The following is a 57,671-nucleotide window of genomic DNA, read 5'->3' as shown; positions in this document are numbered from 1 at the left end:
CCAGTCGTCGCTCTCGTAGTACCTTCCGAACGGTGTTTCCTCTCGCTCTTCTTTTGGTGGAAGGACGTATTCCGCGGTGACTCTGCCGTTCGGCGTGGAGAGCGTGGCGTGGTCATCGTTGAACGACGCGGAGCGTTTGTCGTAGACGACGCTCCACGAGTCGAAATCGGGTTGACTCGTCTTCTCGCCGTCCTTGAGTTTCTCAACGCCTGCATCGACGGCTTCGATGGCGCGTCGGATGCCTTTCTGGACGAGGTTGGCGGTGAGGTCGGTTTCTTCGCGCAACTCGTCGTATAGGGCGTTTTCGGCTTTGCTCTTGCTGGTGACACAGTAGTCATCGTAGCGCCATGCCCACTCACTCGTTCGGTTGGCGCAGTGCAGGAATTGGGTTTTGGTTTGATGGAGGTCGCCACGACGCTCTTCGGGCACATCGAGTTTGATGGGCACGGTGCGTCGTGGCGCGTCGTCCATCCGTGGTTCACATGTACGCCTGTTGCTTAATAAAAGTTTAGGTGTAGGGTGGGGAGTCGGCCCTGCTATCGAGCGTGGTGAGTTTCATCGAATGTCGGCTTCCTCCCCGACCTCAAGGGTCGGGGCATCCGCCTCGTACCGCCTGTGAATTAACCACCAGCAACTGTTCTCGTCGGCAATCCTCGACGGGTATCTCTCACATTCCCAACTATTTCGCCGAGCCAGTAACAAGCATTGACGAATGGGGTGGACGTTTTTGCCATCACGGTTCCAAGAGCTGGTACCGATGGGGGTGTTCGACGAACTGCTCGTCGAGGACGGCGTCGAGTTGCCGAAGTTCCCACGCGAACGGAACCCGTCCGAGATCGAGTGGCAGACGAAAGAGATCGGTCGGCCAGCCATGCAAGCGTACAAGCTCACCACGGGCGGCCGCTTGCTGCGGCGGGAACGCGAATACCGCGAAAAAACCCCCGAGGAGAAACACGCCGAGGCCGCCGAACACGGCTTCGACTCGTGGGACGAGTACGCCTCGTTCTGCGAGGACGCGCAGCCTCAGGAACTGCTCCAGCGCGGAATTGGCGTCGCCGGGCCGGACGAGTCGACCGTCGACAAGGAACTCTGGCTCAACCACAACATGCACGGAAGCTTCGAGTTCCACGGTAGCAGCGACGATATCGAGGACGGGTTCTACTGGTCGTACGAGGCGCGGTTCACGCGCGGCAACCTCGACGCAATCGTCTTCCTCGGCGAGCGAGGCGGCGGCGGGCCCGACGACTACAGGCCGGACGAGCCCGCCACTGTCCGGTTCTAACCGCGACAGCGTCATCCGTCACGGTCAAGCTGGCGCGGCAGCGTGCACACGTCGTCGGCCTCAGGGTGGGTGACCCGGGTGGGCTCGCGTTCGCCGAGTGCGCACTCACGCTGGGGTGTTGGTCACGCGTCGAATCCCGCTGCCCGTCAAAGCATGCTGGGAGCGCGCGCCGGTCAGCTACCCGTTTCCGGAGTCAGTCCGACCGGTTTCACTCCCAGCACTGGCTATCGTTTTCAAAGACCAGAACGGGGTAGAAACGTTGCCCGAGGTTTCGGCTTTCTCGCTGGTAAATGACGGAGTTCTGATTGAATAGACGCAGAGCTGGTTGTCAAGGAACATTCGACACAGTGGGGTGGGAGAACCGACAAGCAATCGAGGCACGAACAGAACCAACAACAGAGCCACCCGCAGAACACTCGACACAGTGGGGTGGGGGAGAAGAACAGCAGCGACGAATTGAGAACTGCCCTTTCGTCGTTAACCAACAGCATCCACCAATTCCTTACTGGTGTTGGTTAAGAACTGAATATCAACGAGACCGCACGGGTGGGCGACCGAGACGTGAAGAATGTCCACGAAGAACTCAGTCGCCTCGCTCAACTGGGCATCATCTTCTTCGAGGAAGACGGCCAGAGCAAGCGCCCGGTCGTCTGGTTCGACGAACTCGTTATCACCCTCCCGTTCGATCCAGAGGCCGGCGACACGGCCACTGCCGCGCCGTAACCCCTGCAGCCGGTAGTGTACTGGAGAGAGGTTTACTACACTTACTCAGTATACTCATGAAAATATGTGCGGCGGATCTCCTATCGCAATCCGAGAGAGATGCGAATTGCTTCATCAACAGCTTCCATTTGTGACTGAGAGAGGCTCCCGTACTTTTTCGTGATTCGTGCACCGATATCAACGGTGCGAATCTGGTCAAGTTGGATGTGGGAGTCTTTCTTGAGTTCGGGCATCGATCCGGGTAGATTCACGTGGAACGGGTATCCTGTGTACCCGTCAGAGATCGGGGCGATAATCGTCGTCGGGGCATTCTGGTTGCCCATATCGTTTTGAATCACCACCGAACGGCGTGGTTTGTATATTTCACTGCCGCGGGTGTCGTCATCGTGTTTGCCTCCGAGATCGACTTGGACGATATCTCCGCGCTGAATATTCATTCGTCTCGTGGAGGCTCACCGAGATGCTGGGTTGCTTCCGTGCTGACCGCTGCCCACTCCTCATTCGTTTCCGCTGCGTGGTCGGCGTTTGCTTGATATGCCGCTGCGAGTTCGTCCTCCGTCGGACTCATCGCTTCATCGATTGCGTCTTGGACGAGTTGCGATAGGTTGATATCTTGCTCGTTAACCCACTCCTTTTGATCTTCTCGGATGGTGACGTTTTTGCGGTCCATATGAGTGTGTATAGAGTGTGTATTGTTAAACCCACCGCTGGACCGACTTATTTTCAATAGAGGAATAAATAATAAATCCGCATTAGGAACTACTGCTACGTTTTAGTAAGTCGTGATGTCGACGTCGGTGACGGGGTCGCGGTCGAGGGGTCGCCAGCGGTGGCCGGTCCAGGTTTCGTGGTGTTGCCACCAGCCGGGGCCGTCGTCCCGTTCGACGAACCGAATCCGGCGACGGTCCGCGTTAGCCGGCGTGAACTCGATGCTGACGGTTTCCGGATCGAGATCTGGGTCCACACCGCGGCGCGGCTCTCCTCTATTAGTGTCCACTTCGGGCTCGTTGGACACAGCGTTCGACTCGCTACGACGACCATCGTGGAGCGTCGCTGGTATCGAGTCGTCCTCGCGGCCGGCTTTTCGACGAAGGATAGTTCGTTCGTGGCGTCGGTATTTCTCGATTCTTGAGGTGTTGTCGCCGAAGAACCACTCGGCTTGCTTGCTGTTCAGGCGTGGGCCTTCGTAGTATTCCTTGTAGTGGGCGTTCCAGGCGTTGCGGTGCTCAACCGGGAGTTGGCGGTGCCATTGCCGGTAGGGCGGTTCGTCGACTTTGTGGATGTGGATGTGGCATTTCTGGCACAGCGGGATGACGTTCGCAACACGATCGTCAGTGTCGTCGCCATTAATGTGATGCAAGGAGAGTGTCGTCTGCGTTCGCGTCTCACTCTCAACCCACTCTTCGGGGCACTGCCCACACACCAGACACTCCCGCTCCCACGCCGCATAAACCGCCTCCCGGAAACCATCATCACTCATCGCAACCAGCCTCCTGGCAAGCGAGTCGGCCAACACCGTGTCCGTGCGTCCCGGATGATTCGTGCACCGGCTGCAGGCGGTGGATAGCTTGCGACAATACCGCTGTCCGTGCCACACCAGCGACCGAACCCCACATCGACCATCGGACAGTCGAAGTGGTACCGGCCACAGCTGTGGGCCTAGTTGTATTCGGTTTCATACTATCGAGAGAGACGATTGTGGGTGAACTGACTCACCAAGTCTCTCTCACTCACATCGAGGGATACAAACAGATCCAGCACCACCCCACAATTCAGCAGTTTTGAGGCGGAGCCCCCGACCTCAACGAGCGAGGGCTTCCGACTGGTCGGACGCGCGAAGTGAGTCGGCCGGGGGAAGCCGTCACTCACGACATATTCCACGAGCCGATAGCTTTCCAACTCCCGAATTATTGTATCTGGTCCATAGGACCATATGTATGGAGGTGATAACATATGGTGGCGGATGGCGTCCTACACCACCATCGAAGACTAGCGAGATGTCAAAGACGACTCCGTCATCGATATCACCATCCGACAAACGGAGGACAAGCACTACCCGAGCTGGTGGGACCAGGGCCTGCATCTCGGGGACATCGGCGGCGACACAATCCTCCGCTATGACAACGCTCACGAACAGACGAAAGGCCACGAGCGCCACACCCAGGATACCGTCGAAAGCATCGACTTCCTCGGGATGCTGGCGCTCTACGACCGCTTCAAACGCGAGGCCGAGGAGCTGTCGCCTGTCTCATGGGACTGGCCGGAGTAGGACGCATCCAGGAGGGACACACCATGCCCACACTCAAAGTTACCGTCGGCAAATGCGACCGCCTCGATCAGCGTACGCGTAGTCGCATCAAGGCTGCCCAAGAGGGCGACGATCTCGATGACGCCCAGCCGGTACTGAATTTCGAGTCGTATACTGAACTCAGTCGACTCCTCAGCCCGAAGAACCTCGAGCTGTTGGAGACAATCGCCGAGCACGACCCAGAGAGCATCAGCGAAGCCGCCGAACTGGTGGACCGAGACTACAAACAAGTTCATCAAAACCTCTCTGAACTCGAAGATATCGGCGTCATCACGTTCGAACACAGTGACACCGGCCAAGCGAAGCAGCCGAAGCTGGCCTATGATGGCCTCGAAATCGACATCCCCTTTGCAGGATCGAACGGGAGCGCCAGCACAGCGGCCCCGTGAACTACCCTACCCTACTCGCTCACGGCTGACGCCGTTCGCTCCTTGAGGGTAGGGCTTCCTGCTTCCACGACGCGCTTTGCAGATACAGGCGTATCCACAGGGAGCGCAGTCTCCACAGGCGTTGATTTGGAGTGTCCCACTCCTACAACTTCGAGACCGCGAGAAAGGATGTTCCACGCCGCGTTCGCGTCCCTGTCAGCCTCAAACCCGCAGGCAGGACAGGAGTGTTCACGGACCCAGAGCGGCTTCTCCGTCGAGACGCCGCACGCCGCGCACTCTTTGGTCGTCCCTCTCGGGTCCACCGCTACGAAGTGCGTGCCTTCGCGGTCGCACTTGTATTCGAGCAGCGAGAGGAACGTTCGCCACGCGGCAGACGCCGTGTTGCGACTGTTCGACGGTGATTCGAGCATCCCCTTCACGTTCAAGTCTTCGACCGCCACGAAGTCGTACTCCCGAGCATAGTACGCCGAGAGCTTGTGCAGGAAGTCGCGGCGCTTCCGTCGGAGGTCGGCGTGACACTCCGCGACGCGCCGCCGTTGCTTCTCGTAGTTGTTCGACCCGTGCTGTTTGCGCGAGAGTTTCCGTTGCTCGCGTTCCAAGCGGTCACGTTCGTCTGAGAGGTCAAGCGACCCGACCGCCGCGCCGTCGGTGTCGTGTGCGTACGTGAGAATCCCAACGTCGATACCGACGCACTTCTCGGGGTTCTCAGGCGGTTCGGGTGGTTCACGGTCCATTTTGACCCCGAAGGTGGCGAACCACTCGCCCGTCGGTTCCTTCTTGATCGTGACCTGTTTGAGTTTGGCGTCGTCGGGGATGGCGCGGTGGAGCCGAATCGGTATGTCCGCAAGTTTCGAGAGCGACAGGACAGTCTGACCGCCCTTCTTGTCGAGCTTGAAGCCAGACTGACTGTACGTGAAACTGCGGAACTCTCGTGGCGGCTTCCATTTGAGTTGGCCAACGCTGTAGCCGTTCTCCTTGAGCTTGGAGAGGCCTTTGAGGTTGTCGAACAGCCGTTCGACGACGGTTTGGAGAACCTTCGAGTACACGTCGTCGAGGTCGTCCCACCACTGCTTGAGGTCGGGGAGTTCCGACCGCAGGGTGGTCATGGACGGCAGTTCGCCGTGTTCGTCTTGGTACTCGTTGAGACGGTAGAGCGTGTGGTTGTAGAGTTGCCTACAAATGTCTCGGTGGCGGTCCAACTCCTCATGGTGGGAGTCGGACGGCTTGAGACGGTACTTGTAGGCGTAATACATCCGTTACTCTCGTTCCTCAATTAGTTCGTCCAATTGCTCGCGGACGAACGACGAGAGGTTGAGGTGTTGGTCCTCAATCCACTCGTCTTGGTCCTCCCGGATGGTGATTGTCTTCCGTTTCACCGTAATGCACACTATGCACTCTACACGCATAATGATTTGGGTGAGGCGTTGGCCTGTGGGCCGAGTGCCGAACATGTTTGAGTCTCACGCGGCGCTGTATCCCCTCCCTGCTCGCTCCCGTGGGTCGCTCGCTGAGGGAGGGGGCTTAGCGCCTCAATTCAGCTAAACACGACCCCTACACCAGCGGAAAGATTTATTCTATGTTGGTTCATACACCAACATAGGGAGTACAGATGGGATCGACGATCATCTACGAAGACGAAGACACGTTCGCCGACGGCTCCAGATACGAGATGATCGCGACCGCCATCCCAAAAAGCGACGACTACCCCGAGGGCGTCAAGTATCGATTCCAGTACATGGCCGACGACGGTCGAACGCTGCTCCGGTTCGACAACTTCCCGGACCACCCGGGCGTTAACCGCCATCACTACCACACGCCCACCGGCGTCTACGACGACATCGAATACACCGCCCTCAAAGCCCACGCCCAGACGTTCTACGACGAAATGGACGACCGCCGCGAGAGGTGACCCACCATGCCTGACAAATCCAACACGTCCGACGACACCGACGACGTCAACAGCACCGACTCCGAGACCGAGGAGATCGTGATGGACGACGTCGAAGCCGAGGCAGGCTTCCTTGAGGACCGCAACCCCGAGGACTACCCCGCGGTGCTACGAATCACGTCCGACTCCGACGAGGCCCACCGCCAGGACGCGCTCGACCGCCTCGACCGCTGGGAAGCCGGCGAGGAGGTCCCACACGTCATCAACTTCCAGAACCCCAGCGATCTCCGAGCGCTGCTCACCGACCGCCGCGTTGAGCTCCTTCGGAGCATCATGGCTGACCGCCCGGATAGCATTCGCCAGTTGGCCGAGCGTCTCGACCGTGACGTCAAGAGCGTCCACGACGACCTGCAGGTCCTCGCTGACTACGATATTGTCCACTTCGAGCAGGCCGGACGGGCGAAGCGCCCGTTCGTCCCCTACGACTCCATCGAGGTCAGTCTCGAAATCTCGGCCCCGACCTCGGCCGACGACGCCGCCCCCGCCTGACCAACCTCGATTCCCGTAGTGGAATCCCGCGTCTTCAGGCGTGGAAGGTTGTCAAGCGGATGAGTACAACACGATGACGGAGGAAGAAAAGGTGGAGATGTATCAAGCGTGGGCGGAGTATCGGGAGAATCTCCGCAGAGGAACGAAGTTGGGGGATTGACCCTGGTCTACCACCGGCGGGATTCTCGTTGTTTCTGTAGATACTCGGGTCGTCACTATCCCACCACCAGATTTTTAGTATTCCGCGGAAACTAAAACACATGGCAGAATCCGCTGTATCGCGTTCACACCCGCTTGATACAATGTTGGCAGTCTCCGACGTGGTTCAGAGTGAGAGACTCGCTCAACTCTACACTCGCGTCCTTGAACTCGACTCGCCGACTGTCGAGGAGTTGGGTGAAGGGCTCGAGAGTTCGACGACGACAGTCTATGAGGATGTCAAACACCTCGTGGACATCGGTCTAATTGAGCGTGTTACGGATACACAGCCGCACCGATACCGGGCCCGTCAGGTCGATATGACTATCCAGGCGGGTGGGGAGACGTTCCAGATCACCCCGACGCTACTTGTCGCCCTTGCGGAAAGCCAGTCGAACGAGAACCTCAGACTCTATATTGACCGCCACGGCGTCAGCGGACTCGCGACGGCGATTGAGTATGCTCGGGCATACACACAGTCGAAAATGAACGCGCGAATCATGGCCCGTGAACAAGAGATACCCGTTCTCGAGGCAGAGACCATCCTTCAGGAACTCCAAGAGATCATTCTGGAGACTGAGCCCGACATCTCTCCGAGTCTCGATATCGAGGGGCTTGACGCCGACGTAGATGAACGAATGGACGGATAGCCGGGGTTTGCCCGTGAAAGCGGTCTGGTCTGTGCAGCGTGGTGTTGATCGAGCACGGAATAATCCGTTCTAGCAAGATTTATCGCGTTTTGGGTCGTGGGTTGGTGTATGGAAGACCCGCGTTCGGACTTGCAAGCTGATGCCAGCGAACGCGCAGCAGCGCCGGATTTTGACGAGTTAACCCCACCAGAAGATGTCGTCCGTGGTGACCGAACACGCGATGATTTCTTCGATGCCGTGCTCGGACTCGACAGTCCAGCAACCGCCAGTGAAGTCGCCGACCGTGCAGGGCATGGTGTTGATGCCGCACGTGAATACTTGGACTGGTTCGAACAGATGGGTATCGTCATCCAAGTGACGACCGCACCAGCCACGTACAAACGGAACCAAGAATACCTGAATTGGCGGCGCGTCCAGACGTTACGCAGCGAATACACGGCCGAGGAGTTACTCGATTTGCTGGAATCCGAATCCGAACGAGCAACCGCACTCGCACGCGAATTCGACGCTGAGTCTCCAACGGCGATCTCGCTCACACGGTATGCCGCCGCGACCGACCAAGCCATCGAGGACGTCTGGGAGCAACTCACGGCATGGCAAACTGCTCGCCGTCGCATCTCACTGCTTGAACGAGCACTTACTACTCAGTCTGGCGACGCTACAGATCTCGAATCCGTCGCATGACGGACGGAAGCGAGAATGAGCCGTCCGATTCGCTTTCTGGTGGGCCGATTGATTTCGACCGGCTGGACGCCATCCGAGAACGCCTCGCAACGGACGATCGCTTCACCAAGATTGAGGACCAACCAGCGTTCGCTCCCGAACGATTGGTCTGTCGGTACGACCACCGATTCTATCCTGACCGCGTTCGACGTGCTCGTCTTGAGATTGTCTGGTTCGAAAACGGCGATTTCTCGCTGCACTACCACGAAGCCCACGAGACAACCGCATTCGATCACCGATGGGACAGACACCCGTCCAATCACAACACCCGCGACCATATCCATCCAGGCCCAGACGCACCGACACCCGGCGATGATACAACACATCCCATTGACTGGCGTGATGTCCTCTCGCTGGCGCTCGCAGACATCGAAGCCCGCCAACGTGGCTTCTGGACCGGGTAACAGTCGGGAGTCAACTGCCAGGGGCACGGTGGCCCGTGGCTTGTCAGTGGACTCACCGCGTCATACCCGAAGGGTTTTCGGGCGTTCACGGGTCGCCATCCCTGACCTTGGGGGCCGGTTGACCGCGGCCCGTGGCCGGCGACACCTGTTGGCCGCCGACCACTACCAGACTAGTGGGGTGCCATTCACTAACAGACTGGTATGATGCAGTGAGTGTCGGCTTCCTCTCCGCCCACGGTGGGGCGGGGAATCCGCCTTGGTTTTCTTTTGAACCCGGGACAACAATTAATAGTATTACTATCGTATTACGTCTATATGTCTGAAGCAACCACGGGAGGAGGCGAGGAGGACGAGATTGTCACGGTGAATTTCAAGGCCACGCAGTCGTTCCTCGAGGAAATCGACGAGGCGTGGCAAGGTCGTGGGTTCAACAGTCGAAGCGAGTTCATTCGGTACACGCTCCGCGACGCTGTCGAGAACCCGACGTTCGACCGCGACGAGCTGATCGCACTGCTGGCCGCTGAGGCGGACGCCCGTGAGGGAACGACGATGGACGCCGAGCAAGCGCGCGAGACGTTCGGCATAAGCGATGAGTGACGAGGAGTGGACGTGGGAACTCTCTTCGACGGCCCAAACCGATCTTGACTCGCTGTCCCCCACCGAACAAGATCGAATCCTCGACAAGCTCGATGAAATCATCACCTCCCCGTGGCGTGACCCACCGGACTACGGCGAACCACTCCAGAACAGCCCGCACAAGAAAATTCGAGTCGGCGGATTCCGTCTCTCCGCGACATTCCGGCAAGACGAACAGCGACTCGTCATCGCTCGAATCAAACGTCGTGGCGGCGCATACACAGCTGATAACGACTGAGCAAAGCCGTAGGTGGGTGATGTCGGTGACGGGGTCGCGGTCGAGGGGTTGCCAGCGGTGGCCGGTCCAGGTTTCATGGAGTTGCCACCAGCCGGGGCCGTCGTCGCGTTCGACGAACCGAATTCGGTGTCGGTCCGGGTGCTAGGGGGTGAGGTTGAGTCGTTGGAGTCGGGAGTGAAGCTCGTGGGCGGTGTGTCGTGGGTACTCGGTGGGGATTTTCGCGAGTTCGTAGGTGAGCCAGGTGCTGGTGAGGAGGAGACCGGCGATGAGTGCGCTTGAGGGGTCTACTGCGCCGAGGCTGGTCGTGATGGTCGCGGTAGGCGCAGAGAAGATGAGGAGGAAGATGGTTGCGATAGTGGGTTTGATTGGATTGCCGTCTGCGGGGTTAAACAGTGGGTTGTCGAAGTCAGGTAGCTGTTCGTGGATGCTTCCGCCATCGTGGACGAGGGTATTAGAACGATTGGAGACGTTTCGATCAGTCTGAATGTGGGGGTGGACGTGGAATGTTTTCTGTTCTGGGTTGGTATCCTCAAGGATGTTTAGGTCGACTAAGTCATTCAGGTGGTTTCTCGCAGTCTGTTTTGTCCCAGGTACAACCTCATGCACTTCGGTGGCGGTACATACCTTATCCAGTTGTCTATCAGGTCCAGGAAGGATATGGTAGATGACTTCTGCAAGGGCCATTTGCTTCTCAAAGTCATCGATAGCCCGAAGCGTCTCTTGTATATTTGAGGGGAGGGACTTGAACATCTCGTCCTTCGGGTTCATCCTACCTGACTATTGACCGTTCTTCACTTAGTACTTATGCTGGATTATACTTTGCATCTCGAGTATTCAGACTAGCCGCCCCAATGCCCTCGAAATCACCCGAATATACCTCGATGTCCGGCGCTCGCTCACATTATGAATGTGTTGGTGGTTTGGGGCTGCCAAATCTCCACGAGGGCTACCTCCCTCCCCCCGGAAGCCCCACTCGCAATGTCCGGTCGCATAAATCGGCATCGCGATGTGGTATCGAGTACAACTGACGCGTCCCACGACGAAAATGGGGGTGAGTTCGTGACGGGCCCGGAGTCGCATGTGGTGGTGACTGGGAATCAGTACCGGCCGGCGACGCTCGGCAGGAAACTGATGACAGTGTGCCAGAACACAGGGCACGCACGCGTGTTCGCGCCGTCAAAGCAAAGTGCGGCGATGATCGATGACATCGTCTCATGTCCGGTCAAAGAACAGACGCCACGGGGTGCGGTGCCATACCGCTCCGTGAAGCCACTGCAGACGCCGAGTGATGGTTGCGTCGTCCAAGAGTCGAGCAAGTCCCAGCCCAAGGTCGAGTTCGTCGCCGGCGAGGGAACTGAGCTCGCGTGGGAAGATGACACCGTCCTAGTGCCGTTCAGTAACCGTAGTGAGCAAGCGCAGTTCACGGATCTGCCGGCTGGCGTGTTTACCGCCCGCCAAGAAGACGGTGATGAGAATGGCTGGGTTATCGAAGACGACGCTGGTGAAGAACTCGAACGGACTGCCACGACGGCCGCGCTCGACGACGAGTACGTGACGGTCTGGGATTGGCTCCAGCCGGATAGGATCACCTTTGGGAGTGATGTCACCATCCACTATCCAAAATCGGACAACGGCAAGGATCTGGCGACGTACCGAAAGCAACCACACAAGAACCAGAGCACGGAGGCACTCGCGACGTTCCTAAAGCAGACAACAATCCAGTCTGAAGGTGAACATCTGCCGATCGCGGATGTGTTCGCACGATATCAGGCATGGCAAGCTGGCTTCGCAGGCAAGCCCGACAGTCAATCAACGTTCGGCCGACAGCTTGAGAACCACGGCAACATCAAGCGCATCGCTGATGGTGAGGCTGGAGACTCGGGAGTGCTGTGTAATCGCGTCTGGCGGTGGAACCCCGTCGTGAACCGCCGCACGTCAGCTACCCGCCTGTAAAGGGGTGGGCTTGTCGGTGGACTCTCGTTCTACCGACACTTGACATCTCCCTCCGCATTCACGTGGAGGAGGATTAAAAAATCGAGTACAAAATCTGCTCGATTAACTGAACAGATGGGATCCCCAGACGACATCGCCGCGGTAGTCAGCGTCTGATGGTAGCACGGAGCCGCCTTCCGCAACGAGCGCCGTATAGACGCGAGTACGAAGACGAGGAACGCGTGACGAAGCAGGACACGATTTTGCCGGCCTGTCTCGTTCCATCTTTCTTCGAGGAGAGAATTCCGCCGTTCACGGCGCGGAGGATGTCATACTCTACATAATGATTACTGTGATAATGACTTAGAATTGTCGGTCGGATAGCACAGAGACTGCAAACCACCAACCCCTCCCAGAATAGTGGGTTGCAACCCAGCCCCTCTGAGCGCCATCTACAGGCGGAGCAGGCCGAGTGCCTCGGGGCTTGACCCCGAGGCGTTCACCGTGGGTAGCTCTGTTTGGTGGGGCCGCGGCGCTGTCACTCCCATTCTGTGGGGTGTTATCGCTCGCCGTGATTAGCGGGAGTTCTTCGGTGAATCAGGATAGCGTGGCTTCCTCATCGTCCGACATAGCATTCACCAGTCCAACGAAATGTATCCAAAACCACCCGAAGAGAAGTGCCAGACCTGCTTGGATGCTGGAGTCGCCAGCAGCAACAAGATGCGGGCTGAGATACAGGCCACTGACCCAGAGAAGTACCCCAAACAGCCCTACCACGCATCCACCGATTCCAAAAATCGAGGCTACGGTGTGCTTGATGGGTGTGAGATTCGCTTGAGCCGCCGATACCAGCATAGATACCCGCTGATAGTTTTTGATTGGTTTACTCGGCTCTGCGTACTCAGTTTCGTGGGTCGATATCCTCTCGTCGATAGCCGAGCCCTGCGAAGAGGTACTAGATCCATCGGTAACTGCGTCAGTCGTGGCTGGAGTAATCCAAGAGTCAGCGATCGTATACCGGTAGGGTCGTTCAGACTCATCGGCATTGAGATAGCTACACTTGACGAGTGTACGCAGGTCATTACGCAGCGTGTCGACCCCAACGCCGAACTCCTCACGTTCAGCTAACTCCGGGGCACTAATTCCCGTGGACTCCTGATCTACCGTCCCCCGACTGCGGTGGTCTCCCCGAGTGCCGATGATTTTAATGATTTCTCGTGCACGCGGTTTCATTGTGGAGATCGGTTGCTGATCGGAGCCGATGCGATCATCAGTATTGATCGCATCTTGAATCGCCTTGACAGTCGAAGGACCGTTCTCTTGGTCTCGATTCGTCTCCGTGGCGGCACTCATGGTGAGTTCGATTGCATCGAATGTTATAATCTGTTCTTCATAAAATGCTAGTATTGATAGTTTGGAGAGGGGTCCTCCTTCCTCATATATATTTCTTTTGGAGATTCGAGTCTCGAATTCGAGAAATCTCATTCTATACCCCCCTCGTCAGTCATCGGTACAGGATGAGCGAACACGAGACCTGTCGTAGATACACCACGGCACGACTACCGTCCCACCTGCCGCAGTGGAGGGGGTCTGTATGAGCCAGCAAACGTTCTCGCTGGACACCGTCGAACAGCAATTTAAACGACACGAACAGCGCCCCAATTTGTGGATCGCCACAAACGATGATGGATACGTTAGACGCGGTGCCGTCCACGCAACACCGCCAGTGGACCCGGATTACAAAAATAAACTCACAGAAAAAACGGGCGATGCAGTCGCGGAATCAATAACGAAGCTCAAAAAGAAGTTTGAGGCGCCAGTCGAGGCGCTAACGTATCCGCGGCCGATTCCATGTCCGGATATTGACGTTGCGGCGGTCACATGTCACGCGTTCCATATCAACCCGCACTTCGTCGATGGCCGCGCAATCCAGCCTGAGATTACCGACTTCAACGAGCAGGTTATAGAAAGCATCCTCAACGTAGCGTACGAGACAGTAAATACGGCCTTCCCCGATGTGTACAATATCGAGGTTGGTGACTTCAATCTGGACCCAATCTCGGCTGGGGGAGCCACCTCCACGTGCCGGTTAGTCAACGAAGACACTGAGGAGGTTTCCGGCGTTGGCAAAGTCGACCCGGATGCGATGGAAACAGTCTTCGACGCACTCACACACGCGCGTGAGCCGTTCGTTCACCAGCTCATCACTGAGCCCGGTGACGGAAAGCTCCATATGACCTCCCGGCTGGCAACGCTGTCAGGCGACCACACACACCAAGGTGATCGCGGACTCGCCCGACTCGTCAAAGAAGGCGCGCCCGGAGATTTCGGGCGGGCGTTTACATCCACCGGTCTTACGTCGAATTTCGACATCAACATCGAAGACTACCTCCACATCGACTATGACCGGCAGATCAACGGGCAAACGGTCCACACCGTCTCCATCAGGGACGCAATGCGAAAACGGTATGATACGAAACTCCAACACCGACTGAAAGTCGAGAAGTTGAAAGAGATCATTCTCGGCCATAATGATTTTCCACGACTGCTTAACGGGTCAACTGGCTGGGAGCCAACGGCAAAAGACCACGGCTACTACGGCCGGTTCTGGATTCCCCCGGCGACGATCGGCTACTTCACGAAACGGTACGCACACTACTACGAGATCGATCCGTGGAGACACTCTCCGGTTCGAGATGCGCCGACATTTACGCCACGCCAGATACACGACATCGACGTCCGGACCGACTGGGAGACACCAGAGTCAACCATCGACGCCGAACGCAGACATCCCACTGATGGAAGTGACAGTCACCTCACACTCGGCGACGATTTCATGACATTTGCGCGTGCTCGGGGCGACGAGATCAACCGTGTCGAACAGGACGGAGCGTCGCTGCCGGACCAAGAACTCGATCCGGATAATGGATACATCAATATCCTCGAAAAACAGGTCGATAGCGACGTGGTCAACGTCGAACCGGAGTGGAAAAACGAGTCCAAGCCAGCGAACATTCTCACGAACGTCGAACGCGCGATAGCTGCGGACCGCCACGTCATTCTCGTATTCAAAAGCGAATCGGCTGCTGACCGCGCCTACGAACTCCTCTATGCGACGTACAGTGAACGGACAGAGTACGGAGTACGAACGTTTCAGGGAGACGCGATTCCCGAAGTTGAGGGTGAAATGCTCGTCACCGCCAAATCCGAGTCAACCTGGTATCTCACGCCTGATGGCATGCTCGTCCACGTCATTGACGGCGAGGTCGTCACTCGCTGTCCGGCTGAGGCGGATCTCACCGAGGTCACCCATGGCTGTGCGACTGCACAGAAAGAAGACGGTAAATACGTCGTTACTACCCGTGACGGTGAGACGCTCACTTACGAGAACGAAATCGCGTTCACACGGGAATGGACTCGCGTCACAACGCCACACGTCCCGATTGATATTAGCTATCTCCAGTACGTGACAATCATGCACGAGACGGGCGCAAAAAGCAAAGACACCGGTGAGTTCGTCGAGTACGACGCCACACCGAAGTGGGAGCGCGCCGGGGGCAAAATGGACCGGTACGAGGAGTTCGGGATGGACATCACAGAAGCGTTCCTCACCGAGACTCCCGACGCAGAACTCCCCGTTAATAAGTGTCACACGGCGATGATGGGTCTCTACCGGTGGTGTACCAGTAAAGACGCCCCGAACACGGGCTGGTTCAGTAAAGGCCTGCCCGATGAGATCGACCGAAAAGACATGTCCGGGGGGAAGAAAGCACTTGTTGGCTACACCTGGGTGTTTCCCCGCGGGCTCGTCTCGCCACATCTCGCTGGTATCGACGCTGACGCTGACCTCACACTATAGCCACTTCCACCAGCTTTGAGTATGTCACTACAGCAAACATTCCTTCGACTTCGCTGGCCGGGCGTCGACACTCCCGATGAGCGACGGAAGACATCACTGAGTGATGATCTCGCCCGAGCAGTGTACACCGCGACCCGCCAGCCGGATGATCTCGTTGAGGCGACCATTCATACCGGCGCACAGTCACAAGAGTTGCTGCTGGCGGCAGGGGACCGAACACTCAAGGCGAACTATCCACTTATCCGGGCCGCCCAAGAAGAGTTACCCCGACAGATTGGGTTTGAGATCGTAGAAGCAACAAAATTAGGAGCGACACCCGCACTAACGGCGTGTCTGCTCGGCCCGAACACACCGGACGCAGACATCACCTACTCTCAGCCCTCCCGGAATTCAGATCGCTCCCATCCACGAACGGCGCTTCGGCAGTATCTCAGTACACTCATCAACAACGGACTGGCACACGTCATTCGGATTCTCGTCCGGAACGCTGGCTCCGATCGAGAGGTGTCAGTTCGGGCAGCAATCTACGATCCCAACCGCCAGTGGGTGAGCGACAGTGACCATGCCACCGCACTCAATGACGGCACCATCGATCCGGCGACGTATTTCACCGATGACGCAATCACGTCGTCATGGCGGTTGCCGCTTACAGGGACGTGGAATACCGCAGCAGACGCGCCCGTGATCGGTGACGACCGCGAGACCCCGCGGTTGTATCTCGACACCGACAAAATTCGTGCACTCGAGCGCGACGAGGACCACCAGCCGGATATCCGCCGGCGACTCGCACGCAGCCCTGCGGCGTTCGATGCCTTACGAGAACGAACGCCAAGCCAATCCCAACTGCGCGAATACGACGTGCTCGACGTCGATCCCTGGCTCCCCGTCGACGCAGAGACGCTCCCGGTGTTTCTTACTCACGCACCCGCCTACTACGACCGCGACCAATGGCCACCACGCGCTGGCTGGGAGCCGTTCACATACAGTGTCGAGTCTATCCTTCGTGAGGCCCCAGGTACGGTCCCCGGGACGACGAATGACCGAATCGCATCGTCGGTCGACCCAATCGAAACCCTCGACGTTGATGCCGACAACGAACACACGCAGGCTGCGATAACGTGGTTACAGACACGGGGGACGCTCCAAGACCCGCGCTGGTACCCCTCTGCCACGTTCGAACTTGTCCGGGAGAAAGGCGTACAGCCAGTCCTCGTCGTCACCGACGAAACGCTCGGGGCCGGTGATCTCATTGCACTTGTAAGCGCCGCTGCCCGTGAAAAGACGACCGCGTACATCGTTGCCGACACCGACGAAACTGCCGATCGTGTCGCCGCTCTGCTAGCCCACCCATTTCACGACACAACACCAAAGAAAGTACGGCTGTACACAACCTCACAGCCGCTCAAAGCCAATGGCGCAGCTGTGGTGTACCCACGGTCGGCTGCCGCTCCTACGTGGTGGCTAACGCCTGACGGCTCCCTCGAGTTATGGGGCGGTAATGAGCAGCTCGCACACTGGACACAGCCATGGACACCCGAGGCGCTCGTCGCGTCGCTTCCGACCTGTCACCGCGTTAATGACGAGCTTGTCATCTGTGGCGCCAACGGCGACCACAGCACGCAGTTCCAAACGGCAGACGCCCTCGCAGCGTCTTGGGCACCGCTCCAAACGCCCATTGCCCCCGCATTTCTCGCAACCGGGCTGTATTATGGAACCATCTTAACGCCAACAGCCCGCGGATTTCAAGAGTATCACCACCGGCCAGCGTGGGTTACGAACGACGACCCCCGGTATCGATCGCCATCGTTCACTCGAGAAGTCATCGAGCGATTTCTCGATCAGTACACCGTCGCAACAGACGCCGACCCGCTAGAGATTGACCAAGTCTTTCCCCGGCTCTGTACGTGGCTGCGAACGATTGATCCCTACGGGCTCGAGTTCGACCTTGATCGCGACAGGATCGCCTACATGATTGACGACCTTCGCCAGTGGCGGTATCCACCTTACGAGCCGCCGTAACCATCAGCCCCGCCAGCGAGTACACTACTGACGGATGTGTTGCCAGTAGTGTCCGATTTCATCGGCAGTCGAGGCGGATACCCAGACCCTTGAGGCCGGGGAGGAAGCCGACAGTCGATAACGCAATCCCCACTAAGTCAGTGACCCACGGCTGAAGCGCTGTCTCTTACCCACAACTCGTGTCACTAGAATGAACCGTCCCAGTGTCGAGAAAAGATAGAGATCCATGATTCTACGGTTTCACCGGGTATAGGACGGGATTCCTGTTGTGTTCCCAGGGTAGTTTGAACACCCCCGTGGCTGGGAGCCGATCGCCGATCGCGTTTCGTATCCCCGTGTGTCTCTACCAGTTCCAAGTCGCTACCGAGAGCGGTCCAAATGCTGTTCTAGCGCACCCCGGACTTACGGGTAAGAGACAGGGCTGAAGGGGTGTGCTTGTCGGTGGACTCCCGTTCTGCCGACACTGGGGTGTTGGACGCCACTTCAGTAGCGCTCACGGTCATCACCCCCGACTTGAGGGCGTACTGACAGAACCCACCCCAAACGAGCGCCCCACCCTGAGCTGGTCCAATCGTCGTCTCCAAGGTGAATGAACAACCCGTGCTGGACCCACTCAGTAGCGACAGTGTTCGGACCGCACCACCACCAGCAGCACCCCATGCAGCACCAATTTTCCACCGCACCAGCACCACCAGAAACCGCAAGCAGGCAGCAACACAGCAGCAGCAATCCCCGACTAACATAGTAGATGTTGTATGCAAAAATAGCTGTTATGAACATGGAGTGTGGCCACCCACTCAGGAGGGACCCATAGCCCTGCAAACGACTGGCGGCCGCTGCCGGGAGAGACAACGATAGCCGGAAGCGATCACACACCGAACACCAATGAAATGGCGTAGTAGATGCTCAGCGAGCCACACAACCGCACAAATTGACATCTCCCTCCGGCTATAGTGACCAACGAAACTTCTGGGTGAACTGGGATGAAGACTCAGTCGAAGAAAGCCTCTCCACCTTATCTCTGGCACGTGGAGTACCCAAAACTTCTGTGAACTACTAAAGCCGGAGAAATCCTGAGTGCTGGAGATTTCAGGTTTGCAGTTCCACCGAGCATCCAATCAGTGCGAATCTGAGGGGATGCTCGCGGTCTATAGCGAGTGGGAGTGCTGGGAGTGCCAAGCCCCGGGAACTCCTATCCTCGGTCAGATCGGGACTCCCAGGGTTGTTTTTGCCTCACGGAAGTCCCCCAGACTTCACTGGACTCGGAGTTATCCTGGGTGAGACACCACAGCCCTTCGAGAGGGTGTCTCGAACGTTCTGGGTCTCGGAGTCCCGATATTGTGCATTTAGGTGGCGGCGAACCGCCTCGGTGTACGTCATGCTCCGAGTTGCTGCTACGTAAATAGCCGTATCGGCGTCAGCACGTGATTCGTGGAGGAATTGTCGGATTCACGCCCGTCCCCAAAACGCGGAGCGTTTTGGTGTGCGAACGAGACCCAACGCGTGTCGTCAACGCCGTAAACGGCGGGATTCTCTCCTCGAAGACAGATAGGAACCGACCGTTCACCCGACTGGTTCCGATTATTGTTTGATTGCTTGGGACGGGCAGGCCGCCATTGTAGGACTAGGCGGAATCACTCTGTTCCAGCCTGATTCCTACTCTTGAGTATGAGTGCCTGCCACTTCAAAGGATAGATTAGAAATCTAGTACGGGCTATCGAAGCGTGGATTGTGTCCGTGTTGTCGGATTCATCCTGCCTGCGGCTACAGGCCGCAGGTATTCTCCTCGAATCTGTATAACTATCACCTGACGCAATAGCCGGGAGACTAAGCCGTTCAAACCCCGAACAACATACCGAAACAGCGGTGCCAACGTCAATACTGTGGACGAACCCTAACCGACATCCAGCAAGCCTGAGACAATTTGACATCCTCCTCCGCGTAAACGCGGAGGAATCCCGAGCGGTGGGAGTTTCAGGTGTGCAGTCCAATCACCGGACTACCAGCCCTTTCGGGCACGGGTAGGCCCACGGTATCGGACTGGTGGACTGCTGGCCATGCCAAGTGGCCGTTACCCCTATCCTTGACCGTGTATGGCGTCCCGACGTGTTGTTTTTGCCACGGGGACGCCAGCAGGCATCAGCGGACTTGGGGGTATCGTCTGGTTTGCTTTGAACAGTCGGCACGCGCCCACACTCTTCTGGAATGTGGCGTTCACCGGCTGTTCTTTCGGATACTGCCTTGTTACGAGGGCGGACAGGCCGCCTCCGAAGGACGGTTCGGAATCCGCTCCGTTCCGACCGATTCCTACCTATTAGTAGGGTTGCCTGTCACTTAAACGCCAGCATTCTGAAACTCAGAGTGCTGGCGAACGTGGATACTGTCCCAGGTGACGGCGCGTATCCACGGCGTGAACGCCGTGGTATTGCGCCTGTTCAGCGTATAATAATCTCAAGAAGTGTCCACTCTCATCTCTCACCAGATCCTCAAGAATCGACCAAGCTCGCCGATCTACGATGGGTGCCAGTATAAAAACCCCCAAATTCCCCTATCACCGAGTAACGTAACCGAAAGATCGCAGAAACATTCCGAACCACATCAGTACGAGCGTGGATACATCTACCGTGTTGAACTAGTCTTCGGCTGACTGAGAAACCCCTACGCACTCTCTGCACCGCACCACCGAGAACCCCACCCTGAAGCCCATTCACGAGTGAGTACCTGACAATCAGACCTTGCTAACAGTGCCACCGCCAGTCCAGAAACCATCCGAAACCGCGGCTTTTCAGAGCGCTTCAGCCACTGATGGCTGTCCATCTTCAGCGGGCCACTCGTTTCCTTCCCCCTGTTCGTTGGGTCCCTCCTGTCTTTCTCACGCCCCCCGCTACAATCACTACTATGACGACAATCACTATCTTAGTCGGTAACTGGTGCTGCTGTTACCACCCCGTCCGGCGATTTAGCATGTAATTCCCGCTGACAACACAAGGTGGACTGATGTGCTGCTGCCGATGCTGCGGTGGATGGCAGTACCAAAATCCTTATTCGTCGGCGACTGACCGGACTCAACAACTCTCGCCGCGACGTGACGAACGCCAACCCTCGTCCCGTCAATCCGAAGCTCGCCACTGAGAACATCCCCACCACGAGCAAGCCGTGTGACCGGTGCCGCTGGACTCTCTGGATGCAGAGGTTTCGACTGCTATGGTAACGCCGGCGTGGTCTAGGAACGGCAACCGAAGGGGAAGCTGGGGATGCTGCGGTTGGATTTGTTTGTACCCCCCGGGGTTTGGGTGGAGGGCACGTGTTGAGCGTGCCGGTGAAAGAATGTCCAATGAGAACACGAAGAGCGGCGATCGATCCGCCCAGAGCAGTTGTCCCACGCCACAGAGCACCGCGACACCCACGCAGCCGATGACGCCCGGGACTCGCTGTGAGGAAGTCATTGAGTTCACTGATCACTCTGGGACGCGACGTCGCATCCGGTTCGTCCCTCAGTCGAACAACAGCGACGAGTGGCAGCGGATTGAAGAAGTCTGGCGGAACCGGGACTGGCAGCTCGTCGGTCAAGATACCGTCACCGATGTCGACCACTGGTCGCGACCAGTCCAAACGCCCTAATCACCAGACGGAGGTGACGGCCGCGGAGCCTCAATTCATCGCGCAACGTGTGGAAACAGATCCCAGCAAGCAGTCTGATTCGACCCCGAGAACATATGCAACAAGCACATTCACCGAGTAGGCAACCCTGCAAGAACCACTCACACACGAGCCATCAATCCACAGTCCACAGGCGGCGACCGAACAGACGCACGCCACAAAGGGAATCCCGGCGGACACAGCACCATCGCCACAAGAGCACCGAAGAACCGCATCGAGGAGTCCACAGCCGGCGTTGCTTACAGGTTGTCGAACAGCGAGACGCTGGTGTCCCGTCTCAACAGGGCGTCCGTCGGCGAGATTGCAACGGCCAATTCGGGGTGGGTGTCTGATGCGGTCCGAAGAGTTGGAGGAAGCGGTGTTTGACCGCTGGGGGGACGCATGTGTCGTCTGTGGACGACATCCCGAGGAATGGCTCGAAACAAACCTTGGCGAGCGCCGACAGGATAAACTGTCGTTCCATCACGTCAACGGCGACGACACCGACGACCGCGTCGAGAACATCATCCCGCTCTGCCAAAGCTGTCATATTCACATCCATCGCGTCGACAAACCCCCATACCGCATGTGGCACCGCCAACTCCCCAGCGAACACCGCCACGCCTGGAATGAATACCACCACGAATACTACGAAGGGCCACGTCTCACGCGTGAAGAAGCGACCCGGCGATTCAGTGAGGAAGAAGGCACCCCAGAGAGCGTGAAGTACCTCAAACACGAACGCGAGAACTTCGACCCCGACAACTTCACAACCAACGCCACACCCGGAACCAACTACGACCTCAAGTGAACTACCCCTGCCTACTCGTCGCCTTCGGCGACTCCTTGAGGCAGGGGCTTCCTGTTTCGACGACGCGACTTGCAGATACTTCGAGAGCATCCACAGCGGTCGCAGTCTCCGCAGGCGTTGCTTCGGAGTGAACCACTCCTAGTTTATTCCAACCGCGCTGCTGGACGTTGAATGCAGCATTCCAATCCCGGTCGATTTCAAAGCCACACGCCGGACACGAATGCTCTCGCACCCACAACGGCTTCGCCGTCTCCACCCCGCACTCCGCACACTCTTTCGTGGTGCCCCGCGCTTCGACTTCCACTACGTGACAGCCGTGTTTGCGGCCATGATGTTTGAGAATCGTGATGAAGTCACGCCAACCGACCTCGGCCTTGTTCCGCACGTTCTGTCGGGATTCAAGCATCCTCTTCACATTCAGGTCTTCGACGAACACCGCGTCGTACGCGGTCGTATACGCGTGAGCGAGCTTGTGCTTGTAATCACGCTTCTTGTTCGACATGTCCGCGTGGACTTCGGCGACGCGCTGGCGCTGCTTCTCCCAGTTGTTCGACTTGTACTCTTTCCGGGAGAGCGAGCGTTGCTCGCGTTCCAAGCACTCGCGCTCGTCGGACAGGTCGAGACGGTTGACCGAGCGGCCGTCTGAGTCGTGGATGAAGTTCACTATGCCGAGGTCGAGACCCACAGTGTCATCCGGGTCGATGTTCTCAGGGTCTGGTTTGTCTGGTGTGTCGGTTTTGATGCAGAAACTGGCGTACCACGCGCCCGTGGGTTCTTTCTTGACCGTGACCTCTTTGATAGTGTCGTGGTCGGGGAGGTCCCGGTGAAACCGAACTGGAATGTCGATGGTTTCGCCATGGACTTTCTTGAGTTGGAGAATTGCTCGGTCTTTCGGGCCACTCTTCTTGTCGAGTTCGAAGCCCGATTGCCGGTACGTGAAACTCCTGAACTCACGCGGTGCCTTCCAGTTCAACGACCCCACGTTGTACCCCTTGGCTTTGAGCTTCCCGAGGTTTTGGATATTATCGCGGATTCGTTCGACGGCTTTCTGCAGGACGGTTGACCAGACTTGTTTGAGGCTGGTCCACCAGTCTTTGAGGGCGGGGAGTTGGTCGCGGACTTGCCAGACGCGTTGTCTGAGCGTGCCAGCGTCTTCAGGGATTTTGTTGAATTCGTGGAGGGCGTGGTTGTAGGTTTGTCGCACGATGTCGCGAGTCCAGTCGAGGCTCTCCCGTTGGTCGGTCGTCGGAAGGAGCCGGTATCGTGGACTGTACTTCATGCGACGTGGGTATATGTAGCGTGCGTGGATTGTTGAGTGTTCTGATACGGGTTTTTGGCACTCGTGCGAGCGCTGTATCCCCGCCCTACTCGCTCACTTCGTTCGCTCGTTGAGGACGGGGGCTTAGCGCCCTCACCACAACGCTAAAAGTCCTTTCGTCATGCGCCCGAACATCGACATCACACACACGCTCGGCGGTCGAGTCAAAGACTACGCAGAAGCAAACGATTTGACGCTCTCGGAAGCCTATGCAGAGGTGTTAGAAGCCGGACTTGACACGGTGGAGACCCAAGACCAGCAGTAACACGGCAGTTCCTCACCAGAGCTGACGCGATTCATTCCCGCCCTGCTCAGTCCTCGATTCCAACAGAGCGTCGGAACGCTCGTCCTTCGCGGGAAGGGCGGGATTCTCTCGCTGTATCAAGATAGTTCGTAGTCAAGGTCACAAGCAGTCCACTGCCTGCCGGGATTCTGAATGAGCGATTCCGCCTCGAATTAGGGACACCACGCTTATTTGTGTGTAGGACCTACACATAAGGTGTGATGGCGGAGGAAAAAACGCGCGTCGACTTTAACGCGCCACGGTCGCTCGTCGAGCGTGCTGATCGGGCTGCCGACCTCCTCGATGTCTCCCGCACGCAGCTGCTCATCGACGCCCTACAGGACGAACTCGCGGAGCTGACGGACAACGACGAGTTTCGCGCTCGCCTCAAGCAAGCCTACTACGACGGCCGAGCGGACTACCAGACGATCGAGGATCTCCTCGGGACGGAAGCGGCGATGCGGGTAACCGACCCCACCCTAGTTCGCTCGGTCTAGTGACCTCGCTCGTTGAGGGAGGGGCTTTGATGTGGGACTCGCCGTCAGTTGTCGCCGGGGAGGAAGGGTGTTCCTCGCCCGTACCGAACGACCTTCAGGGTCGACGTCTCCACCATTTGGGGCCGGGCTACTGCGGCCGGTGATACCGGCGACGTGTGCGACGGTATCACTGGTTGCTGATTGGGTAGGCCCGTGAAAAAGCGTTTCGAGAGCGAGTTAGTCACCGTCACTCGGCGTTGTTTGTTTCCTCCCGTGTCGGCTTCCTGTCCGGCCTACTCACGTCGTCCTTCCGACTCAGTGTCGGAACCACTCGTTCCTTGAGGCCGGAGGCTCCGCCTTGAAACTGCTGAAACTCCTCCGCGACTCCATTGATCGCACGCCGCCCGGGCCCGTCCTCGACAACGAACTTCCCAGTGACGACGAGTTCTACGAAGAGAAGGTCGAGACGTGGTCGGTCAGCGACGAGTCGGCGTAACAGATGGCGGGCCAATCGACGATTGTCATTGATGCGAATTCGTTGCTGAATCTTGTGACAGTCCGTGTCGACGCCAGCGACCGCGCGCCAACGGGAGCAGATCCACTCAAAGCACTCCTCGCGACGTATGAGGTCCACGTTCCGGACGTGGTGATGGGAGCGATTGGGGAGGCTGCTGTGGGCGACGACCTCCTTGCTAGGGCCGCCGACCTCGTGCTCCAGGCAGCCCACCACCTGACGACGCATAATGTCGAAGCGGCACTCGAAGCGCCGCTAACCTATGGACTTGACACAGGCGAATCACACGCGATCTGGCTCGCAAACGATCTCCAAGCCGCGATGGTTCTCACCGACGAATTCAACACCACGAATTATCTCCTCGTCTCGCTCGCCCTCGATGACCGAAACACGCTCTTCACTACGCCGCATGTCCTCTGTTCGCTCGCACGTGCTGGAATTCTCTCGACGGCATACGTCGATGCCGTGCTCACGTACTTTGTTGAGACGAAACACTGGGACAGAGCCTATATCGAGCGGCTCCGAAGCGAATACCTCTGAGTCTCCTCCCAGTGTACGCCAGTCAAAGGAATTGTGGCACAAGGCGGCTGCCACGAGGCTTGACCCCGAGGCCGTTGGCTCTCGCCCTGCTCAGTCCTCGATTCCGACAGAGCGCCGGAACGTTCGTCCTTCGCGGGAAGGGCGGGATTCTCTCGCTGTTTCAAGATAGGAATACCATGTCGTTCTGCCAGAGTGTGGGGTTTGGGGTGGAGCGGTAGTTATTTGCTATCGGGATTGTCCTGTCATCGTATGGACTCGTCGACAGCGCGTGATCGTGTGGGGGATGTGCTTGATGCGGTGCAAGCGGCAGTGATTGCGGACGATGCATTCCTTGAAAGCGTCGTGACAGCGCTGCTCGCGGATGGCCACGTACTCCTTGAAGACGTGCCTGGTACTGGGAAGACGCTGACTGCCCAGAGTTTTGCGACGGCTCTGGGGCTGGAGTTCTCGCGGATTCAGTTTACGCCGGATTTGTTGCCGGCGGATATCACGGGGTCGAATATCTATAATGAGGTCGAAGAAACATTCGAGTTCCAGCCCGGTCCCGTGTTCGCGAACGTGGTTCTGGCTGACGAGATTAATCGCGCCCCGCCGAAGACGCAGGCGGCACTGCTTGAGGCGATGGGGGAAGGGCAAGTCAGCGTGAATGGAACGACACACGAGTTGCCGAGTCCGTTTTTCGTGATTGCGACACAGAATCCAGTCGAACAGGAGGGAACGTTTGGGCTGCCGGAGGCCCAGCGGGATCGGTTTATGGTGAAAACCAGTATGGGGTATCCTGGGCTGGAAGGGGAATTAGAGTTGATTGATCGGCGGGCGAATCGGTTCGAACACGTCCCCAGCGTCACGCCAGTTCTGGATGGTGTGGAAACGGTTGCTGACCTGCAACATGTGCCAGAGACGGTTGATGTCGAAACACGGCTTCGTGAGTACCTCGTTCGGGTTGGCCGTCAAACCCGTGACGACGACCGCGTCGACGTCGGTGTGAGTCCGCGCGGCATTCAGAAGCTATTCGAGGCGTCCCGTGCTCACGCGGCAGTTGCAGGCCGTGACTATGTGGTTCCAGACGATATTAAGACGATGGCCATCCCCGCCCTCCAGCATCGGCTTGTCTTGACTGCGGAAGCGAGCGCGAAAGGCGTCGAGCGTGCGGTGATCATCGAGGACGTGCTTGACCGGCTTGCTGTGCCGGGCGTCACGACCGAGGATTGATCCCACACAGCTCGTGTCCCGAGAAAGTACGGGTGACCTGGCAACATTTTTAATGGTTGGCGGAGCATGTCATGCTATCCGGATGCTTGGAGGCCGGCAGTGAGGGCGCTTACCCAGAACGAATGAGTGACAAACAGACGAAGCTCGTTGAAACCGGCCGGTCACGGCAGTGGGGGAATGCCGCGCTCACGCTCCTCATCATTATTGCAGTTGTCCTAGCAACTGGCCTAACGCCCGCGCTGGGGTCACTCGCAAGTGAAACACCCGCCAGTTCCGTTGTCCCAGTCCCTACCGGCAGCGGTTCCGGGCCACCCCCAGCCGGTGCGTCCAGCGGTGGATCTGGGAGTCAAGGTACAGCAGCGACTGGATCCGGCGCCGCAACAGCCGGGGGTGGACAGCTTGGCGCGCTCTCCCCCGGCCAACAGACGGGTGTTGGTGGCAGCCTCTCATCGGGGAACAAGTCAGCGTTCCAGTCACGGAACGATGACGTGCATTTTGTCGTGACTGCTGATCGGCCGGCGTACTGGCGGACGAACGCGTACGACCGATACACTGGCAGCGGCTGGCAACAGACTGGGACGGCAAGCGCGTATTCGCCGCCAATTCAGGCGGCGCGAAGCGGGTCACAGCTCACCTACGACGTCCGCTTCCAGAAGGCCGCGACAGCACTCCCGACAGCATGGAGGCCACACCGCGTTCGCAGCGGTGCAGACCTTCAGGTGACGCCCACACAGGCAGTGCATGCCGCCAAGACACTCCCCGCGGGTACACGGTATACTGCGAGTAGTTATCGGCCACCGCGAGATCCCACAGTGCTGAAAGCAACGAGTGGGACTGATCCGGCCGCGTTAGCCGAGCAGTACACGCAGTTGCCGCCGGACGAACGCGCTGCACTCACCCCCGCTGTCGCAACCATTACAGAGGGGGCGACGTCTCGGTACGCGACTGCAAAGCGAATCGAGGCCTGGCTGGAGACGACCAAGAACTACTCACTTTCAGTTCCAGACCCGCCCACTGACGGCGTTGCCAGCCAGTTCGTCCAAGATATGGAGGCGGGGTACTGTGAGTACTTCGCGACGAGCATGACCGCGATGCTGCGCGCACAAGACATCCCCGCGCGCTACGTGGTTGGGTATGCACCCGGCGAACAGTCGGGCCAGAATCAGTACACGGTTCGCGCGCTCCACGCCCACGCGTGGGTTGAAGTGTACTTCGCCGACGTTGGATGGGTGCGGTTCGACCCGACACCCGCCAGCGAGCGCCACGCCCAAGAAGCACAAGCAATCGGAACCGATAGTGATGCGAGTTCCACAAGCGAGTACACCCCCGCTAGTCTCGCTGGGTCGCCGGGTGAGCCACCAGCGAGCAGTACCCAACAGGCAGAAAACGGCAACCAGCCCGGTAACAGCCCAGGTGGAGACAGCCAGTCCCCACCAGCGCCAACAGGCACAGCACCGGGTCAAACAGGCTCATCCAGTAGTGGCCAGAGCGGGTCAAGTAGTGGCGGTAGTGATCCCACGTCGTCGGGTTCGTCCAGCGATGAGCCGGACCAATCCGAGTCAGGGACACAAGAGAACTCGGAGAGCGGTGAGGAAAGCATCCCGTTGAATGTGACGCTGAATCGTGAGCCGGTTCCGGGAGTGACAGTGGTTGTCACGGTTACACAGCAGGAAACCACCGTTGAGGGCGCACGCGTTTCGTTTAACGGCGATCAGATTGGCGTGACTAACACGACCGGGAGCGTAGCTGGCGCAGTACCATACGCCACCACGCTGAATATCTCCGTCACAGCGCCAACCGGTCCGTCTACGGCGCGGAATCCATCGCACGTAGCGACGACGCCAGCACCGCTCACAGGAAAGCAGAGCTATCGGCCGCCCAACGTCCGGACCACCAATCGCATTACTCGAGACGGCAATCGAAACCCCACGACAACCACTAGTCAGACGCACGCTGAGATACGTGATCCTGGAAACAACACAACCAAACGGTATACGCTAGCTACGAATGCTTCTGTCTCGATTCTCGGACAGCCGGTAACCGGAAATCATGTGCGAGTCGTGGCTGCCGTCGATGATGTCCCGCTCCGAAATGCGTCAGTCAGCCTCGATGGCGACCACACTGCCAGCACCAACAATTCTGGCATGGCGACACTCACACTGCCAGCGGACCCCGGGAACACAACACTACACGTCGAGCGCGGCCAAGTCACCGGAAATACATCGATTCGACTGCCCAAGCTCACCGCAGAAGCAACCCCAGCGGCACCGCTCGCGCTCCCATTCACTCGCGTCGACGTCTCGGTCACACTAAATGACTCTGTGGTTGCCGGTGCTCCAGTCCACCTCAACGGCAATCAGGTCGGCACAACGGGCCCAGATGGCACGCTCACAACACGCCTCCCCTTTGCTGAGACTGCCGCCCTCCAAGTCCGCAAGTTCGAGCAAACCGCAACCACGAACGTACAGGGAATCTATCAAAATATCGCGATTGCCGCCGGCGGGCTCGTGGTGCTGCTCGGTGCACTCGGATACACCAAACGACGATCCGCCGTTAGTGCCCGCACCCTCGTGACACGGCTACTCGGTATCCTCATCGCATCTGTTCGATGGCTCAGTAACGCGCTCGTGTACGTTGCCACCACAACAGCCGCATGGATCGCCCGCAGCAGCAAGACGCTCCACGCAGCAATCCTCGCGATTCTAGCAACACTTCGCGGACAACTCTCTCCGACAGCACTCGCCACACGACTCACCACGTGGCTGCACACCCTTCGGCAACGAATCACCACCCGGACAACGGCGATGGCAGCCAATATTACAGACCACGCCCAATCCATCCAGCGCGGCGACGAGGCTAAGACACAATCCGACTATCGGACCTTCCGTGAAGCCTGGGACACGCTGCTCACCCACGTGTCCGTCCGTCGGCCCAACAGATACACACCTGGCGAACTCGCGGCACACGCAGTCACCAGAGACGACCTCCCACGTGAGGCGGTTGCCACACTGCGCAACGAGTTCCGCGCTATCGAATACGGGCATCGCGAGCCATCAGCCCGACTCGAACGCGTTGAGACAGCGAGCCAAGCGATCGAAGCGGCCGCCCACGCAGAGACGGACACAACTGACGATACTTCGAAATCCGGAGGCGAGGAGTGATGCGCAGCCGCACACTCGTCAGCGGTGGCCTCGGCGTGCTTGCACTCGGATTCGGATTCATCTACACATTCGAACCAGACGCCGCCACACACCTCCCCGGACTCCCCCTCGTCGAAACCACACTCCAGGACGCTGACCCAAACCTCCTGCTCACGGGCGTTGGTGGCGCACTCATACTGTACGCCCTCCTCGGTGCGTGGGCCGGCGGCACAACCCCAACGAGAAACCCGGCTAGCACCTCTCGCTATGCTAACGCCCAAGAACTGCCGCCGGAACGCGTCATCGACGACGATCGAACATCAGTCAACGACATCGTTGACACTGAGCTTGACGCGACCGAGCTCACCGAAGCCGAAGCCACAGCAGCACGCCACCTACTACGGGACACAACCCAGGCGATGGTCGCGACAACATCCGAAACCCCCGAGGACGTGCTTGCGGAGGGGGCATGGACGGATACGCACCTTGCAGCAGCATTCCTCTCGGACGTCGATGATGTCGAACAGACAGTCTGGAGCCGGCTCCGACTCTGGTTAGATCCAGAACGCGAGCGCGCTCGGCGTGTCCGTGTAACGGCGCGCGAAGTTGAAGCATTCGCCGCGGACCTTGCACAGGAGGACGCACAATGACAGCAGACGTTACTCGGACGCGGCGCTGGCAGACAACCGGTGTTGCCGCCCTCCTACTCGTCGCGGTCGGCTTCCTCTATGCTAGTCCAGTTGTCGTCGCTGCCGCCGTGATTCCAGTTGCATTTGCCGCCTACGACGCCCTCTCGGTGGTTCCTGCCAGCGCTAAACTCCACGCTGAACGAGACATTGGCATGACAGCCGCCAGTCCCGGGGACCGCGTCCCCGTCACACTCACCGTCACGAATACCGGTGAGGCGACGATCCCAGATCTGCGCGTAATTGACGGCGTCCCAGACGATCTTGCAGTTACCGCCGGAACACCACGCCTGGCCACCCCACTGCGACCCGGAACCACTGCAACAACAACGTATGAAGTTGTCGCCAAACGCGGCACCCACGAATTTGCGGCTCCCATCGCCCGTGGCCGTTCGTTCGCCGGCAGCGATCAAGCGACAACCACCCTAGATCCAGTCGGCGACACCAGCTTCGAAGGACTTCGCGCAATCGACACTCCACCAACCAAGACGCCCATCCATCGAGCAGGCACCCAACCAACCGACCAAGGCGGCCCAGGGCTTGAATTCCACCGCACCCGCGAATATCAACCCGGCGACCCATTAAACCGCTTGAATTGGCGCCAATACGCCAAAACAGGCGACCTCTCAACAGTTGAATTCCGAGAAGAACACGCCACCCGCACGGCCCTCATCGTCGACGCCCGCAAACAAACACGAGTAAGTCCGGCACCAGGCCATCCAACCGCAACAGAACTCAACGCCTACGTCAGTGCGCGCCTGCATGATACCCTCGAGACAGCTGATGTCGACACCATTCTTACGGCGGTCGGCCTGCCCGCAGGCACAGACCTTACCGTCGGCCCAAATGATCTGCCGTGGGTCACGACGGAGACGCCGACCGACGCCACGGAACTCCTTGACGCCGTTGAGGAAACCGCGACCCAGGGCCCGAAGCACCGATCGATACCCCCGAAACCACCCCGTGATGCTGTCTTCGACATCTCAATGCCAGACTCCGGAGATGCGATCCGGCAACGCCTCCCACCGCGCGCCGAGGTCGTTATTATCACCCCCTTGCTCGACGATTGGCCGCTTGAACTTGCAGGAGGACTGCAGCCATACAACTATCCGGTGACGGTCGTCAGTCCCGATGTTACGGACCGCACCACCAGTGCTGGCAACATCGTTGCGCTGCACCGCGACCTCAGGCTCTCCCGGCTTACCGACGCCGGATTTTCAGTCGTTGACTGGCACCCCGAAACACCAATCAACACGGCACTTGCCCGCTCGCTCGCCCATCTCCACTAACATGGCCTCACAGACCCACTCAGCGGCTGTCGACGAGTCGACATGGCGACCAACGAGACAGGGAACGCTCGTCAGCGTCGGTGTCACAATCATGTTGACGACGCTGATCGCAGCCTCACTCGGCTTACTCATCCCGCTTGCGACTGCTTGGGTAGCCGCACTCACGTTTGCCGGTGGGCTGTGGCTAGCCACACAATCATCGTGGCGCGTCCTCGCCCAGTACCTTGCCGGGCTGCTGGTCGCACCACTCGGACTGGCAGCGGCAGGCGGCCTCACGTATGCCGCACTATCGCTCTCAAGCACCCGCTTCCCCCAACCGACAGCCGCGCAAGGCGCAACAGCAATCCTCTCCGTCAGCGCACAACTCATCGTCGTTGCAAGCCTGATGCTCGCCGTATTTGGTGCCTGCGTCGCCATCGCTGACCTGGTCACGCAGACCTCACTTCACGCACTCGTACATGTCACCTACCGCACGCTCATCATCCCAGTACTCGCCGCCACCACCCTCGCAACAACTGCCATCCTCGGCACGGCCACTCTAAGCCAACAGCAAACACTTGCGACTTTGGTCCATGATGGGGTTGCCGTCGTGACAACGTATTTCCTCTCGCCTGCGGCGACTGCGCCGAATCTGTCCTCAATCGCCCTCCTCCTCTTCACGACGACAGCCACCCTAGCGCTGGCACTCCGGGCCCTTCCAGTACTCGAGGTCGTCGGCACGGCACACGAGGAGACATTTCAGACAATCCAAACACGGCTTCGCAAACTCACCTCGGTTTTCGTTCTGCTGATCATCGCCGGCGTGTTGACCGACGCTCTTCTCCGGCAACAACAATTCCGAGCAGAAGTTAGCGATCCACTCTACCAATCCCTTATCACCGCAACCCAAGTCGAGCCACTCCGCATAGTACTCGCGGTCAGTATCAGCGTGACTCTCGGTTTGCTCGCCATCAGTTATGTGCTCAAACGGATTGCACAGGCATCAGCGGCAGTTCCGTTCGAACGATATAGCGCGCTGCTCAGCGGTGCCACACTCACCGCTGCCGCACTCGTCGTCGCCACTCCGCTCGTCGAAACCACCCAGGCATTCATCATCACGACGCTCCCGACAACGATGGCGCCATCCTACCAGCGGCTTTCGGAAGGCATCATCGCATTCTACGGGCCGCCCACTATCACGCTCGTCGCGCTGACGGCAACTCTCATCAGTGCCGCAGGTATCATCGCTGGCTTCCGGATTAGCATGTGGGTCCGGCTCCTCCCGTCAAAAACCGTCGGCCCTGTATTAGCTAGTGTGGGCGTTTTCGTCGCGTCGGCCTTTGGCGGCGTTGAATCACTCCCCGGTTGGTTGTTGTTCGCTGGAATCGTCGGTAGTTTCGTCGCCTGGGATAGTGGTCACTTTGCATGGCAACTCGGCCACGAAATTGGGCGGCACACACCCACGCGAAACATCGAAGCCGTCCACCTCGCTGCCACCCTTACCATCGGCGGTGCCGCCAGCGCCATCGCACTCATCGCCCTCAACTACGCCACAACACTCTCGTTCATCGACCCAACCACCATTCCAGCCGCCCTCGTTGGAGCTGCCGCCGCTATCTTCCTGCTCGTCTTCGCGCTCAAGTAGACGTCTCAGGTTCAACACAGCCAAATTGCTCCTCGGTTGTCTCCGCTGCTGGAACACTACACTGGCTGCAAGTTAGTCAGCCGGAGTCTGTTGAGAGCACGAATTCAGGAATATTTGAGGTGAGAAAGCTCATCCATCAGCTCATAGCTAGCCACATGCAAACCTATATATATCAGGGATATTAACCCCTGCCGTGTAACATGTCACGGCTATCACACCGGATGGCTACGCTCGGTGTAGTAATTTTGGTGGTACTGAGTGTTGGAGCAAGTGGTATCGCGGTAGCAGATACTGATTCACATCCGCCAACAGAGCCTGGTGCTGATGAAACACAGAATCCAGATGGATCTTCCGCTTCCCCCTCCGACGGTGATTCAACGGACCAATCCGGCTCAACTGCCGCAGCGGGAAGCTCCCATATAGAGCTCACACTAAGTGTCGGCTCAATACAGACGCACGCTGGAGGGTCTGAGAGCCTCAAAATCTTGGTCGGGGCGACGAATACTTCGAGTCCAGTTCCTAGCGGGGTTGCCAATATTCCCATCACGGTTGAGATCGAGAAACCAACTGGGGCTGTGCTGACCAAGAATGTCACGACTGGTTCACAGGGAACAGCGGAATTATCGATTTCGCCATCCCAAAACGGAGCATATGAGTTCTGGGCCAGTTCCTCGGAGGTAGCCGATCAGGCCTATGGTGAGGCGAATCTTGGTGCTAAATCGGTTGCATTCCCGGGATGGCATAATGCTATTGAAGTCGGTCATCCGACAACAGCGGCCATAGCAGCATTAAGTAACGGGGAGCCAGTGGGCAACGCCGATCGACAGTTCACGTTCAATACCCCTACCGGCCAGCAGACGAAAAATGTAACTACTAGCGCGAATGGTATTGCTACGTTCAAATACACCCCAAATGAGGCGGGGTCGTACAATATCGATCCGGCAAAGCCTGGCGATGAAGCCTATCTTGAAGCAGGTGATATGACTGCCAAGCAACAGTTTAACACGCCGTGGGCAGACAACCTCTACTTCAATCAGACTGCCGCGATATTTGGCCAAGTCAAAGATGAGGGCGCGGGGTATGCTAACCAAGAACTCGTTGTATCCGTCGAAAACGACGGCACTGTCCTCACGAATATCACGACGACGACTAGCAGTAATGGCCAATTTCTGACTACCTGGACTCCGCCAGCGGAGCAGACAGATTTCCAGATCAATCTGTACGCGACTGACGGCAAGGAGATTGCGGTAAGTGACTATGAAATTGAAGTCTCAGAACGCCCAGAATCAACCACAGATCCGTCATCTGTTGACATCTCTTTGGACTACCGGAATGAAGATTGGAATCCGAAACTGGCGCCTGGTGAGTCAGCTACGGTTGATGTAACAGTTCAAGACGACGGTACACCTGTCTCTGGTGCACAAGTGGACCTCAGCGGCGTAATTGGGTATCCTGGCGCGGTCGTGACGGAAGGAACAGTAACGACGAATGCCAACGGTGAGGCAACGTATCAGTTCTCTATTCCGTCTACTGCACCAGACCAGACGCAGTTCGAACTGCGGGCCGCTACAACGGTTAACGGCCAGCAGTCGACAGAAACCAGTTATGGCGACGTCGGGCATGTTGCGTTTTCGGCGGGTTCTGATTTCCGAACCACCAATGGTGAATCATCGGTGACCTACACGATTGAGGCGACCGATGCGTCGACTGGAGAGCCCATTTCGGATGTCTCTTCACTAATGTTCCTTGAGAAAAATGGATTTAATGCCACGATCATCGGTAGTGAATCTGTCAGGACAAATAGTTCCGGCGTCGGTACGGCAACACTAGATATCGGGTCCGTTACCGGCGAAGTGATGGTTGCCACCGTCGGCCCATTCCAAGACGCCTCTTCCTTTACTAGTGATACGGTATCGACCTATGATCTCACCACTAACGGCCTCAATAACGAATACTCTCCTGGTGAGGAAGTATCATTCACCTACTCGACCACTGCGAGTGCACCGGTCTCTGCGAATGTCATCGTTGCCGCTGGTGATAATGACGCTGCTCAGGCCGAACAAGGACTATTGTACTCCGAACAGGTAGAAGAGGGCAACCAGATCCAGTTCACGATCCCAGAGGGTCTCTCAAGTGGCCTTGATTACTATGTGACCATCGTTGCCTCAACAGACAGTGGGGAACGGAATCTGGTTACTGAGCGGATGGAAATCGTCGAAAGTACTGATTCAACGAATTCTCCCCCATCCGCATCGTTCACCGTGACTCCAAGTTCCCCGACTGTTGGACAACAGATGACGTTTGATGCGTCCCAGTCAGATGATTCCGACGGGAGTATCGCGTCATATAACTGGGACTTCGATGGGGACGGAACGACCGATGCTAGCGGCATGACCGTCACGCACACCTTCAATACCTCCGGAACCTATAGTGTCAGTCTTGAAGTCATGGACAATGAGGGCGCAACTTCGCAGGCCCACCAAGAAATTACCGTTGCTGGCGACAATCAATCAGTCGTGGATCAATACGATAAAGACAATAATGGAATTGACTCATTTGAGTTGCTACAGGGAATTTCCGACTACCAGTCTGGTGATCTCTCGGGTATTGATATTCTTGACCTGATCTCTAACTTCCAGAGCTAAATCCCCTATCTTTCCGCGAGGAGAGACCCCCTCGCTCTTTACGGCAATTACGAAACAGATTCTGGGGGCAGTGTTCAGATAAGGATGAAGGATGAGGCGGAGTGAGATTCTAGTGATCCATGCCAGAAATCGCCCGCCTCGCCGGAGGTTGCAACTGCTTCGAGTGAGCGTTTGTGGAGCGAGAAGCGACACCGGAGCCCGCGATGAAATTGGGTATCCGACCCCATGCTACCGGCTTATCACTCTCGGATACCGTCGCCGTTCACTTCGAGATTTCATCCCTACACCTCCTCCTTCTGAAAGCGTAAAAATTCCACCGTCGTATGATTAATCGGCTAATATGTGGCAATCAGTCTTATCGGTGCTGGCGGCCAAATTGTTACTATGTGGCCGACAGTGCGACACTCACAGCTACGGGTATGTCTTCTGCTCGGGGTGGCCATGGGTCTTCTCGTAGCAGGGGCGGGTGTCGCGAGCATAGCCACCCAAGCCACGGCTACGGCCAACAGCACTGTCGGTGAGCCGAACACAAATGTATCTGTTCCCTACGAGAACGAGACTATCACCACTGCCTACGTTGATCAAACGTCAGACAACTTGACGGCTCTGACCTCAGGGAATCACACGATCGAGTTCAACGTGAGCGCCGAAATCGTCGGGAAAGGCGAGAACCTTGACGACGACTGGTATGTGGAGATCCCGTACATCACCAGTAATGGAGAGGTCTACGCGATTGATCGAACCGGCGAGAAACAAGAGCTCGCGACTGACGCAAAGTCATCAAACACGGCGCTCGCAGCCACGGAGTTCCAAGGTAACCCTGTCGTCGTCTACACAACCTCCAACAACAAGATTCGCAAAGTCTACTATAACGGGAGTTCAGAACCAATTGTTGAGGGCGGCATAGCAGGAAACGCAGCACTTGGTGTTGGAGACCTGACCGGTGATGATAAAGACGAACTCCTCTACCTTGGCACGTCTAACGAGCAGTTCTATTATAATTCGAGTATGAATTCTGGAAAAACCTTCGAAGATTATTCACTGGGGGCCAATGGTGGGCTTGGTGTTGGTGCTCCCCGTGACTTCGATGACGACGACAAAGTCGAGGTTCCACTTATCGAGAGCTCGCCAAACCTCTATTACGTCGGGCTTGATGGCAAAGTAGATGTTTCGGTTAATCCTGGAAAGTATCCCGTCGGATCACTAGATGTCGTCGGGAACTCCACGCCGGAACTGCTCTATGTCGACAGTTCAGCCCCCTATCAGATTCGGTTTGTGACTGCAGACGGGGCACAGAGTGGCTATCTTACCGATGCGGATCAGAATCGGTTGAATACGACCCAATCCGCTGGGGTCGCATATGTGAATGGCACTGAGGAGCCGCTTGCCGTCGCCAATCTCTCACTCAGCAATCAGTCTGGAACCCTGTACGGTGCATTCAATTCCAGCGTTACACTCTCGAAAATCAACGCGGAACTCACCGGGCCGGACGGGAAAACTGCCCTGTCGAAAGCCAACTTTACCGAGCACACGGTCGGGAGCGACTATCGGTACACGACAAATTACACGCCCACTACCGATGGTGATTACTCGTTGACGCTCACGAGCGTTGCGGCCGAAGATACTGAGACGGCGAACCCTGATCTCACTGCGAACGCAACGATCGACGAGCGCTTTGATGTCGATGCGCTCAACGCCACAGCCACCGCCACCCAGAACCTCACAATCAACGTCTCCGCCACCGAAGAACTCGGCTCACTAAACATCACGATCTCCGGCGCAGCCAGCGACACACTCAACGTATCGACATTCTCAGTCAACGGCTCAGGACCACCATACAAGTATACGACGACGGTTGACCCCGGCGCGTACGGGACGTACAACGTCACCTTCAATCGAGGCGAGTCCGAGGACGGGCAAGTCGACAACGAGACGATGAATGACTCGGTGACGATCACGGAACCACTGCAGGTCTCGAATCTCACCCTCGTCAACGAAACCGGAACCCTCACAACGAGCTTCAACGCGAGCCGAGAGTTGACTGGCGTAACCCTTGATGTCCATGGGCCAGATTCACAGTCGTTCTCACTCTCGAATACCAGCACAACCGCCAATCTCACACAGACCAGCACTGGTGGGACCTACACGTACACTGGCACGTACACGCCAACCTCGGATGGAGACTACACCGCGAATCTCTCCGCTGTCACCACCGACAATGCGTCCGTGTCACCAAATCTGACCGCGAATGCAACGGTCGACGTCCGATTCACTATCACCGATCTACGCACGAACACGACAGCCGACCGAAACCTCGGTCTCGCGTTCAACGCCAGCGACCCCCTTCGGAACGTGACGGTCAATATTTCCGGCGCGGAAACCGCGATGCTCAACCGGTCGGCGTTCACAACGACCGCGTCCAGCCCACCCTTCACGTACACTGGCGCCTACAATCGGACGACCGACGGCATATACAACGTGACACTCGTGCGTGGGGAGTCAACCGACGGCCAAAATGCTAGCCCGGGACTCGAAGCAAGTGAACGAATTAATGAATCACTCACAATCTGGAATCTGACACTCACCGGCCAAAACGGCACACTTGTCACGACCGTCCAGACGACCGAGCCCCTCGCCGCCATCGATGCGGACATCGACGGTCCAGACCCCCGATCTTTCACCGTCCAAGAGTTCCAACGTACCACTTCAGACGGCACGTACACCTACACCGCGAACTACACGCCGAACAGGGATGGTGAGTACACTGCCGCCGTCACGTTTGGCCGGTCGACCGATGGAAATACTGATTCGCCCACGCTCACCGTGAACGCTACCGTCGACCAACGATTTAATGTCACTACCCTGCAGGCAGCCGGATCGCAGAGCGGCGCTCTTGAGATCAATTTCACAGCGACAGATCCTATCGACGCCGTGACAATCGACATCGCCGGGCCGGAGAACACAACCCTGGGTAGTGGTGCCTTCTCGACAAACAACACGAGTAGCCCGTACGTGTATACCGGGTCGTATACTGTGACGACGCCCGGCGAGTACACGGTAACGTTCACGGAAGCCAACTCAACAGCTGGATTGCGTGATACTGACCAGCTGTACGCCACGGCAACGATCGACGAGTTACGCGTCTGGAATCTCACGCTCTCCAATAGCACTATGGCCGGGAACCTTTCGGTTAGCTTTCAGTCCTCGAAGCAACTGTCAGGGATCGACCTCGCGATTACCGGCCCCAAGACGTACAATCTCTCACGGTCGAACTTCACGGAAGCCTACGAGAACGGCGCATATACGTATACCGCGGATTTCGCAACCACGCCCGGCACGTATACCGGAACGCTGGTCTCCGCAACTAGTAAGGGCAACCTAACGGTAACCCCATCGGTAACTGCCAGCGCAACATTACCCACGGCGTTTGATGTCGCGTCGTTGAACGCGACAACCAACGGCTCCGGCGTCATCGCCATAACGCTCAACGCAACAGCGCCACTCAACGGACTTACAGTCGGGATTTCTGGCCCAGACAACGCGACGCTCACGCTTGATGAGTTCACAACGACGGACACGACTGCTCCCTACACCTACACTGGAACGTACAACACGACCAAAACTGGCACCTACGACGTGACATTCATCCACGGTGAATCCCCGGCCAGCCACGTCGACGACGATCAGCTAACGGATACGATTACGATCCAAGACGCACTCGACGCCTGGAATCTCACGCTCGCCGCAGAAAATGGCACACTCACGACACAGTTCACAGCCTCACAGCAACTCACCGAAATCAACGCCGTCGTCGGCGGGCCAACAAATCATACATCCACGCGTGAGGACTTCACTGAAGTCCCAACCAGTGGGAACTACAGTTACACGGCGACGTGCACGCCACCGAGCGATGGCACGTATACCGCAACGCTCACGTCAGTAATCACTCATTCCGGTACCACTCAGTCACCCGACCTGACTGCGAACGCGACGGTTGATACCCGACAGCCAGACATCAACGTGACACTCCACGACCAAACTGACGGCAACGGCATCGTGAACGGCTCCGATCGCGTCCGCATCCGGGTGAATATAAGCGGTGATGTCGACACCGTCGAACTCACTCAGATGCCGTTTGGCAACGACTCGGTTACCCTAGACCAGCGTTCGCAGGGGGTCGTTGCGACGAACGCAACGGTGGGCGCCGTCAGTAGTGGTGCATACACCGTACAGGTGCGTGCTGTCGACGGCGAACAAAACCAGATCCTCGATGCATCGAACGCCATCATAGTCGATATGAATCCCCCGAATACAACCCTTCATGCACCAGCAACCATCCCACGCGGAACCACAACTTCCATCACCGCGATGACAGTCACCGACGAAGAAACACACCTTTCTGCGGCGTGGTGGCTGATTAACGGCGCCCCCATCACCAACAGCACGAACACGACCACGAGTATCCAGAACCTCACCCATACTTTCGACAGCGCCGGGGCCCACACAATCAGGCTCCTCGCCATCGACGCCGCCGGCAACACGAACAACGACACAGCCACCGTGACGGTCACCGATCCAACCGCCGGCCAGCCACCAGCCGATGAACCCGCCGTCGAGACCACTGGTGCTACCGCATCATCACCGACGATGAACACACGCGATCCAGAGAATCAGCCCTCGACACCGACGCATCAGCCACGCCAAACACCCCAATCTACACAACGCTCGACATCGCCGTCAACAGCCACCACGTCGTCAGCAGCTGCGGGCCATGGTGCCGAAATGCCATTCAATCTCTTCGGCATCACCGGTAGCACGACCGTACTTGCACTCGCCATCGCCGCATCCTATATGATACATCGACGGCGTGATGATTAGCATCTGGACCCGCATTCATGCGAAAGCGGATGTCAATTGGTTACGCGCCGCCAGAACTCCGTTCGCTGATAGCGGCAGCAAGTAGCGACGCGCGTCGATGCCGAGAGGTAGGCGGCCGTCAGGTGTCTGTGTAGGTGTCGAGAAGCGCGCGTAGCGCTTCGTCATACGTGTAGTCGTGGTAGGTCTTCCAGAGTTTCAGGCGATTCCGGACGCCGACGGACGCCGCAATATTCACATACTCGTCGTCTAGCTGCGTCGTGTCGGTTGCGAGTGTGGCCTCTGGGTTGTCTGGGTCGACCTCGCTGGCGTCTGGGGCGGCATCAAGCAAGTGCGTGATCGCCTCATCATAGTTGTAGTCATGCTGGCGCTTCCACTCTTGGAGTCGCTTGCGAGTGGTTGGCCGCGCGATAATCATCGTCAACTCAGAATCCCCCGAATTGGCGTTGCTATCGCCGGCTTGCTTGGATTCCTTGTCGCGGTCCTCTTCGCCGGATTTTGCGCCCGCTGGTGGTGGCGGTGTCTGTTCGTGGTCCGTCTCATTCCCCCTCGACCCCTGTGGCATACTATCCCATATGTCGAGGAGCCCTTTCAACATTCCTCAGCGCGAGGACATACTACGCCACCTACGGAGAGGGATGCGTGTTGTAACTGAGCACAGAGATGTTGAGGCGCTTGGTGTCTCCCAGTGTCACTCGCTCCCCTCCTCGCCGGCCGCGATCCCTTTGCTCGTCCGCCCGCACTCGTTCGTAGGAACCGACATTCCCTTACGGTCGCCATTGTGGGGGCACCCCAGGCTGTAAACTACCCTCCGCTCGCTCGTTGAGGGTGGGGCTTTCGCGTGGACTCCCGTTCTACGCCTCGGATGAGGCGGGAAGGTTGTACTCTCCGCTCACGTTCAGCGTCCCGCGATTCAAGCGCACGTCTACGGGTGCGCCTCCGTCGTCTGCGTTTTGCCGACGACGGAGATACTGGAGGCCGATGTTCTTCGCGGCGTTGTAGTCGGCGTGGTTCTGGTAGCCACAGTCCTGACACGCAAACTCCTCGCCGTCGCGGTTATTGTCGTGGGTAAACCCACAGGTCGAACATCGCTTCGAGGTGTTGCGTGGGTCTACTTGCACGGCTTTGACGCCCTGTTCTGTGGCTTTGTATGCGACGTTCTCGTAGAGGCGACGGAACGCCCACAGATGGTGCCACGACGCTTCTGGTACGTTCTCACGAATGTTGGTCAGGTCCTCAAACACGATGTGCGAACAGTTGTGAGAGAGGGCTTCGGCGACGATTTCGTTGGCGACACGATGCAGAAATATCTCAAAGCGTCCATCTTCTTTGCGCTTGACGCCCTCTATCGCGTCGTGTGCCGCTCGCGTTCCACACTGTTGGAGGTCGCCTCGCCGCTTTTCGTACTCTTGTTTCCAGTGGTTGAACTCGTCTGCCGACCAGAACCGCCCGGTCGAAGCGACCGCGAGTTGATTCACACCGAGATCCACACCGAGGACTGTTCTGTGCTCGGTCGTGGTGTGGGTGTCGTCGTCTTTGAGCATTGACGCATGGAGATACCAGTCGCCGTCACGTCGATGGAGTGTTGCCCGCCGAAACTCGTAGTCCTCGTCTGTAACGTACTTTGTCGGCGGTATGTCGGTGTCGTCGGGAAGAATGTAGTCGCACTCGATACGTCCGTCCGGTGTTGACAGCGAAACATGGTCGTGGTGGAAGGTGGCACTTCGCTTGTCGTAGACGGCGGTATCAGCCGTGAAGGTCGGACGGGACGTATCTTGGTCGTTCTTGAGGCGTTCGACGCCGCTTTTGACGGCTTCGACGGCTTGGCGAATCCCTTTCTGGACGAGATTCGCGGTTAACTCCGTGTCCTCGCGTAGCTGGTCGTACAGTGCACCTTCGGCCTTGGCCTTCGATGTAACGTGGTAGCCATCGTCGCCGTGCCAACACCATTCGCTCGCGGTGTTGGCGCAGTATTTGAACTGCTCGACAGTCTCTCGAAGGTGCATATCCGCGCCTTGGGGCGTGTCGAGCTTGATAACAGCAGTACGACGGTACTCCACGATATTTTCACATATACACGCATAGTCACTTAATGATTGAGGGGCAGCAGGCAACAGTCTGACGGCTGATTGACACCGAGTCGGCTTCCTCCCCACCCTACTCGCTCGTGCTTCCGCCGGAGGCGGAACCCCGGCGCTCCTTGCGGGTGGGGCCTCCGCCTCGAATTAGGTGAGTTGGCGTCCAGGGGCCAGAATGTTGAGTAGAGGGCAGCGTCGCCTCCTCGCCTACACCCTCGTTTGCACGCTCACGGTTCTCCTGCTTGCTGGTGGGGGTGTTCTCTTCATCTACGCGACCGGCTAACGACCCTGTTGTTCGCTAGCCGTGATAGCGTGTGGGGTGTTACCACTGCCAAAAAGAATATAACCAAGCCGATCGCAGTATGCCCTCGTGTTGCCGGGTCTCGCCATCGAATGACATACCCGCCACTGGGGGCTTCGAGGAACCCCCTATCCGGCAACACCCTCCTGATCGCTCTGTAGTTGCATAGTACATAGTAGTTATTTTCTTGCGTGCGCGTGCGAACACAGATTCGATCAGGGACTACCCCCAGGGGGAGTGATCTCCCACCGTCTTGAGTGGTGCGCGCCCGTCTAGCACCACGCGCTGTCCCGGAACTTACCGGTAAGTATCACCACACTCACGTGGTGTATGCTACCTACCCACAATACCTGGCTGAACACGTCAGGTAATTCACGAAAACCACGATACATACCGTGCTACGCCCACTTCCGAAGATATCCGGATACCACACCAACCAACCCGTCCCAAGTAGTGGGTGTCGGGACGCCCACCCAACTCCCTGCGGTTTGGGCAAGGTTTTTTACTACCCGGGAAGATGGGTGCGAATGCGGTAGCACCAAATGTCGAACCAGACACACCCGGTGGGTACCGTCCACCCGTGATTGGACGCCACCCGCCATGAGTGTCGACATGAACAGCACAGAAGACGATGATGAAGCGCAATCGAAAATCCGTACGTCGATCGAAGTCGACGAAGCGGTTTGGCGCGAACTCCGCGCCAACGCAGTCCGCGAGGACCGGAAGATCTCCGAGCAACTCGAAGTCGTGCTCGAAGACTACTACGGCCTCGCAAACAACGACAATTCCACAAATGACAACTAGCGAATCCAGTCGTGGCAGCTATGCCACACCGACTGGCGTACCGACACACAATTATCTTGGAGGTGATCGCCTACTATGAGTAGTACGAGCGAGAAACTCCGCGCGGTCTTCCTGACCGCACTGATGATCGGCTCCGTCTTCGCAGCCGGCGTTGCCTTCACCGGCACCGCCGCCGCGGCGAATACTACGACGGACGCTACAACTGCCGATACCAATAATAACGGTCAAATCGATCAGCTGACACTGACGTTTGACGAGTCGATGGATATCACAGACGGGAATGCAAATGATGCACTCCCCGGTCTCAGCGTTAGTGATTATACCATCGCAGACGGTGATTATGCTGCTACAGGAACTGGAACTCTGGAGCTCACTCTGGTTGAAGGTGGCTCCGCTGACACAGACGCAACTCCGTCAGTCAGCTACGACCAGAGTGTAACGCCTGAGGTAGCGGAGATTGCTACGAACTCCGGTGGAACAGAGTTAGCGGATGGAGAACAGGTCGCCGCTGCAACGGACGGCGCGTCTCCGATTGTCACTTCAGTCGAACAGACTGGTGCTGAGTGGCTGACGTTCACGTTCTCCGAGCCCGTGCAGGACGACGTTAATGGCGATGACGGGAATGAGGACGCCCAAGTTGCTCAGGACGACGTTGAATACGTCGACGGAGACGGCCAGGGCGTGAGCGGCTTCTCGAGTTCGTCCTTCACGGCAGACACGCCGGACAGTACGGTCGTCGCACAGACGAATCAGGATATTACGACGAGTGACCTGAACAACGACGCGATTCACTTCGACAACGAGGGGGACAGTACGGATCCGAGCGAAATCGGTGACCCCCACGGGAACATTCTGGCAGGCCCGATCGAGGTTGGACTTAGCACGTCGACACTGAGTGCTACGTCGCTTGCGTCGGCATCCACCGTTGACTCGAACAGTGACGGTACTGTTGATCAGATCGACGTGACCTTCAACGGCCAAATCGACGAAGGTACGGTTGATGCCTCCGACTTCTCGGTCTCGAACCCGTCCGCAACTGTCGACTCGGTCTTGACGGGTACGGATGACAAGGTTGTGACCTTGGAAGTTAGTGGTCTCCCCAGCGGGGACACGAGCGTCAAGCCACAGGTCACCGCTCTTGCCGGAACACTCTCGGACGAAAGTGGCGCTACTGGGCCGTCCATCGACTCGACGGTAATTGCTTCCGATAGTGCCGAGCCGGTGCTCCTGTCTGCTAAGCGGAGTGGTGCTGATGCCGTTCAGGTCACATTCTCGGAGTCAGTCGAACCGTCTGGCAACTTTGTTGACGAGCTGACCTATATCGACAACAACGGTATCGGTGCAACGGCCCTCGACAGTGAACTGACACCGTCCGGGCCTGCCGCACAGACGACCGTCAGTACAAACAACGATATTGCTGACGGGGACATCGGTACGGACGCCATTTCGGCGGACGGGTCCTTCGTGAATACGGATCCGGTTGATACCCCGGCGACGCTGCAGTATCCGTCCGGCTTCTCGCTGGCGGGTGACTCGAACAACGAGATCAGTACGTCCATCAGTAGCGCGGATACTGAGAGCGTGCTGGCTGGCAGTCACTCCCAGGAGCTTGGCCTGATCAAGGTCAAGGACATCTCCGGTGGCGATAGCCCGCTCGCAGAGCGGACGATCCTGAACCTGCCGGATGGCGTCACGATCAACGAGTCTCAGACGGACCTGCTGGTCACCACGACGAGTGGCAACCTGGCAGTTACTGGGACGACGATTGTCGACGAGAACACGCTCCGCATCAGCCATAGCGGCTCCTCGGAGTCCGGGCAGACGCTGCGCGTGAGTGGTCTCGTTGTTGACACCGCACCTGACGTCGCTGCGAGTCAGGGCGGCCAAGAGCTCGACATCGAAGTTGACTATGCGACTGGCAACTTCAACAGTGGTCTGCTGACCACGTACAAGCCCGGCACGCAGCTGGCAGGTTCTCCGTCGGTCGCTGCTGGCGGGACCTCCACGCTTGGTGAGGGTAATGATCTGACTGTGACGACCGCCACGGTCGACAATCAGATCGCGAACCAGACGAACATCGTCATCCACGCCAACGAATCGAACGGCATCACGTTCGATACGAGCGTTGACCCTGCAGAGGGCGGCGACAACATCGTCGCTGACAGTGGCGTCGACTCCGGCACGGTGAAGGTTGACGACACTGATGGCGAAATCTCGCTGACCGAATCCGAAATCACCATCCCGGTGACCGCGAACTTCACCGCTGGTGACACGCTGACGATTGACGGAAGCGCTCTCAGTATCAACGCGACGGGCACGGCCAGCAGTGGCGCGCTCTTCAACGTTGAGACTGAGACCCTTGACTCAACCGGACCTGTGACGGCCGAACAGACGGCACCGGACACCACGGTCACCGTCAAGAAGCCCAAAGTTGTCCTTGGCAACGCTGGTCCAGTCACGCAGACGGTCGGCCTGAACGGCCAGATCGTCACCGAGAGCGACACAGTTGGTACTAGCGGTGGTACCACAGCTGGCACTGACAACGCGGTGAGTGTCACTGATACCTCCGGTGGCCAGATGGTTGCTGGGACGAATGTGACGCTCACGCTGAACAACAGCGATGTCACCTTCGACACCTCTCGTGATGCATCGCCCGAGCTGAACGGGGACTACGATGCAGGCGATAACGATGGAGACGACAGCAAGAATATCGATGCTCAAGTCACCGGTGACGTTGATGTCGGTGATGTCACGATTCACGAGCACTCGATCGAGGTCTCCCTCGTCGATGAGGATGGATCTGCAACCGCGGAGAACGAGCGGCTGCTGCTCGATGACGTGTATCTGAACGCGTCCAGCGACCTCGCCGATGCAACGGACGTGCACGTTATCTCGACGACCCAGGCTGGAACGGATAGCCCGGACGTCACAGCAACATCCAACGAGACGGACTCGACGTACAACATCCAGTATCAGAAGCCGAATGTCGCCTTCAACAACGCCGAAGGGGACAACGCTACGATGCCGATCGACAACGACGGTCGGACCGGCTTCGAAGTCGGTTCTGATGGCATTGCCGATGATGCCATCGACATCAACGGTGATTCCAGCACGCAGGCTGCTGCGAACACCTACGTTAATATCACGCTCGAAAGCGGTACGGGCGTAACCTTCGACACCAGCAAAGCGTTCGAAGCACCCGGCACTGCTGGTGGAGATGGCGGCGAAACGATGTTCGCTGACACCACAGAATCGGATACTGTTGACGTTCAAAACACCACGGTAACGGAGGACACCCTCGCTATTGGGCTTCACTCCGATGCAGGCGACGGCCTCGATGCTGGTGAATCCATCCGCATCGATCAGGTGTTCCTCAACGGCACGTCGGGTGCCTCGAACACCACGCTGAGCGTCACCACGAACACCGGCGACAGCGACGTCACGACGAACTTCGACCAGTTCATCATCACGCAAGGTGACGAACCCGGCGGAGTCTACGGTGACGCTTCCTTCGCCAGCGATGACGTCGAAGCTGACGAAGGCGACGAACAGGGTAACAAGGGCACGCTTAACCGCGATGATGACGCCGGTGCTGACTACGGGGCAACCGGGACCCACGAAGCAACCGATACCGGTACGGTCGGCTCGACGTTCTTCAGCTCCGTCTACGTTGAGGACGGCGCTGGAGCGTTCGGCGCCGCTCCGGTTAGCCTCGAGATCGTGAAGACGCCTGACGGCGCAAGCGGTCAGTCGCTCAACACCACCTCGGTGACGACGGCCTCGAATGGCGTGGCCGACTTCGAGTTCACCGCCGGTGATTCGATTGGCGAGTACATCGTCAACGCCTCGACCGACAACGGCCAGAGCGTCAACATCACCTACACGGTGACCGCTGGCAAAGCGAGCCAGCTCAACGTCTCGACTGTCGACAACGCCCTGCGCCAAACCGGCCCCGGCGTTGACGAGAACGAAGTTGCAGCCGTCCGCGTCCGTATCGAGGACAGCGGCGGCAACCTCGTCCAGAACCGTAACGTCGACGTTGGCATCAGCCTCACCGGCAGCGCGGAACTCGCTGCCGCCGAAGTCGACTACGACATCACCGACAACGGTCAGGCTAGCGGTAACATACTTGGCGATTCCGACGACGATGGTCGGTACAACTACGTCCACGGCGACGACGCCGGTCAGGCAGGGGACTTCTACATCTTCCTGCAGGACGGCACGGCAGAGGACATCGACGTAACGGTCACGCCTGACAGCGCTGGCAGTGGTGTCAACGCTGTCTCGGCAGACACCGGTACGGCGACGTTCTTCGACCGCCCGACTCAGACGAGCGTCACGCTCAACGAGTCGTCGGTCGCTGCAGACACTGACGTTGCAGTCCACGCTGTCGCCCAGACAGACAGCGGAACCACGATCGAAGTGCCGCGCCTGAACGTTGGCTCGATCACTTCGAACAACACGACGGTTGCAACGATCAGCAACGCAGACGGCGCCACCAACACCTCCGGTGTTGCAACGGCACTCGCGACGGCCCAAGCGAACGGCACGTCGATAATCAACGCAACGGTTGCCGGCAACACCGGCAGCACGACGCTGACGGTGACGCCGGAAGCGGCACCGACCGGCTCGGTGACGTTCAACGACCAGACGGTCCAGAACGGCACCTCGACGGTGACGGTCGCATCCGTGAACGCCAGTGTTGACTACTACGTCGATGTCCACGGTTCGGGCATCGACTCCGTCGACACGCAGGTGTTCAACGCGAGTGAGGAGCAGACCAGTCTCACGGTTGATCTCGGTCAGAACCTCACGGCGAACACGACGCTGACCGCAGCGGTGCACGCAGCCTCTGATGACGCGGAACTCGCAACGGACTCCGCGAACATCACGGTCAGTGAGACTGCGCTGACGCCGACTGAGGAGCTCGCGGCCCAGTACGACGCCGACGATAACGGCGAACTGGATAGCTTCGAGTTGCTGAATTCGATCGACGACTACCAGAACGACCAGGTTACCTCGTTCGAACTCCTCGAACTGATCGAGTTCTACCAGGATAACACGCAGATTCCCACCTCTAGCTAAGAGAGCGGGAACAACGGCACTGAACTGAAACTCCCCCTTTCGTTTTTTGTACGCTACGCTGACTTGCGTTGAGATTGTCGATTGCTAATCCATAGCGATAGCGTACGCGTACGCTCAGATTCTATAAGCAGGCGGTTCAATAGCGATTACCCTGTTTTTGCGGATACGATCTTCTTTCAGCGAGAGAATCCCGCCGTGTACGGTGAGGAGGGGGTCACACGTTGAAGGCCTGCAGGCGGTGGGGGAGGTCAAGCAGTACATTCAAGTGGATCTCTTGTCGAGTATTGCTATTCGATGACAGTTGGTTCAGCACGGGCCGTCGTATTATCGTTTAGCGTGGTATGTATCGTAAGTGTAGCTCTGACCGCTGGGGTTACAGCTGGGGTAGTAACCAAGGCTCCCATGGCCGGCCACGTTGAGTCCGGATCCGCTCCAGTGGAATCACTTGCTCAGAGTGATTATTCCAAAATGGCGAGGGAAACAACGCTCCAAGAGGGACGGTCGTCAAATTGGAGTGCAATCCTAATAGGCCAGACATCAAGACCGGATGGTTTGGTTGCATCATCCTCAGCCGCGAATAATACGAGTGCGAGAGACGGACAGCACCGATACATAATTGTTTTCGAGAATCAGTCAGCGCGAGAGGAGCGCCGGATTGCTGCGACCGGGCTGACTGTTGTGGGTGGGGAATCAATCACGGTTATGCCGGTGTTGTTTGCGACTGGGACGGCAGTGGAGGCAGACGCTGCTAGTGAATTGGCTGGTGTTGAGTATGTCACCCCGGATCGAGTCCGGAAGTTCCAGCGGCCGCCGAACCCAAATTCATCGGATCAACAGGGTGTGCAAGCAGCCAATTACGGCCAATGGACGCCATGGGGTATCGAACGAATCGGTGCGCGGAATGTTGCACAAGCGGTCCCAGAGAGCGCTCAAGCGAATATCACCGTCGCTGTCTTGGACAGTGGCATTGACTATTCGCATCCGGATTTAGATGGGAATGTTAAGTGGGGTGCGAATTTCTCAAATGGGGCGATGAAATACGGCTTATCCATGGCTGGCGATAACCAAGGTCATGGGACAGCTGTCGCTGGGTTAATCGCAGCTGAAGACAACTCACAGGGGATTGTCGGTGTCGCCCCCCATACCGAGCTCTACTCAATTAAAATCTTAAATCAAAATAACTATGGGTATTATAGTTGGTGGATACAGGGGATTGACGCCGCACTACGGGGCCCGGACCGGACGCTTGGAACCAGCGATGATGCAGACATCCTGTCGATGAGTGTAGGTGGACAATCTAACTCCTATCTATTAGAGGATACAATCGAGTCAGCAAGCGAACACGCCATTATTGTCGCCTCCGCATCAAACCGTGGCGACGGTGATCCCGCGACGAATGAGGTCGGGTATCCGGCAAAGTATCCGGAAACAATCGCTGTTGCGGCAACAAATCGGTCTGACTCGACAACCATGTGGAGTTCCGAAGGTGCGGAAGTCACGATCAGTGCACCCGGGAACAGCCTCTCCACCACCGCCCGAGGAGAAGGTATTCAGTACTTTAGTGGAACGTCAGCAGCCGCTCCAATCGTATCCGGAACACTGGCGCTGTTAATGGCAGAAGATCGAAGTTCTGACGCTACGGACTATACAAATGCAGAACTCCGGACGATACTGCGTGAAACAGCAGTCGACATCGACGAAAAGGGGGTTGACAACACCGCAGGCTATGGCTTAATCCAAGCAGAGGCCGCTATGGATAGGATATCGCCTGAAACGGCCTCACTAGCGCTCCGCCCGCAAAATAAGACCGTGCGAAACGAGTCTACGACGACCTACGAAGTCGTACTATCGAATGCAACAGGGGGGCTCGGCGGCTTTGAAGCACTGACGGTTTCGATAAACGATACACGGACTGCAAAACTCACGGGAGTAACTCCAAACGAGACGCTGCCTGAGATGACGAGTGAACGTAGTCCTGATGGATCCACCCTCCAGTTCAGTCTGCCCGCTGAAGGAACACGGATTGAGGGGAGTTCGTTCGTTCTTGGAACGATCAATGTGACGCCAACTGGTGCTGGCACAGCAGCACTGAATCTGAGTTCTCCCGGCCCAATCTTGACGACAAATGGGGAGCGCTACCAACTCGCTCCCGTCCAGAACGGACAACTTACTGTAAATCCCGATGACGGAGCTCGCGTTTCGAATGTTACCGTGAACACCACGGCCATCGCACCAAATCAATCGGTTGCGGTGATGGCAACCATCAATAATTCCGGGGAGCTACGAGATACAGTCACCGTTACCTACTCGATTGGTACCAAGGTTGTGGGATCCCAGGAGGTAGTGGTTAACGCGGGCCAGAAGCGCGTCATCTCGAAGACGGTTCAGCTCTCCGAGCCCGGCACGCACGAGATCTCCGTTAACAACGTGAACACAACCCAGGTCACGGTCTCTGAGGAAGAGACGGGTCGGATTGAGGATGTTACTATTGACCCACAGGTGGTTACAGAGCAAAGTCAAGTGAACTACACCCTAACTGGAACACTCAAAAATATCAGTACAAGGACTTCGTTATCGGTGACTTTCCCTAATCACTCAGTTGAACGTGCCACCATAGAGCCCAACACCGTCGATAGCACCCAAACTGTTGCGGTAGATAACTGGCGAATTAACGGAGACAAATTCATCGTCGATATCGTGCCAAGCCCGAACAGTACGATTCAGACGCTTGCAATTACGGCAAACGTAACCGCTCAAACCCCACGTATGAACTCGGAGACAACCACAGCGGTTGTGATTGCCACTACGGATAGTACAGGGACGACTGATCAATATTCGGCACCGCTGAGCATTCACCCCGACGAAGAGACATCACCCAAGGACCCAATAGCGCAATATGACGCGAATAATGATAGCCAGATCGGGAGTTTTGAAGTGCTAGCTGCTATCACGGACTATCGGGACAACCAACTCGACTCATTCACCCTCCTCGAGATACTCAACCACTATAAAGACAATATAAGCGTTAACTCGAATTCGACAGCAACACCACAGCGGAAACCACCTATCTGACCCCAAGACAGTTCCTCGCTTCGAGCGGAAGCTCCCCGCCCCGAAGACCGCCGGGGCTTCCAGCCCCAGCGGAAGCACACGGGAGGAGCGTGGGATAATTTTACAGGCTATCGAGGCGAATACCCCAGGGCTTGACTCCGGGGTTGAAGCCGGCAACCTGTGATACCAACCACTAAATGTTGCTGGGATGGTTCAACAGCGTGGGAACGCTCGGCACAAGCAGGTCGCCGCGTGGCGTGAATTCATCGAGATGTTAGAACACAAGAGCGATCTGTACGGCACGCACGTCATCCTGAATCCTGCGGGGACGACCAAAGAGTGCGCCGAGTGTGGCGTTAAGACGGACAAACCGCTGTAGGTGCGCGAACACCCGTGTCCGTCGTATGGGTTTGAGGCGAACAGAGACGCGAATGCGTCGTACAACGTTCTTGCTCGCGGTCTTCAGGAGGTAGGTCTAGGACGGGCCGAAGTGACGCGCGTGGAGACTGCGACCGCTGTGGGAACGGATGGAAGCCGGTCTTCGCCGGTTCCCGCAAGTCGCGTCATCGAAACGGGACGCCTCGGGGCTTGACCCCGAGGTGGTTCACGCTCCAATCACGGTCACCAACGCATTGATTCATCAGGTATCTTTTAGTAGATGTCTGCGTATGCTGTTTAGTATGACAGTCCGAAAATCAGTTGTACTCCTCATCGCCGTACTCGTTGTTTTCGGGTCGGCCGGAGTTGCAACAGCTAGTTCAGCAAGTAGCAATAGCACATCGCTATCAGTCTCTACTGATGCACCAACCGCTGTTGAGCCGGGTTCGACGTTCAGTGTTGCATACACCGTCTCCAATACCGGGGACTCATCGAAAGAGGGGGTTCTAGATTTTAATAGCAGTGTCCTCCCTGCCGGAGCAGAAGTCGTTGAGATCTCCGGGGAAGATCCATCTGGCGGGCAATTTGCTGTTATCAAAAATCCGAACGCAACCGAAATAGTCTATTCAGAAATTGCCCCTGGAGAGAACGTATCCGGGACGTTCACAGTACGTCTCCCTCAGAATATTACGGACGAACTAAGCCTGAGCGCAGATTTCATCACCGATGATGCGGGCGTGATTACAACAAGTCACTCACAGATCTCGATTTCAAGTCCGCTAGAAATGTCCGCTGATGATACCGAAGTCGTCCAAGGGGAAACCACCGAGATTACGTTTTCCGTCCAGAACACGGGACCACCCCAGGAGGCAGTAGTAGATATTAATGAGACAACTATTCCGGACGGGTGGAATATAACCGGTCTTACTGGCTCCTCCGAGAATACCACCAGCCAGTTTGACGGGATTGCAAACCCAAATGAGAGCGAAGTCGTATTCTCAGAAGTATCCGAGAATAACTCAGTAACGGCCACAGTTGAGATTTCGGTCCCAAGCCAGGCCGCACCAGACACGTACCAGATTGGCGGGGCTGTTCTCGTAAATGACGGAAACGTCGCTGATCACTCGATAGCAAATGTAACCGTCACAAAGAACGTTACCGAGAAATACGACCAAGATAATAATGGCTTAGATTCCTTCGAAGTCCTTGACGCGATCACGGACTTCAAAACCCAAGAGCTATCATCATTTGAACTGCTCAAAGTCATTCAATCCTGGTAAACACCACACAACCAACACCGCATCAGACACTCCAATCTACAGGCTGAGTAGGCCGAGTACCTCGGGGCTTGACCCCGAGGGTGAAGGCCGTAAGCCCCGCTAAACGTGTTCCGTTCGCTCGATACACTGTTCAATAGTGTCGGTCGAAACATCGCCTGCCGTCCCAACGTAGTACGATTCCTCCCAGAATCCACCGCCCCACAGGTAGTCTTCCAAGAACAGTTCGTGCTGTTCGCACATCTCCCGCGCCCTGATGCGTTTGACCGTCCGTACAATCTCGCTCGGGGCGTGTCGGTCGAGAATCTTCGATTCTCGTGATGACGAAAGACTCCGTCTTTCGAACCACTTCGGGTGAGCGGAGACAAACAGGTGTACGTGGTCAGGCGAGATGTGTAGCGACCGGGACTGTGAACATCAAGACCACAGCGACCGTACTGCAAGCGTCAATATCGCCGTCAAAGGCATCGAGAAGCATCAGGACTGGAATGTACCTGCTCTCAACAGCCTTCCCCAAGTCAGGAAGGTGCGACGGCAGGCATCGGGGGCCGTGGACGTCCCGACCGTGACCCACCCGACTGCCCGAGGCTATCAGGCCGATGGTCGGATGGGAGTGTCCGACTAACCCACGGGAAGCCTCGGGGCTTGACCCCGAGGCGGTTCACCCCGACTACTCTTTCCTCATTCAGTACTAGAGTTCCTCTTCGAGAAAACGCAGCATAGAGAAGAGCAGGCCGATCAAAATAGCAGTCTCCGGCGCCCTTCTGCGGTTTTCCCCCGCAATAACACCATAGGAAACACAAAGCATTTACAGAAGGCAGAGGTACATATCGACTGCAGCATGGTAGACTACAAGCGCCCCCTGGCAGTATTCCTTACTGCGCTCATGGTTCTCTCGGTCTTGACGGCTCCCGCCGCGGCCGCAGTGACCCTGAGTGCATCCGGTAGCAGCACAACAGCTGCTCCAGGGGATTCGACAACAGTAACGTATGAGATTACAAATAATGGAGACACGACAGGCGAGGCAGTTCTCAATGTCACGGAATCCTCGCTCCCATCGTCATGGGCTGTGACTGGCGTTCAGGGTAATGACCCCAACGGCGGCCAGTTCGCAGTTGTCCTGAACAATAACTCCAACGAGGTTGTCTACTCCGACATCGACGCCGGCGAGACGGTGACCGCAACCGTCCACGTTGACGTCCCGAGTGACGCCTCCGCGGGCGACTACACGCTCAACGCTGATCTCGCGCGTGACCAGCAAGGCACGGTCGCTACTCCGTCCTCCACCATCACGGTCGAAACCGGCGGCGAGGAGCCGCCGACGGAGCCTGAGCCTGATGTCACTCGTGACCACACTACGGTGTACGACACCCCGGTGACGGTCTTGACGGGTGAGGAAGGCGTCGACATCAGTGCGGTTACGGACGGGACGTCCGCGACGCTCGCACCGACCGGTGACACTGGGACGTCCGTCGTCGTTGACGACACCGAGGACGTCGACTTCACGTCCAACAACGGCTTCGACGCTGGTGCGACCTACAACGTCAGCGGTAATTCTGACGGCCAGGGCGACATCAGCGTTCGGAATCCGAACATCAACGACGTGACCCTCTACCAGGGTAGCACGGGCGGCGCAGACATCACGAACGCCCGCATCGTCGAAGGGGAGGACCTCGTTGTTGAGCCCGAATTCAACTTCGAGAGCGCCGACGACCTCGTCCTGTCCATCGAGGACAGTGAGGGCTTCGACATCACCGAGTCCATCCTTGAGGACTCGGATAGTCTCAGCAGTGACACGTTCCCCTTCGAGTCCGGTGACAGCTTCGCGCTCGACATCTCGTCGCTCGACACCGGCGAGCAGTACAACGTCACCCTCGAAGGTGACGAGCTCGACTCCGCATCCCACACGGTCTCGTTCACGGTCGGCGACACTGACTCGTCGATCAGTCTCTCCGAGACTGAAGTGACGCGCGGCGAGAAGGTGACCGGAACGGTCACCGGCGCACCCGGTGACTACGTCGACGTGCGTGTCGACGTTGACTCTCGGTTCAACGACGCCACGCCCGCGTCCGAGGTCTTCGACAACACTGGCGACGTGGAAGACCGCGCCATCGCGAACGAGTACGTTTACGCGAACGTGAGCCTCGGCGACGACGGTGAGGGTCAGGTTCGCATCAACACCAACGGCCTCGAAGCCGACGCTACGTCGGCCTTCGAAGTCGCTGGTGATGTGGCAGATACGAGCGAAGACGACTCCGTTGACCTCCGCGTCAACGAGCAGGCAATCTCGATCTCGGACTCCCCGGGGACGGTCGCTGTCGGTAGCGACTTCATCCTTAACGGGAGTGCACCCGAAATTGATGACGTTGGCGCCTTCGTGAAGCTCGATAGCACGTGGTACCACGTCGACGCGCAGAGCGGCGAGGACAACCCCGTCGAAGTTGAAGACGGCAGCTACGAGCTGGAACTCTCCGCTAGCGACGATGGCGGCGTGCTCAACATCCCCGGTTCCTACCGCCTCGGCGTGGTTGCGAACCCGGGCGACGCCACGGAAATCTCCCAGGACGACTGGGGCGACTACACTACCGCATCGACGACGATCAACACTGGCGAAGGCAACCTGAGCGCTGCCTTCGACAGCACTGAGATCGCCAACGACGAAGGTCTCGGTGACGAAGTCACCCTCTCCGGCTACGCAGTCGGTCAGGGTGAAGAGGTCACCATCTACCAGGTCGGCCCGCGTGGCCACATGGTTCCCACGTCGACCACGATCGAGTCCGACAACGACTTCGAAGAGACCTACACCAGCGACGACTTCGATAACAACGGCCAGTACGAGTTCGTTGTTGTCGGTGCCGGCCGCGACGGCAGCCTTGACACCGACGACGGCAATCCGGTCGACGTAGGTAGCTCCACGCAGTCCCAGGCCCTCGAAATCATCGAGGACGCCCACACTGGTGCTGGTGCTGACGACGTGCTCGTCAACACTAACATCAGTGCACAGGACGCGCGGCTCTCGATCGACCAGTCCGGTGACTTCGAGCAGACAGAGGTTAACCTGACTGGCACGACGAACCGTGAGGCTGACACCACGTTCTTCGTGGATGTCACTGACAGCTCCGGCCAGTCCGTGACCAGCACGGAAGCTGAAGTCGACGACACCGGGGGCACCTGGTCCGCGGAACTTGACCTCAGCAACGTCGAACTCGGCGACTACACCCTGACGGTTGACGGTGACGAGGCGTCCGCGACGCAGTCGATCACTGTCGTCGAACCGTCCGAAGAGCCGACGACCACGGAAGGTCCGTCCACCACGGAAGGTCCGTCCACCACGGAAGGTCCGTCGACGACGGCTCCGGAAACCACCTCGGCTGAAGGAACGACCGCAGCTGAGGAGACCACGTCTGGCGAATCCGGTAGCGGCATCCCCGGCTTCGGCATGGGCATCGCGCTCATCGCCATGCTCGGCGCTGCCCTGCTGGCACTCCGCCAGAACTAATCTAATACGACCTGACCGCCCGTAAGGCGGTCACCCGACATCCCCCATCCGTATTTTCTTTCGCGCACTACACCCACCAGCAGCAGCACCCAGTACTATTCTTACGACACACGCGAGAAATCCCACATATTTGAGACCGACGACGTCATCAGCGGTACCAGCGCGGAAGCCCACCCCTGTAGCGGTGGGAGCAAGCGCGGAAGCTTCATTTGACTTCGGGGGGCTGTGTTGAATCGCCATACGGCGTTCGAATTCACTGTTTCACGAAGCGCTTGATGTTGTAGACCGCACACATCAGAGCGATCTCTCGGAACTCACGGAACCAGGAGCGCGCTCGCACGGCGAAGC

At 57.6% G+C, this 57,671-nt stretch carries 40 protein-coding genes and 6 pseudogenes (1 of these 46 running past the window's edge); 34 read left to right on the top strand and 12 right to left on the bottom strand.

The window, feature by feature from the left end:
- Positions 1 to 471, bottom strand: the beginning of a protein-coding gene (locus tag LPA44_RS14245) for an RNA-guided endonuclease InsQ/TnpB family protein (protein ID WP_230890201.1). It extends 798 nt beyond the left edge of the window; only the first 471 of its 1,269 coding nucleotides appear in the window; it begins with the start codon at positions 469 to 471; its stop codon lies off the left edge, out of view.
- A gap of 286 nt (positions 472 to 757) precedes the next feature.
- On the opposite strand from LPA44_RS14245, the gene LPA44_RS14240 reads away from it, so the two are divergent.
- Positions 758 to 1,282 carry a hypothetical protein gene (locus tag LPA44_RS14240; RefSeq protein ID WP_230890200.1) on the top strand — a complete coding sequence of 175 codons (525 nt, stop codon included), beginning with the start codon at positions 758 to 760 and terminating at the stop codon, positions 1,280 to 1,282.
- A 525-nt stretch (positions 1,283 to 1,807) separates the two neighbouring features.
- Positions 1,808 to 2,005 (top strand): annotated as a pseudogene (locus tag LPA44_RS14235) (HVO_A0114 family putative DNA-binding protein); the annotation flags it as partial.
- Positions 2,006 to 2,085: 80 nt separating this feature from the next.
- On the opposite strand, the gene LPA44_RS14230 reads toward LPA44_RS14235, so the two are convergent.
- The 3 genes from LPA44_RS14230 to LPA44_RS14220 form a co-directional block, all read right to left on the bottom strand.
- Positions 2,086 to 2,442 carry a type II toxin-antitoxin system PemK/MazF family toxin gene (locus tag LPA44_RS14230; RefSeq protein ID WP_230890198.1) on the bottom strand — a complete coding sequence of 119 codons (357 nt, stop codon included), beginning with the start codon at positions 2,440 to 2,442 and terminating at the stop codon, positions 2,086 to 2,088.
- Positions 2,439 to 2,675, bottom strand: coding sequence for a hypothetical protein (locus tag LPA44_RS14225; RefSeq protein ID WP_230890197.1), 237 nt, complete (start codon positions 2,673 to 2,675; stop codon positions 2,439 to 2,441). Before LPA44_RS14225 ends, LPA44_RS14230 begins: the two co-directional genes overlap by 4 nt.
- 102 nt (positions 2,676 to 2,777) lie before the next feature.
- A complete protein-coding gene (locus LPA44_RS14220) occupies positions 2,778 to 3,485 on the bottom strand; it encodes an HNH endonuclease signature motif containing protein (protein WP_230890196.1) in 708 nt (235 codons plus the stop codon).
- 483 nt (positions 3,486 to 3,968) lie between these two features.
- Here LPA44_RS14220 and LPA44_RS14215 point away from each other — a divergent pair.
- Positions 3,969 to 4,274: pseudogene (locus tag LPA44_RS14215) on the top strand (toxin-antitoxin system TumE family protein).
- Positions 4,275 to 4,297: 23 nt separating this feature from the next.
- The gene (locus LPA44_RS14210; protein ID WP_230890195.1) at positions 4,298 to 4,702 is read left to right on the top strand and encodes an HVO_A0114 family putative DNA-binding protein; all 405 of its coding nucleotides are present in this window, start codon (positions 4,298 to 4,300) and stop codon (positions 4,700 to 4,702) included.
- A gap of 11 nt (positions 4,703 to 4,713) precedes the next feature.
- Here LPA44_RS14210 and LPA44_RS14205 read toward each other — a convergent pair whose 3' ends face one another.
- Positions 4,714 to 5,955, bottom strand: a complete 1,242-nt coding sequence (locus LPA44_RS14205; protein WP_230890194.1) for an RNA-guided endonuclease InsQ/TnpB family protein — start codon at positions 5,953 to 5,955, stop codon at positions 4,714 to 4,716.
- 356 nt (positions 5,956 to 6,311) lie between these two features.
- On the opposite strand from LPA44_RS14205, the gene LPA44_RS14200 reads away from it, so the two are divergent.
- The 7 genes from LPA44_RS14200 to LPA44_RS14170 all read left to right on the top strand — a co-directional run bounded on the left by LPA44_RS14200 (position 6,312) and on the right by LPA44_RS14170 (position 9,988).
- Positions 6,312 to 6,611, top strand: coding sequence for a toxin-antitoxin system TumE family protein (locus LPA44_RS14200; protein WP_230890193.1), 300 nt, complete (start codon positions 6,312 to 6,314; stop codon positions 6,609 to 6,611).
- A 6-nt stretch (positions 6,612 to 6,617) separates the two neighbouring features.
- A complete protein-coding gene (locus tag LPA44_RS14195; RefSeq protein WP_230890192.1) occupies positions 6,618 to 7,139 on the top strand; it encodes an HVO_A0114 family putative DNA-binding protein in 522 nt (173 codons plus the stop codon).
- A 260-nt stretch (positions 7,140 to 7,399) separates the two neighbouring features.
- Entirely contained in the window at positions 7,400 to 7,987 is a 588-nt protein-coding gene (locus LPA44_RS14190) for a helix-turn-helix domain-containing protein (protein WP_230890191.1), read from the top strand.
- 108 nt (positions 7,988 to 8,095) lie between these two features.
- Positions 8,096 to 8,671, top strand: coding sequence for a DUF7342 family protein (locus LPA44_RS14185; RefSeq protein WP_230890190.1), 576 nt, complete (start codon positions 8,096 to 8,098; stop codon positions 8,669 to 8,671).
- Entirely contained in the window at positions 8,668 to 9,114 is a 447-nt protein-coding gene (locus LPA44_RS14180) for a hypothetical protein (protein ID WP_230890189.1), read from the top strand. Before LPA44_RS14185 ends, LPA44_RS14180 begins: the two co-directional genes overlap by 4 nt.
- A 315-nt stretch (positions 9,115 to 9,429) precedes the next feature.
- A complete protein-coding gene (locus LPA44_RS14175) occupies positions 9,430 to 9,711 on the top strand; it encodes a ribbon-helix-helix domain-containing protein (protein WP_230890188.1) in 282 nt (93 codons plus the stop codon).
- Positions 9,704 to 9,988, top strand: a complete 285-nt coding sequence (locus tag LPA44_RS14170) for a type II toxin-antitoxin system RelE family toxin (protein WP_230890187.1) — start codon at positions 9,704 to 9,706, stop codon at positions 9,986 to 9,988. The genes LPA44_RS14175 and LPA44_RS14170 overlap by 8 nt, the downstream gene beginning before the upstream one ends.
- A gap of 141 nt (positions 9,989 to 10,129) precedes the next feature.
- Here LPA44_RS14170 and LPA44_RS14165 read toward each other — a convergent pair whose 3' ends face one another.
- Complete coding sequence (locus LPA44_RS14165; RefSeq protein ID WP_230890186.1) at positions 10,130 to 10,756, bottom strand: hypothetical protein; 627 nt, start codon at positions 10,754 to 10,756, stop codon at positions 10,130 to 10,132.
- A 363-nt stretch (positions 10,757 to 11,119) separates the two neighbouring features.
- Between LPA44_RS14165 and LPA44_RS14160 the strand changes: the two genes are divergently transcribed.
- Positions 11,120 to 11,941 (top strand): hypothetical protein, encoded by an 822-nt coding sequence (locus LPA44_RS14160; protein ID WP_230890185.1) that lies wholly within the window; start codon positions 11,120 to 11,122, stop codon positions 11,939 to 11,941.
- A 576-nt stretch (positions 11,942 to 12,517) separates the two neighbouring features.
- On the opposite strand, the gene LPA44_RS14155 is transcribed toward LPA44_RS14160, so the two are convergent.
- Positions 12,518 to 13,405, bottom strand: coding sequence for a DUF4386 domain-containing protein (locus LPA44_RS14155; RefSeq protein ID WP_230890184.1), 888 nt, complete (start codon positions 13,403 to 13,405; stop codon positions 12,518 to 12,520).
- A 109-nt stretch (positions 13,406 to 13,514) separates the two neighbouring features.
- Here LPA44_RS14155 and LPA44_RS14150 point away from each other — a divergent pair, with 109 nt between their 5' ends.
- The 3 genes from LPA44_RS14150 (at position 13,515) to LPA44_RS14140 (ending at position 22,248) form a co-directional block, all read left to right on the top strand.
- Positions 13,515 to 15,779, top strand: a complete 2,265-nt coding sequence (locus LPA44_RS14150; protein ID WP_230890183.1) for a hypothetical protein — start codon at positions 13,515 to 13,517, stop codon at positions 15,777 to 15,779.
- 120 nt (positions 15,780 to 15,899) lie between these two features.
- A complete protein-coding gene (locus tag LPA44_RS14145) occupies positions 15,900 to 17,798 on the top strand; it encodes a hypothetical protein (RefSeq protein WP_230890182.1) in 1,899 nt (632 codons plus the stop codon).
- 3,991 nt (positions 17,799 to 21,789) lie between these two features.
- Positions 21,790 to 22,248: an HNH endonuclease gene (locus tag LPA44_RS14140; RefSeq protein ID WP_230890181.1), complete on the top strand. Its 459-nt coding sequence runs from the start codon at positions 21,790 to 21,792 to the stop codon at positions 22,246 to 22,248.
- 1 nt (position 22,249) lies between these two features.
- On the opposite strand, the gene LPA44_RS14135 is transcribed toward LPA44_RS14140, so the two are convergent.
- The gene (locus LPA44_RS14135; RefSeq protein ID WP_230890180.1) at positions 22,250 to 23,527 is read right to left on the bottom strand and encodes an RNA-guided endonuclease InsQ/TnpB family protein; all 1,278 of its coding nucleotides are present in this window, start codon (positions 23,525 to 23,527) and stop codon (positions 22,250 to 22,252) included.
- Positions 23,528 to 23,687: 160 nt separating this feature from the next.
- On the opposite strand from LPA44_RS14135, the gene LPA44_RS14130 reads away from it, so the two are divergent.
- From LPA44_RS14130 to LPA44_RS14075, 12 genes and pseudogenes are all read left to right on the top strand, one after another.
- Entirely contained in the window at positions 23,688 to 23,831 is a 144-nt protein-coding gene (locus LPA44_RS14130; RefSeq protein WP_230890179.1) for a hypothetical protein, read from the top strand.
- Positions 23,832 to 24,070: 239 nt separating this feature from the next.
- On the top strand, positions 24,071 to 24,346 hold the full coding sequence (locus LPA44_RS14125) for a hypothetical protein (protein ID WP_230890178.1): 276 nt from the start codon (positions 24,071 to 24,073) through the stop codon (positions 24,344 to 24,346).
- Between the two features lie 337 nt (positions 24,347 to 24,683).
- Positions 24,684 to 24,821, top strand: a complete 138-nt coding sequence (locus LPA44_RS14120) for a hypothetical protein (protein WP_230890177.1) — start codon at positions 24,684 to 24,686, stop codon at positions 24,819 to 24,821.
- Positions 24,822 to 24,824: 3 nt separating this feature from the next.
- Entirely contained in the window at positions 24,825 to 25,379 is a 555-nt protein-coding gene (locus tag LPA44_RS14115; protein ID WP_230890176.1) for a hypothetical protein, read from the top strand.
- Positions 25,380 to 25,628: 249 nt separating this feature from the next.
- Positions 25,629 to 26,591, top strand: coding sequence for an AAA family ATPase (locus LPA44_RS14110; RefSeq protein ID WP_230890175.1), 963 nt, complete (start codon positions 25,629 to 25,631; stop codon positions 26,589 to 26,591).
- A 122-nt stretch (positions 26,592 to 26,713) separates the two neighbouring features.
- Positions 26,714 to 29,752 carry a transglutaminase TgpA family protein gene (locus tag LPA44_RS14105; protein WP_230890174.1) on the top strand — a complete coding sequence of 1,013 codons (3,039 nt, stop codon included), beginning with the start codon at positions 26,714 to 26,716 and terminating at the stop codon, positions 29,750 to 29,752.
- A complete protein-coding gene (locus LPA44_RS14100; protein ID WP_230890173.1) occupies positions 29,752 to 30,381 on the top strand; it encodes a DUF7269 family protein in 630 nt (209 codons plus the stop codon). The genes LPA44_RS14105 and LPA44_RS14100 overlap by 1 nt, the downstream gene beginning before the upstream one ends.
- A complete protein-coding gene (locus LPA44_RS14095; protein WP_230890172.1) occupies positions 30,378 to 31,706 on the top strand; it encodes a DUF58 domain-containing protein in 1,329 nt (442 codons plus the stop codon). Before LPA44_RS14100 ends, LPA44_RS14095 begins: the two co-directional genes overlap by 4 nt.
- Before the next feature lies 1 nt (position 31,707).
- Positions 31,708 to 33,330 carry a DUF7519 family protein gene (locus LPA44_RS14090; RefSeq protein ID WP_230890171.1) on the top strand — a complete coding sequence of 541 codons (1,623 nt, stop codon included), beginning with the start codon at positions 31,708 to 31,710 and terminating at the stop codon, positions 33,328 to 33,330.
- 221 nt (positions 33,331 to 33,551) lie between these two features.
- The gene (locus LPA44_RS14085; RefSeq protein ID WP_230890170.1) at positions 33,552 to 35,975 is read left to right on the top strand and encodes a PKD domain-containing protein; all 2,424 of its coding nucleotides are present in this window, start codon (positions 33,552 to 33,554) and stop codon (positions 35,973 to 35,975) included.
- Between the two features lie 119 nt (positions 35,976 to 36,094).
- Positions 36,095 to 36,238: pseudogene (locus tag LPA44_RS18470) on the top strand (IS6 family transposase); the annotation flags it as partial.
- A 121-nt stretch (positions 36,239 to 36,359) separates the two neighbouring features.
- Positions 36,360 to 40,853 carry a beta strand repeat-containing protein gene (locus tag LPA44_RS14075; protein ID WP_230890169.1) on the top strand — a complete coding sequence of 1,498 codons (4,494 nt, stop codon included), beginning with the start codon at positions 36,360 to 36,362 and terminating at the stop codon, positions 40,851 to 40,853.
- A gap of 118 nt (positions 40,854 to 40,971) precedes the next feature.
- Here the strand turns inward: LPA44_RS14075 and LPA44_RS14070 are convergent, their stop codons facing one another.
- Positions 40,972 to 41,415 carry a hypothetical protein gene (locus LPA44_RS14070; protein WP_230890168.1) on the bottom strand — a complete coding sequence of 148 codons (444 nt, stop codon included), beginning with the start codon at positions 41,413 to 41,415 and terminating at the stop codon, positions 40,972 to 40,974.
- A gap of 289 nt (positions 41,416 to 41,704) precedes the next feature.
- Positions 41,705 to 42,910: an RNA-guided endonuclease InsQ/TnpB family protein gene (locus LPA44_RS14065; protein ID WP_230890167.1), complete on the bottom strand. Its 1,206-nt coding sequence runs from the start codon at positions 42,908 to 42,910 to the stop codon at positions 41,705 to 41,707.
- Positions 42,911 to 43,829: 919 nt separating this feature from the next.
- Between LPA44_RS14065 and LPA44_RS14060 the strand changes: the two genes are divergently transcribed.
- The 5 genes from LPA44_RS14060 to LPA44_RS14040 all read left to right on the top strand — a co-directional run bounded on the left by LPA44_RS14060 (position 43,830) and on the right by LPA44_RS14040 (position 53,827).
- Complete coding sequence (locus LPA44_RS14060; RefSeq protein WP_230890166.1) at positions 43,830 to 44,033, top strand: hypothetical protein; 204 nt, start codon at positions 43,830 to 43,832, stop codon at positions 44,031 to 44,033.
- Positions 44,034 to 44,108: 75 nt separating this feature from the next.
- Positions 44,109 to 49,118: a beta strand repeat-containing protein gene (locus LPA44_RS14055; protein ID WP_230890165.1), complete on the top strand. Its 5,010-nt coding sequence runs from the start codon at positions 44,109 to 44,111 to the stop codon at positions 49,116 to 49,118.
- Between the two features lie 732 nt (positions 49,119 to 49,850).
- A complete protein-coding gene (locus tag LPA44_RS14050) occupies positions 49,851 to 52,190 on the top strand; it encodes a S8 family serine peptidase (protein ID WP_230890164.1) in 2,340 nt (779 codons plus the stop codon).
- Between the two features lie 187 nt (positions 52,191 to 52,377).
- Complete coding sequence (locus tag LPA44_RS14045) at positions 52,378 to 52,548, top strand: transposase (protein WP_230890163.1); 171 nt, start codon at positions 52,378 to 52,380, stop codon at positions 52,546 to 52,548.
- Positions 52,549 to 52,849: 301 nt separating this feature from the next.
- Positions 52,850 to 53,827 carry a hypothetical protein gene (locus LPA44_RS14040; protein ID WP_230890162.1) on the top strand — a complete coding sequence of 326 codons (978 nt, stop codon included), beginning with the start codon at positions 52,850 to 52,852 and terminating at the stop codon, positions 53,825 to 53,827.
- A 99-nt stretch (positions 53,828 to 53,926) separates the two neighbouring features.
- On the opposite strand, the pseudogene LPA44_RS14035 reads toward LPA44_RS14040, so the two are convergent.
- Positions 53,927 to 54,226 (bottom strand): annotated as a pseudogene (locus LPA44_RS14035) (transposase); the annotation flags it as partial.
- 1 nt (position 54,227) lies between these two features.
- Between LPA44_RS14035 and LPA44_RS14030 the strand changes: the two are divergent.
- A pseudogene (locus LPA44_RS14030) lies at positions 54,228 to 54,449 on the top strand (RNA-guided endonuclease TnpB family protein); the annotation flags it as partial.
- A 444-nt stretch (positions 54,450 to 54,893) separates the two neighbouring features.
- Positions 54,894 to 57,323 (top strand): PGF-CTERM sorting domain-containing protein, encoded by a 2,430-nt coding sequence (locus tag LPA44_RS14025; protein WP_230890161.1) that lies wholly within the window; start codon positions 54,894 to 54,896, stop codon positions 57,321 to 57,323.
- Positions 57,324 to 57,576: 253 nt separating this feature from the next.
- Here LPA44_RS14025 and LPA44_RS14020 read toward each other — a convergent pair.
- Positions 57,577 to 57,671: pseudogene (locus LPA44_RS14020) on the bottom strand (IS5/IS1182 family transposase); the annotation flags it as partial.

The organism is Halobacterium sp. KA-4 (assembly GCF_021028995.1).
Lineage (GTDB): Archaea > Halobacteriota > Halobacteria > Halobacteriales > Halobacteriaceae > Halobacterium.
Note: the sequence above shows the minus strand (reverse complement) of the source record. Positions and strands in the feature narration are given on the sequence as shown.

Excerpts from the sequence above, each read along its gene's own strand:
- LPA44_RS14240 (WP_230890200.1), top strand. The coding sequence starts at position 758 with ATGGGGGTGTTCGACGAACTGCTCGTCGAGGACGGCGTCGAGTTGCCG.
- LPA44_RS14230 (WP_230890198.1), bottom strand. The coding sequence starts at position 2,442 with ATGAATATTCAGCGCGGAGATATCGTCCAAGTCGATCTCGGAGGCAAA.
- LPA44_RS14225 (WP_230890197.1), bottom strand. The coding sequence starts at position 2,675 with ATGGACCGCAAAAACGTCACCATCCGAGAAGATCAAAAGGAGTGGGTT.
- LPA44_RS14220 (WP_230890196.1), bottom strand. The coding sequence starts at position 3,485 with ATGAGTGATGATGGTTTCCGGGAGGCGGTTTATGCGGCGTGGGAGCGG.
- LPA44_RS14210 (WP_230890195.1), top strand. The coding sequence starts at position 4,298 with ATGCCCACACTCAAAGTTACCGTCGGCAAATGCGACCGCCTCGATCAG.
- LPA44_RS14205 (WP_230890194.1), bottom strand. The coding sequence starts at position 5,955 with ATGTATTACGCCTACAAGTACCGTCTCAAGCCGTCCGACTCCCACCAT.
- LPA44_RS14200 (WP_230890193.1), top strand. The coding sequence starts at position 6,312 with ATGGGATCGACGATCATCTACGAAGACGAAGACACGTTCGCCGACGGC.
- LPA44_RS14195 (WP_230890192.1), top strand. The coding sequence starts at position 6,618 with ATGCCTGACAAATCCAACACGTCCGACGACACCGACGACGTCAACAGC.
- LPA44_RS14190 (WP_230890191.1), top strand. The coding sequence starts at position 7,400 with ATGGCAGAATCCGCTGTATCGCGTTCACACCCGCTTGATACAATGTTG.
- LPA44_RS14185 (WP_230890190.1), top strand. The coding sequence starts at position 8,096 with ATGGAAGACCCGCGTTCGGACTTGCAAGCTGATGCCAGCGAACGCGCA.
- LPA44_RS14180 (WP_230890189.1), top strand. The coding sequence starts at position 8,668 with ATGACGGACGGAAGCGAGAATGAGCCGTCCGATTCGCTTTCTGGTGGG.
- LPA44_RS14175 (WP_230890188.1), top strand. The coding sequence starts at position 9,430 with ATGTCTGAAGCAACCACGGGAGGAGGCGAGGAGGACGAGATTGTCACG.
- LPA44_RS14170 (WP_230890187.1), top strand. The coding sequence starts at position 9,704 with ATGAGTGACGAGGAGTGGACGTGGGAACTCTCTTCGACGGCCCAAACC.
- LPA44_RS14165 (WP_230890186.1), bottom strand. The coding sequence starts at position 10,756 with ATGAACCCGAAGGACGAGATGTTCAAGTCCCTCCCCTCAAATATACAA.
- LPA44_RS14160 (WP_230890185.1), top strand. The coding sequence starts at position 11,120 with ATGACAGTGTGCCAGAACACAGGGCACGCACGCGTGTTCGCGCCGTCA.
- LPA44_RS14155 (WP_230890184.1), bottom strand. The coding sequence starts at position 13,405 with ATGAGATTTCTCGAATTCGAGACTCGAATCTCCAAAAGAAATATATAT.
- LPA44_RS14150 (WP_230890183.1), top strand. The coding sequence starts at position 13,515 with ATGAGCCAGCAAACGTTCTCGCTGGACACCGTCGAACAGCAATTTAAA.
- LPA44_RS14140 (WP_230890181.1), top strand. The coding sequence starts at position 21,790 with ATGCGGTCCGAAGAGTTGGAGGAAGCGGTGTTTGACCGCTGGGGGGAC.
- LPA44_RS14135 (WP_230890180.1), bottom strand. The coding sequence starts at position 23,527 with ATGAAGTACAGTCCACGATACCGGCTCCTTCCGACGACCGACCAACGG.
- LPA44_RS14130 (WP_230890179.1), top strand. The coding sequence starts at position 23,688 with ATGCGCCCGAACATCGACATCACACACACGCTCGGCGGTCGAGTCAAA.
- LPA44_RS14125 (WP_230890178.1), top strand. The coding sequence starts at position 24,071 with ATGGCGGAGGAAAAAACGCGCGTCGACTTTAACGCGCCACGGTCGCTC.
- LPA44_RS14115 (WP_230890176.1), top strand. The coding sequence starts at position 24,825 with ATGGCGGGCCAATCGACGATTGTCATTGATGCGAATTCGTTGCTGAAT.
- LPA44_RS14110 (WP_230890175.1), top strand. The coding sequence starts at position 25,629 with ATGGACTCGTCGACAGCGCGTGATCGTGTGGGGGATGTGCTTGATGCG.
- LPA44_RS14105 (WP_230890174.1), top strand. The coding sequence starts at position 26,714 with ATGAGTGACAAACAGACGAAGCTCGTTGAAACCGGCCGGTCACGGCAG.
- LPA44_RS14100 (WP_230890173.1), top strand. The coding sequence starts at position 29,752 with ATGCGCAGCCGCACACTCGTCAGCGGTGGCCTCGGCGTGCTTGCACTC.
- LPA44_RS14095 (WP_230890172.1), top strand. The coding sequence starts at position 30,378 with ATGACAGCAGACGTTACTCGGACGCGGCGCTGGCAGACAACCGGTGTT.
- LPA44_RS14090 (WP_230890171.1), top strand. The coding sequence starts at position 31,708 with ATGGCCTCACAGACCCACTCAGCGGCTGTCGACGAGTCGACATGGCGA.
- LPA44_RS14085 (WP_230890170.1), top strand. The coding sequence starts at position 33,552 with ATGGCTACGCTCGGTGTAGTAATTTTGGTGGTACTGAGTGTTGGAGCA.
- LPA44_RS14075 (WP_230890169.1), top strand. The coding sequence starts at position 36,360 with ATGTGGCCGACAGTGCGACACTCACAGCTACGGGTATGTCTTCTGCTC.
- LPA44_RS14070 (WP_230890168.1), bottom strand. The coding sequence starts at position 41,415 with ATGCCACAGGGGTCGAGGGGGAATGAGACGGACCACGAACAGACACCG.
- LPA44_RS14060 (WP_230890166.1), top strand. The coding sequence starts at position 43,830 with ATGAGTGTCGACATGAACAGCACAGAAGACGATGATGAAGCGCAATCG.
- LPA44_RS14055 (WP_230890165.1), top strand. The coding sequence starts at position 44,109 with ATGAGTAGTACGAGCGAGAAACTCCGCGCGGTCTTCCTGACCGCACTG.
- LPA44_RS14045 (WP_230890163.1), top strand. The coding sequence starts at position 52,378 with ATGGTTCAACAGCGTGGGAACGCTCGGCACAAGCAGGTCGCCGCGTGG.
- LPA44_RS14040 (WP_230890162.1), top strand. The coding sequence starts at position 52,850 with ATGACAGTCCGAAAATCAGTTGTACTCCTCATCGCCGTACTCGTTGTT.